The sequence below is a fragment of the Bradyrhizobium sp. CCBAU 11386 genome, assembly GCF_028128955.1.
Taxonomy (GTDB): domain Bacteria; phylum Pseudomonadota; class Alphaproteobacteria; order Rhizobiales; family Xanthobacteraceae; genus Bradyrhizobium.
The window spans coordinates 1-56079 of record NZ_LBKA01000002.1 but is presented as its reverse complement, the minus strand read 5'-3'; the positions used below and the strand labels follow the sequence as shown (position 1 = coordinate 56079).

54 protein-coding genes, 1 other RNA gene and 3 pseudogenes (1 of these 58 only partly in view) are annotated in these 56079 nt (G+C 64.7%); 17 read left to right on the top strand and 41 right to left on the bottom strand.

All coding sequences use genetic code 11. The annotated features are described in order from the left end of the window. Positions 1-120: the end of a hypothetical protein gene (locus XI09_RS00475; protein ID WP_271565195.1), read on the top strand. Its footprint begins 120 nt before the window's first position; 120 of the gene's 240 nt are visible here — the last part of the coding sequence; the start codon falls outside the window, past its left edge; the stop codon is at positions 118-120. 359 nt (positions 121-479) lie between these two features. Here the strand turns inward: XI09_RS00475 and XI09_RS00470 are convergent, their stop codons facing one another. The 9 genes from XI09_RS00470 to XI09_RS00430 form a co-directional block, all read right to left on the bottom strand. Then, on the bottom strand, positions 480-1517 hold the full coding sequence (locus XI09_RS00470; protein ID WP_271565194.1) for a patatin-like phospholipase family protein: 1038 nt from the start codon (positions 1515-1517) through the stop codon (positions 480-482). Continuing rightward, on the bottom strand, positions 1514-2443 hold the full coding sequence (locus XI09_RS00465; protein ID WP_271565193.1) for a polyphosphate kinase 2 family protein: 930 nt from the start codon (positions 2441-2443) through the stop codon (positions 1514-1516). Before XI09_RS00465 ends, XI09_RS00470 begins: the two co-directional genes overlap by 4 nt. Beyond that, a complete protein-coding gene (locus tag XI09_RS00460) occupies positions 2403-3422 on the bottom strand; it encodes a branched-chain amino acid ABC transporter permease (protein WP_271565192.1) in 1020 nt (339 codons plus the stop codon). Before XI09_RS00460 ends, XI09_RS00465 begins: the two co-directional genes overlap by 41 nt. Further along, positions 3419-4300 (bottom strand): branched-chain amino acid ABC transporter permease, encoded by an 882-nt coding sequence (locus XI09_RS00455; RefSeq protein WP_271565191.1) that lies wholly within the window; start codon positions 4298-4300, stop codon positions 3419-3421. Before XI09_RS00455 ends, XI09_RS00460 begins: the two co-directional genes overlap by 4 nt. A 15-nt stretch (positions 4301-4315) precedes the next feature. Beyond that, a complete protein-coding gene (locus XI09_RS00450) occupies positions 4316-5020 on the bottom strand; it encodes an ABC transporter ATP-binding protein (RefSeq protein ID WP_271565190.1) in 705 nt (234 codons plus the stop codon). A 3-nt stretch (positions 5021-5023) separates the two neighbouring features. Next, positions 5024-5791, bottom strand: a complete 768-nt coding sequence (locus XI09_RS00445) for an ABC transporter ATP-binding protein (protein ID WP_271565189.1) — start codon at positions 5789-5791, stop codon at positions 5024-5026. Positions 5792-5820: 29 nt separating this feature from the next. Beyond that, the gene (locus XI09_RS00440) at positions 5821-7131 is read right to left on the bottom strand and encodes an ABC transporter substrate-binding protein (RefSeq protein WP_271565188.1); all 1311 of its coding nucleotides are present in this window, start codon (positions 7129-7131) and stop codon (positions 5821-5823) included. Between the two features lie 94 nt (positions 7132-7225). Next, positions 7226-7930: an NUDIX hydrolase gene (locus XI09_RS00435; protein WP_271565187.1), complete on the bottom strand. Its 705-nt coding sequence runs from the start codon at positions 7928-7930 to the stop codon at positions 7226-7228. Positions 7931-7960: 30 nt separating this feature from the next. Next, positions 7961-8986 (bottom strand): ABC transporter substrate-binding protein, encoded by a 1026-nt coding sequence (locus XI09_RS00430; RefSeq protein WP_271565186.1) that lies wholly within the window; start codon positions 8984-8986, stop codon positions 7961-7963. A 140-nt stretch (positions 8987-9126) separates the two neighbouring features. Between XI09_RS00430 and XI09_RS00425 the strand changes: the two genes are divergently transcribed. After that, positions 9127-9576 (top strand): cupin domain-containing protein, encoded by a 450-nt coding sequence (locus XI09_RS00425; protein ID WP_271565185.1) that lies wholly within the window; start codon positions 9127-9129, stop codon positions 9574-9576. 50 nt (positions 9577-9626) lie between these two features. Here the strand turns inward: XI09_RS00425 and XI09_RS00420 are convergent, their stop codons facing one another. Next, positions 9627-10412, bottom strand: a complete 786-nt coding sequence (locus XI09_RS00420) for an ABC transporter permease (protein ID WP_271565184.1) — start codon at positions 10410-10412, stop codon at positions 9627-9629. Continuing rightward, complete coding sequence (locus XI09_RS00415) at positions 10412-11230, bottom strand: ABC transporter ATP-binding protein (protein ID WP_271565183.1); 819 nt, start codon at positions 11228-11230, stop codon at positions 10412-10414. Before XI09_RS00415 ends, XI09_RS00420 begins: the two co-directional genes overlap by 1 nt. Before the next feature lie 278 nt (positions 11231-11508). Between XI09_RS00415 and XI09_RS00410 the strand changes: the two genes are divergently transcribed. Next, the gene (locus XI09_RS00410) at positions 11509-12291 is read left to right on the top strand and encodes an ATP-binding cassette domain-containing protein (RefSeq protein WP_271565182.1); all 783 of its coding nucleotides are present in this window, start codon (positions 11509-11511) and stop codon (positions 12289-12291) included. Next, positions 12288-13847 carry a glycine betaine ABC transporter substrate-binding protein gene (locus XI09_RS00405; protein WP_271565181.1) on the top strand — a complete coding sequence of 520 codons (1560 nt, stop codon included), beginning with the start codon at positions 12288-12290 and terminating at the stop codon, positions 13845-13847. Before XI09_RS00410 ends, XI09_RS00405 begins: the two co-directional genes overlap by 4 nt. Before the next feature lie 191 nt (positions 13848-14038). Here XI09_RS00405 and XI09_RS00400 read toward each other — a convergent pair whose 3' ends face one another. Next, on the bottom strand, positions 14039-15751 hold the full coding sequence (locus tag XI09_RS00400) for a sulfatase-like hydrolase/transferase (protein ID WP_271565325.1): 1713 nt from the start codon (positions 15749-15751) through the stop codon (positions 14039-14041). Between the two features lie 197 nt (positions 15752-15948). Continuing rightward, positions 15949-16602: a TetR/AcrR family transcriptional regulator gene (locus XI09_RS00395; protein WP_271565180.1), complete on the bottom strand. Its 654-nt coding sequence runs from the start codon at positions 16600-16602 to the stop codon at positions 15949-15951. A 106-nt stretch (positions 16603-16708) separates the two neighbouring features. Here XI09_RS00395 and XI09_RS00390 point away from each other — a divergent pair, with 106 nt between their 5' ends. Then, positions 16709-17329, top strand: a complete 621-nt coding sequence (locus XI09_RS00390) for a hypothetical protein (protein WP_271565179.1) — start codon at positions 16709-16711, stop codon at positions 17327-17329. A gap of 9 nt (positions 17330-17338) precedes the next feature. Here XI09_RS00390 and XI09_RS00385 read toward each other — a convergent pair whose 3' ends face one another. From XI09_RS00385 to miaA, 11 genes are all read right to left on the bottom strand, one after another. After that, positions 17339-18190, bottom strand: a complete 852-nt coding sequence (locus XI09_RS00385) for an SDR family oxidoreductase (protein ID WP_271565178.1) — start codon at positions 18188-18190, stop codon at positions 17339-17341. Positions 18191-18459: 269 nt separating this feature from the next. After that, positions 18460-19560, bottom strand: coding sequence for a DUF2336 domain-containing protein (locus tag XI09_RS00380; RefSeq protein WP_271565177.1), 1101 nt, complete (start codon positions 19558-19560; stop codon positions 18460-18462). Between the two features lie 51 nt (positions 19561-19611). Further along, entirely contained in the window at positions 19612-22995 is a 3384-nt protein-coding gene (locus XI09_RS00375; protein ID WP_271565176.1) for a PAS-domain containing protein, read from the bottom strand. A gap of 436 nt (positions 22996-23431) precedes the next feature. Beyond that, positions 23432-24451, bottom strand: coding sequence for a ketol-acid reductoisomerase (gene ilvC, locus XI09_RS00370; RefSeq protein ID WP_027544763.1), 1020 nt, complete (start codon positions 24449-24451; stop codon positions 23432-23434). 132 nt (positions 24452-24583) lie between these two features. Continuing rightward, positions 24584-25186 carry a LysE family translocator gene (locus XI09_RS00365; protein WP_177234221.1) on the bottom strand — a complete coding sequence of 201 codons (603 nt, stop codon included), beginning with the start codon at positions 25184-25186 and terminating at the stop codon, positions 24584-24586. A gap of 7 nt (positions 25187-25193) precedes the next feature. Continuing rightward, positions 25194-26069 (bottom strand): EamA family transporter, encoded by an 876-nt coding sequence (locus XI09_RS00360; RefSeq protein WP_271565175.1) that lies wholly within the window; start codon positions 26067-26069, stop codon positions 25194-25196. A 49-nt stretch (positions 26070-26118) separates the two neighbouring features. Continuing rightward, positions 26119-26814 (bottom strand): class I SAM-dependent methyltransferase, encoded by a 696-nt coding sequence (locus XI09_RS00355; RefSeq protein ID WP_271565174.1) that lies wholly within the window; start codon positions 26812-26814, stop codon positions 26119-26121. Positions 26815-26817: 3 nt separating this feature from the next. Beyond that, on the bottom strand, positions 26818-27360 hold the full coding sequence (ilvN, locus tag XI09_RS00350) for an acetolactate synthase small subunit (protein ID WP_011089241.1): 543 nt from the start codon (positions 27358-27360) through the stop codon (positions 26818-26820). Positions 27361-27511: 151 nt separating this feature from the next. Beyond that, positions 27512-28465 carry a threonine dehydratase gene (locus tag XI09_RS00345; protein WP_271565173.1) on the bottom strand — a complete coding sequence of 318 codons (954 nt, stop codon included), beginning with the start codon at positions 28463-28465 and terminating at the stop codon, positions 27512-27514. A 4-nt stretch (positions 28466-28469) separates the two neighbouring features. Then, positions 28470-30245, bottom strand: a complete 1776-nt coding sequence (locus tag XI09_RS00340) for an acetolactate synthase 3 large subunit (protein ID WP_271565172.1) — start codon at positions 30243-30245, stop codon at positions 28470-28472. Between the two features lie 328 nt (positions 30246-30573). Further along, the gene (gene miaA, locus XI09_RS00335) at positions 30574-31530 is read right to left on the bottom strand and encodes a tRNA (adenosine(37)-N6)-dimethylallyltransferase MiaA (RefSeq protein ID WP_271565171.1); all 957 of its coding nucleotides are present in this window, start codon (positions 31528-31530) and stop codon (positions 30574-30576) included. A gap of 11 nt (positions 31531-31541) precedes the next feature. Between miaA and serB the strand changes: the two genes are divergently transcribed. Next, positions 31542-32447, top strand: a complete 906-nt coding sequence (gene serB / locus XI09_RS00330) for a phosphoserine phosphatase SerB (RefSeq protein ID WP_271565170.1) — start codon at positions 31542-31544, stop codon at positions 32445-32447. Between the two features lie 143 nt (positions 32448-32590). On the opposite strand, the gene XI09_RS00325 is transcribed toward serB, so the two are convergent. From XI09_RS00325 to XI09_RS00270, 12 genes and pseudogenes are all read right to left on the bottom strand, one after another. Beyond that, positions 32591-34111 (bottom strand): Do family serine endopeptidase, encoded by a 1521-nt coding sequence (locus XI09_RS00325; RefSeq protein WP_271565169.1) that lies wholly within the window; start codon positions 34109-34111, stop codon positions 32591-32593. Between the two features lie 143 nt (positions 34112-34254). After that, a complete protein-coding gene (locus tag XI09_RS00320) occupies positions 34255-34461 on the bottom strand; it encodes a DUF2065 domain-containing protein (RefSeq protein ID WP_271565168.1) in 207 nt (68 codons plus the stop codon). 70 nt (positions 34462-34531) lie between these two features. Then, complete coding sequence (gene hflC / locus XI09_RS00315; RefSeq protein WP_271565167.1) at positions 34532-35428, bottom strand: protease modulator HflC; 897 nt, start codon at positions 35426-35428, stop codon at positions 34532-34534. Continuing rightward, entirely contained in the window at positions 35425-36567 is a 1143-nt protein-coding gene (gene hflK, locus XI09_RS00310; RefSeq protein ID WP_271565166.1) for an FtsH protease activity modulator HflK, read from the bottom strand. The genes hflC and hflK overlap by 4 nt, the downstream gene beginning before the upstream one ends. A gap of 153 nt (positions 36568-36720) precedes the next feature. Further along, on the bottom strand, positions 36721-37230 hold the full coding sequence (locus tag XI09_RS00305) for a dihydrofolate reductase (RefSeq protein ID WP_271565165.1): 510 nt from the start codon (positions 37228-37230) through the stop codon (positions 36721-36723). Next, entirely contained in the window at positions 37230-37715 is a 486-nt protein-coding gene (locus XI09_RS00300) for a GNAT family N-acetyltransferase (protein ID WP_271565164.1), read from the bottom strand. Before XI09_RS00300 ends, XI09_RS00305 begins: the two co-directional genes overlap by 1 nt. 5 nt (positions 37716-37720) lie before the next feature. Then, positions 37721-38515, bottom strand: coding sequence for a thymidylate synthase (locus tag XI09_RS00295; protein ID WP_271565163.1), 795 nt, complete (start codon positions 38513-38515; stop codon positions 37721-37723). Positions 38516-38686: 171 nt separating this feature from the next. Beyond that, positions 38687-38923, bottom strand: a pseudogene (locus XI09_RS00290) (tripartite tricarboxylate transporter substrate binding protein BugD); the annotation flags it as partial. Between the two features lie 202 nt (positions 38924-39125). Next, a complete protein-coding gene (locus XI09_RS00285; protein WP_027544749.1) occupies positions 39126-40640 on the bottom strand; it encodes a tripartite tricarboxylate transporter permease in 1515 nt (504 codons plus the stop codon). 7 nt (positions 40641-40647) lie between these two features. Then, positions 40648-41409, bottom strand: a complete 762-nt coding sequence (locus XI09_RS00280) for a tripartite tricarboxylate transporter TctB family protein (protein ID WP_271565161.1) — start codon at positions 41407-41409, stop codon at positions 40648-40650. Positions 41410-41503: 94 nt separating this feature from the next. Then, positions 41504-42034 carry a chromate transporter gene (locus tag XI09_RS00275; RefSeq protein ID WP_271565160.1) on the bottom strand — a complete coding sequence of 177 codons (531 nt, stop codon included), beginning with the start codon at positions 42032-42034 and terminating at the stop codon, positions 41504-41506. Beyond that, positions 42031-42635 (bottom strand): annotated as a pseudogene (locus tag XI09_RS00270) (chromate transporter). Before XI09_RS00270 ends, XI09_RS00275 begins: the two are co-directional and overlap by 4 nt. Positions 42636-42731: 96 nt before the next feature. Here XI09_RS00270 and ssrA point away from each other — a divergent pair. From ssrA to XI09_RS00225, 9 genes are all read left to right on the top strand, one after another. After that, positions 42732-43099: a transfer-messenger RNA gene (gene ssrA, locus XI09_RS00265) on the top strand. A 114-nt stretch (positions 43100-43213) separates the two neighbouring features. Then, positions 43214-43732: an SspB family protein gene (locus XI09_RS00260; RefSeq protein WP_271565159.1), complete on the top strand. Its 519-nt coding sequence runs from the start codon at positions 43214-43216 to the stop codon at positions 43730-43732. Positions 43733-43821: 89 nt separating this feature from the next. After that, a complete protein-coding gene (gene fumC, locus XI09_RS00255) occupies positions 43822-45255 on the top strand; it encodes a class II fumarate hydratase (protein ID WP_271565324.1) in 1434 nt (477 codons plus the stop codon). Positions 45256-45533: 278 nt separating this feature from the next. After that, a complete protein-coding gene (locus XI09_RS00250; RefSeq protein WP_271565158.1) occupies positions 45534-45722 on the top strand; it encodes a DUF4169 family protein in 189 nt (62 codons plus the stop codon). Continuing rightward, positions 45719-45970 (top strand): ribbon-helix-helix domain-containing protein, encoded by a 252-nt coding sequence (locus XI09_RS00245; protein WP_018640860.1) that lies wholly within the window; start codon positions 45719-45721, stop codon positions 45968-45970. Before XI09_RS00250 ends, XI09_RS00245 begins: the two co-directional genes overlap by 4 nt. A 115-nt stretch (positions 45971-46085) precedes the next feature. Continuing rightward, a complete protein-coding gene (locus XI09_RS00240; protein WP_011089262.1) occupies positions 46086-46361 on the top strand; it encodes a FeoA family protein in 276 nt (91 codons plus the stop codon). A gap of 37 nt (positions 46362-46398) precedes the next feature. Beyond that, positions 46399-48270, top strand: a complete 1872-nt coding sequence (gene feoB / locus XI09_RS00235; RefSeq protein WP_271565157.1) for a ferrous iron transporter B — start codon at positions 46399-46401, stop codon at positions 48268-48270. A 320-nt stretch (positions 48271-48590) separates the two neighbouring features. Continuing rightward, positions 48591-49088: a GNAT family N-acetyltransferase gene (locus tag XI09_RS00230; RefSeq protein ID WP_271565156.1), complete on the top strand. Its 498-nt coding sequence runs from the start codon at positions 48591-48593 to the stop codon at positions 49086-49088. Positions 49089-49345: 257 nt separating this feature from the next. Beyond that, a complete protein-coding gene (locus XI09_RS00225) occupies positions 49346-50797 on the top strand; it encodes a type II and III secretion system protein family protein (RefSeq protein ID WP_442869507.1) in 1452 nt (483 codons plus the stop codon). On the opposite strand, the gene XI09_RS00220 is transcribed toward XI09_RS00225, so the two are convergent. Together XI09_RS00220 and XI09_RS00215 are read right to left on the bottom strand one after the other, a co-directional pair. Beyond that, entirely contained in the window at positions 50728-51141 is a 414-nt protein-coding gene (locus tag XI09_RS00220) for a hypothetical protein (RefSeq protein WP_271565154.1), read from the bottom strand. The genes XI09_RS00225 and XI09_RS00220 overlap by 70 nt on opposite strands. 137 nt (positions 51142-51278) lie before the next feature. Further along, positions 51279-52175, bottom strand: a complete 897-nt coding sequence (locus XI09_RS00215) for a LysR family transcriptional regulator (RefSeq protein ID WP_271565153.1) — start codon at positions 52173-52175, stop codon at positions 51279-51281. A 164-nt stretch (positions 52176-52339) separates the two neighbouring features. Here XI09_RS00215 and XI09_RS00210 point away from each other — a divergent pair, with 164 nt between their 5' ends. Both XI09_RS00210 and XI09_RS00205 read left to right on the top strand, forming a co-directional pair. Next, complete coding sequence (locus XI09_RS00210) at positions 52340-53356, top strand: zinc-dependent alcohol dehydrogenase family protein (protein WP_271565152.1); 1017 nt, start codon at positions 52340-52342, stop codon at positions 53354-53356. A 121-nt stretch (positions 53357-53477) separates the two neighbouring features. Next, positions 53478-53873 (top strand): (R)-mandelonitrile lyase, encoded by a 396-nt coding sequence (locus tag XI09_RS00205; protein ID WP_271565323.1) that lies wholly within the window; start codon positions 53478-53480, stop codon positions 53871-53873. A 202-nt stretch (positions 53874-54075) separates the two neighbouring features. Here the strand turns inward: XI09_RS00205 and XI09_RS00200 are convergent, their stop codons facing one another. The 3 genes and pseudogenes from XI09_RS00200 to XI09_RS00190 form a co-directional block, all read right to left on the bottom strand. Further along, positions 54076-54318 (bottom strand): hypothetical protein, encoded by a 243-nt coding sequence (locus XI09_RS00200; protein WP_135175906.1) that lies wholly within the window; start codon positions 54316-54318, stop codon positions 54076-54078. Positions 54319-54379: 61 nt separating this feature from the next. Then, positions 54380-55498: a DUF2336 domain-containing protein gene (locus XI09_RS00195; RefSeq protein WP_271565151.1), complete on the bottom strand. Its 1119-nt coding sequence runs from the start codon at positions 55496-55498 to the stop codon at positions 54380-54382. Between the two features lie 350 nt (positions 55499-55848). Continuing rightward, positions 55849-56079 (bottom strand): annotated as a pseudogene (locus XI09_RS00190) (hypothetical protein); the annotation flags it as partial.

The following is a 56079-nucleotide window of genomic DNA, read 5'->3' as shown; positions in this document are numbered from 1 at the left end:
TGCTTCGACACCGCGATGAAGGAGGTCAAGCTGCCGAAATACGAGAAGTGGGCGAATTACGAGACCGCCCTTCCCGCCAATGTCGAGCGCTTCTGCTACTGGTGGGGACGCGGGTACTAAGGGACGGCGTACACAGACGCGACGAGCTTCGCTCGCGCTGAGATCGCAGGGTGCGCAAAGGCGCGTCTGCGCCGTGCCTACCACCTCTATCCAGTCGAAGATCGGTGGGCACGCTTCGCTTTGCCCACCCTACGAGATCAGAGATCGCGGCTACGAACTACGGCGGCCACCTCGCTTTTGCCCACCCGACTCGGTCCACGGCGATGGTGGCATCATGCCCCTGTTTTGCCCGACGAGTCAAACGCGTTTCGTAAAATCCGCACGGCGCAGGACCCATCGCCAAGCCATTGATTCCGCTGGCACCGGCTACTGTGCATGGGGTTGTTTTCGCATTTTTTGTCCACGGCCGGCTCAGCCGCCTAGAGAAACATGTCTGCCAGGTCGACCGTCGAGGACTTGCCGATCTGGTCGAAGTTTCGCGCCAGCCAGCTTCGCGCCGCCTCGCGGCCCTCATCGCGCAGGCGACACAACAGGCTCCATTCGGGGTGGAACTGCGTGGCCGTGCCGAGCTGCGACATCAACTGGTCGTTGCCAATCCAATGCATGTACATGCGGCTATGCCTGTCGCTGTCGAGCTCGCCGTTGTCGATCAGCCGCGTCGCGAAGGCGATCGCGCGCATCTCGCGCATCAGGGACGAATTGAAGCTGATCTCGTTGATGCGGTGGAGGACATCGGCTGCACTGGTCGGCAGCTCGTCGCGCCGGATCGCCGTGACTTGCACGATGATGACGTCGTGACTGCCCTTGCGGTAGATCAACGGATAGATCGCGGGATTGCCGAGATAGCCGCCATCCCAATAATGCTCGCCGTCGATCTCGACGGCCTGGAAATAGGGCGGCAGGCAGGCCGAGGCGAGCACGGTTTCCGCCGTGAGAAGCGGGCTCTGGAACACCTTGATCTTGCCGGTGCGAACGTTGGTGGCGTTGAGAAACAGCTGCGGCGCCCCCGGCGAGGAATTGAGCCGGTCGAAATCGACCACGCGCTGAAGCAGCGCGCGGAGCGGATTGAAATGAAAGGGATTGAGCAGGTTCGGCGGCAGCGTGTGCGTCAGCGTGTGGATGAAGGCGTGGACCGGATGATATTCCGGCGGCAGCCTCAAGGCCTGGATCCACTGGTTCAGCGGCGACATCAAATCGTACGCCATGTCCATGCGCGACACTTCGTACCAGAATGCGTGCAGGCTCTCCCGCGCGGCCTCCGCGCCTCCGTTCGCCATGCCGGAGGCCATCGCCACCGCATTCATGGCACCGGCACTGGTAGCGCTGATCGCCTCGATCGCGAGCCTGCCGTCTTCGAGCACCTGGTCGAGCACGCCCCAGACGAAGGCGCCGTGCGCGCCGCCGCCCTGGAGCGCGAAGTTGACGGTCTTGCGGTCCGCGGTCCGGTTGGCTGTCACTTTGCTTGCTTCTTGCCTCCTGTCCCCTCTTTCTCCAGTGCCTTGCGCACCTCCTTGAACTCTTCCAGCGAGGCCTTGTCGGCCCGGGGAAAGCGCAAGTCGAGCTTTTCGAGCGCTGCATTGATCACCGAGCCGATCACGACGCGCGCGAACCATTTGTGATCGGCGGGCACGATATACCACGGCGCATGAGACGTTGCCGTGTGGCGGACGATGTCCTGATAGACGGCCTGGTAGCGCGGCCACAGCGCGCGCTCCTTGATGTCGTCCATCGAGAATTTCCACTGCTTGGCGGGCTGCTCCAGCCGGTCGAGAAAGCGCTGACGCTGCTCGTCCTTGGACAGGTTGAGAAAGAACTTCAGCACCACGGTGCCGTTGCGGGAGAGGTAGCGCTCGAAGGCGGAAATGTCCTCGAACCGCTCCTTCCAGATGTTCTTGGTGACGAGATTTTGCGGCAGCTTCTCCTTGGCGAGGATCTCCGGATGCACGCGCGTCACCAGGCACTCCTCGTAATGCGAGCGGTTGAAGATGCCGATATGGCCGCGCTCGGGCAGCGCGATGACGTGGCGCCAGAGGAAATCGTGATCGAGCTCCTTGCTGCTCGGCGCCTTGAAGGCGTGGACATCGCAGCCCTGCGGATTGATGCCCTCGAAGATCGCCTTGATCGCGGAATCCTTGCCAGCCGCGTCCATGGCCTGGAACACGATCAGCAGGGACCAGCGGTCCTGGGCGTAGAGCTTCTCCTGGAACTCGATCAGCCGCTTCTTGTTGGCGTCGAGAATTTCCTGCGCCTTCTCCTTGTCGAGATCGCCCTTCTCGTTGGTCTTGTGCGCCTTGAGGTGAAACTTGCCCGAGCCATCGTAGCGGAATGGCGTGATGTAGCGGTCAAGCTCCTGGGCGAGCGATCTGGACGGCTTCTTGTTCATGAGCGCGGGATACCTTGCGTTGCGGCTTCAGTCGGTCGAGCACGCTACCAAGGATGCCCTTGGGAAGGAATATGATGAAGAGCACCAGCAGCACGCCGTAGACGAGATTGTCCCAGCCGACCGCCTTGGTGCCGAAGCCGATGCGCAAGGTTTCCGCCAGCAGGATCGTGATGACGGCACCGAAGGTCGGACCGAGCGAGACGAACAGGCCGCCGACGATGGCGGCAAACACCATCTGGAGCGACACCGCGATGCCGCTGACCGTGTCGGGCGTGATGAACATCTGGTACTGGCAGTAGATGGCGCCCGCGAGCGCCGTCATCAGCGCGCTCAGCAGCGTGATCTTCAGCTTCTCCGCAGTGACGTCGACGCCGGCGGCGGCCGCGGCGTCCTCGTCCTCCGAGATCGCCTCCAGCGCGTAGCGGCTCATGCTGCGGTCGACCCAGTGCCAGACCACGATGCCGAAAAGCCAGACCCCGAGCGCGATCAAATACCAGGTCGTCTTGTCGTCGAATTGCAGCGCCAGCAGCTTGTTGCCCGCGGCCCGGTTCGGCGTATAGCCGAGCGAGCCCCCGGTATAGTCACGTGTCGCGGTGATGACCTGGAGCACGATTCCTGACAGCGCCAGCGTCACCAGCACGAAATAGTGGCCGGTGATACGGAAGCGGAAGCAGGGATAGCCGACGATCAGCGCCAGCGCACCCGCTGCAACCATGCTGATGGGAATGCCGATCCAGGGCGACCAGCCCAGATGATTCCACAGCAGCGCGGTGACATAGGCGCCGATGCCCATGAAGCCGCCATGGCCGAGCGAGACCAGGCCGAACCGCCCCATCATCGACCAGGACGTGTAGGCGAACGACCAGATCAGGATCAGCACCAGGATGTGCAGATGATAGGGATCGCGATAGACGAAGGGCAGCGCGACCAGCGCCGCCAGTCCCACCGCCCATGCTGCAAGCCGCCCCTGCCCCGTCATCGGCGCCTCGCAAGCAGGCCCGCAGGCCGGATGAACATCATGACGATGAAGAAGGCGAAGGCGAGCACATAGCCCCATTCAAGGTCGGAGAACAGCCCGCCGAGCGAGATGATCTCGGCGAACACGAAGGCGGCAATGAAGCCGCCGATGAAATTGCCTAGGCCCCCGAGCACGCAGATCAGGAAGGTGATCGGGCCGAAGGAAAGACCGACGAAGGGATGCACGTCGTATTGCAGCACCAGCAGGCAGGCGGCGAGGCCTGCGAGCGCGCCGCCGAGCGCCGAGGTGATGAGATAGATCTTCTTCGTATCGACGCCCATCAGCACCATGATCTGACGGTCCTGCGAAATGGCGCGGATCGCGGTGCCCGTGAAGGTGCGGGTCATGAACAGATAGACGGCGACCATGCCGACCAGCGCAGCGAGAAACGACAGGAGTCGTGCGTAACTGAAGTTCATGTCGCCGAAGGCGAGCACCGGCAGACGGATGCCGAGATTGCGGAAGTCGATGCCGAAGGCGACCGTGGCAAAGCTCTGGAGCACGAACAGCACGCCGCCGGTTGCGAGCAGCTGGTTGATCGGCGGCGCGGTGAGCAGCGGCGCGATCACGAGGTAGTGCAAAGCGGCGCCGAGCAGCGCGACCAGAAGAATGGTGAACGGCGCCGCGATGAAATAGCTGACGCCGTAATACTGCACCATGAAATACATGGCGTACATGCCGATCATCACGAGCTCGGCATAGCAGATCCAGGTCACGTCGATGACGCCGAAGATCAGATTGAGTCCGAGGGCGAGCAGCGCCAGCACGCCGCCGAGCAGGATGCCGTTGATCACCGCCTCCAGCAGGTAGACGTCGAAAATATCCAGGATTGCCTGCATGCCCCTGCCCGCCCCTCACACCCCGAGATACGCTTCCTTGACCGTGTCGCTCGCGAGCATCTCGGCCGAGGTGCCTGACGCCCGGATCGTGCCGGCCTCGATCAGATAGGCACGGTCGACCACCCGCAGCACCTGCTGCACGTTCTGCTCGACGATCAGCACCGTCAGCCCGCGGGCGCGGATTCGCTTCACCAGCTCGAACACCTGCTGCACCACGACCGGCGCAAGTCCCGCGGAGGGTTCATCGAGCAGCAGGAGCTTTGGACTGGACATCAGCGCGCGCCCGATCGCGCACATCTGCTGCTCGCCGCCGGACATGGTGCCGGCCATCTGGTGGCGGCGCTCCTTCAGGCGCGGAAACAGGTCGAACACCACCTCCAGCCGCTCGGCATAGTGGCCGCGCGCCTCCTTCATGAAGGCGCCCATCTTCAGATTGTCGTCGACCGTGAGCTGTGGAAATAGCCGCCGGTTCTCCGGCACATGGGCAATGCCGAGGCTGACGATCTTGTGCGGCGGCGTCGCCACGACGTCGACGCCTTCCATCCTGATCGACCCGCGCGAGGGACGGATCAGGCCGGAGATGACGCGCATCAGGGTGGTCTTGCCGGCGCCGTTCGGGCCGATGACGCCGACGGCCTCGCCCGCCTTCACGTCGAGATCGACGTCGAACAGCGCCTGGAACGTGCCGTAGCCGGCGTTGACGGATCGCAGCTCCAGCATCGGCTAGCCTCCCGCGCGGCGGCGCGCTTCGGCGGCCGCAGCTTGCGTGGTCTCGGCATCGGTGCCGAGATAGACCTCGATGACGCGGGGATCGCCTGCGACCGCGCTCGGCAGCCCTTCCGAGATCTTCTCGCCGTGGTCGAGCACCATGACGCGATCGACCACCCGCATCAGCACGCCCATGATGTGCTCGACCCAGATGATGGTGATGCCGAGCTCGTCGCGGATGTTGCGCAGCATGTCGGCGGCCTGGTCCATCTCGGTCTCGTCAAGTCCGCCGAGGCTTTCGTCGGCGAGCAGCAGTTTCGGCGCGGTGGCGAGTGCCTTGGCGAGTTCGAGCTTCTTCAGGCCGGCCGCGCCGAGACCATCGACGCTGGCATGGCGGTCGGTCGGCAGGCCGACCATGGCCAGCGACCGCTCGGCCGCTTCCTCGGCCTTGATGCGGCTGTGGCCGCCTTGGCCGTAGAAGCCGGCGAGCGCGACGTTCTCGAACATGGACAGGCGGCGGAAGGGGCGCGGAATCTGGAAGGTGCGGCCGATGCCGCGGTTGATGATCCGGTGCGGCGCGAGGCCCGCGATCTCATGCCCGGCGAACAGGATCGATCCGGAGGTCGGCGCCAGCGTGCCGGAGAGCATGTTGAAGATCGTGCTCTTGCCCGAGCCGTTGGGACCGATCAGGCCAAGGATCTCGCCCTGATCGACCCGAAACGACACGTTGTTCACGGCGGTGAAGCCGCCAAACCGCTTCACCAGCCCGCTGACTTCCAACACCAAAGCTCTCCGTTTCCTCGCGTGTTGCGCTACTGGTTGCTGTAGGTGGTGCCCTTCGGCAGTGGCAGCACGGCCTCCCGCTGCGCCTGGCTCTTCGGCCACACCACAGAGGACTTGTCGTCGATATACTGGATCACGACGGGGAACGAGCGCTCGTTCTGGCCAGACATGGGCGTGCCCTCGCCGTAGAACTTGACGCCGAAGCCGAGCATGGTGCCGCCTTCGGGGATGTCGGTGTCGAGCGCCGCCTTGCGCAGCGCGTCGGGATCGACCCCACCATACTTCTTGATCGCGCGCGGCAGCACGTCGCTCATGAACACGTAGGTGTTGGATGCACCGATGCCGACATGGGCGGAGCGGATGGCGACGCCGGGCCTGATCTTGTCGAACTCCTCACCGACCATCTTGATCACGGGCGGAAGCTTCGGATCCATGGTCTTCTGGTTGGCGAGCCAGATCGAAATCGGGTCGGCGTTGAAGATGTAGGTGGCGTCCGCGCCCATGCCCTCCTTCAGCTTCTCATAGACGCCGTAGCCGGCGCCATGCCCCATCAGCGCGCCGAACTTCAGCCCCTGCTCGCGGGCCTGCCGCAGCAACAGCGTGATGTCGGGGTTGTAGCCGGTGTGGAAGATCACGTCCGGCTTGGCGCGCTTCAGCTTGGTCACGAGCGCGGAGAGATCCGGCGCGGTCGCCGAATAGCCTTCCTTCATCACGACGTTGAAGCCGGCCTTCTTCGCGCCCGCCTCGTTACCCCTGGAAACGTCGACACCATAGGCGCCGTCCTCGTGGATGATGGCGACGCGCAGATCCTTCGGCTCCTTGTCGAACTTCGCCTTGGCGTTCTGGGCGATGAAATCCATCGTCATCATCCCGAACTGGTCGCCGCTCGCCTGCGGACGGAACACGTATTTGTAGCCCTTCTCGTTGAACACGGCCGACGAGATGCAGGTCGTCATCCACATGAACTTCTTGAGCTGCTCGACACGCGCGGCCACGGGCACGCATTGCGCCGATGAGAAGAAGCCGAGCACCATGTCGACCTTCTCCTGCTCGAGCAGGCGGACGGATTCGTTGATGGCGATGTCGGGCTTGCTCTGCGCGTCGGCGTAGACCGCTTCGATATTGTAGCCTTCGACGCCGGTCTTGGCGAAATGGTCGAGGACGATCTTTGCGCCGACATAGTTGAGCTCGGAGCCGCCGCCCGCAAGGGGCCCCGTCAGGTCGAAAACGACGCCGATCTTGATCTTCTTCTCCTGAGCCTGGGCGGAGACCGCCAAGCCCGTCGCTGATATCGCGACCAACAGCCCCCGTACCAAGCGGGCAGCCATGCGCAGGCGCATCAAAACCTCCCTGACTATTGTGCATTGCATTCTTCTTGCTTTTGCTTTTTTGCCCATCACATGGGCTGCGCGCAGCGATGTCAAGCCTTGCGCGTCAGCGCGAGGCGAACTGCTGCGCGACGAAGGCCGTGACATATCGCGGCATGGTCGGCGTGAGATCATCCGTCCCGCGCACGAGATGAATGGCCGACAATTCAGGTTCACTCTCGCGCGCGAGATTGGCTTCGATCCGGGCCCGGATCGCCTCGCCCGGCATGTCCAGGTTGATAACCTGAATCATTGCAATCGCATGACCGCTGACCACGCAGTGCCAGACCGCTTCCGCGGCGTAGTCGGCCGCGGTCAGGCCGGTCTCCTCGGCGAGCTCGCGGACGACGCTGCCGGGAATGTCGAGCGCGCCGTCCCTGACATCGTCGAGATCGGGCGTGCCGGAGGGGAAATAGATGCGGCCGGCATTGGCGGTATGCTGCGCCATCTCGCCCATCACGAAGGCACCGTCGGAGGCGCGCAGCGCGCCCATGCCGAAACCGTTGAACACGGCGGTGTCAGGGAAGCCCCAGTCGCGCCAGGCGAGGAAGCTCGCGAAATCGGTCTCGAAATAGGTCGCGGCGAGATGGCCGTCCGTGAACACGGCATCGCGCCCGAGCAGGACGCGGCCGTTCCAGATCTTCGGCCGCTCGCGCTGCTTCTCGGCGAAATGCGCCGCGATCTCGGCGCGCCGTTCCTCGGCGAACGGCCAGATGATCGGCCGCACGGCGAGTTCTAGCGTCGTGACGCGATGAATGACCGGGGATGTCATGACGGGTCGGTTACCACGCCTTCGCGTCAGTTATTTGGCGCTCCCCGTGGTCTTCTTGGCCTGCTCGACGTACTTGTTGGTAAAGGTCTTGCTGACGTCGATCTTGGCGTTGGCGACCTCCGGCGAGCCGACGCTGAACACGGCGAGCACGGCGTCCGCGCCCTTCGGGTCCATCTTGCCGGTCTCGGAGAACATCGGGATCGTGTTCTTCAGCGCGGCGAGATAGAGGTCCTTGTTCTTGCCGACCGTCTCTTCCGGCATCTTCGCCATGATTTCCTCGGGCGAGTGCGAGTGAATCCAGGCCAGCGTGGCGAGGATCGCATTGGTGAGCGCCTGCGTCTCCTTCTCGTGACCGTTGACCCAGGCCGCGGTCGAATACAGCGCGCCGCCCGGATATTCGCCGCCGAATGTCTCGAGCGTGTCCTTCTGGGTGCGGGTGTCGCTGAGGATGCGCAGGTCCTTGTGGCTGCCCTGGAGCACGGTGACGGAGGGATCGAGCATCACGGCCGCATCGATCTGCCCCTGCTCCATCGCGGCGACGGCGGTCGCGCCGAGGCCGACGCCGATCACGGCGGTGCCGGCGGGATCGAGGCCATTCTTCTTGAGCATGTATTTGAGGAAGAAGTCGGTGGAGGAACCGGGCGCGCTGACGCCGACCTTCTTGCCGGCGAGATCCTTGATCGACTTGATTTCGTTCGTGTGCGCGGGCGAAACCACCAGCACGAGGCCGGGATAGCGGTCATAGACCACGAAGGCCTGAAGCTCCTGCTTCTTGGCCGCCAGGTTGACGCAATGGTCGAAATAGCCGGAGACGACGTCGGCGCTGCCGCCGAGCACGGCCTTGAGCGCGTCCGAGCCGCCCTTGAGGTCGACCAGTTCGACATTGAGGCCGGCCTTGTCGTATTCGCCGAGCTGCTTGGCCAGCACCGTCGGCAGATAGCACAGGCAGGAGCCGCCGCCGACCGCGATGGTCACCTTGCTTTGCGCCGCGGCAAGACCGGTGGTGAGCGTCAGCGCGAGCAGCGCGCCGGCGAGCCTGGCAATCGTGTTCTTCATTGGTTTCCTCCGTTCGGCTGGCGGCACCATAGAGCAGCGGGACTGGCTTGAGAAGCACCGCCTAAGTGCGACTCGCCATCGGCCTTTGGGCGCAATAGCATGCCCGGACAAGAACAATTCCTGACGGGGGAGGATCATCCATGAATCGCCTTGCTGCCGGACTGTCGATCGCTGCCGCCTTTGCCGCCGGATGCGGCGCGAACCAGTTGCTCCGGCCGGCGCTGGCCGCCGAGAACATCACCGCGCAGATCATCCACACCGGCGAGATGGAAGGCGACGCGCTCGGGCCCGCCAACAATGTCGGCTATCGCTCCAAAATGTTCGCAAGCGCCGACGGCGCCACCATCTCGATCCAGGTCGGCAATGTGCCCAAGCACATGCATCCCAACACCAACGAAATCCAGTACATCCTGGACGGGACCGGGACGATCTGGCTCGGCGACAAGGAGATCACGGTGAAGCCGGGCGACCTCGTCATCATCCCCAAGGGCACGCCGCATGGCGGCACCAAGCCGATCAGCGGCCAGGTCAAGGCGATCGCGATCAAGACGCCGCCGCAGGCGCCTGACGACACCAAGCTTCTGGATTAGGCTTTCACACTATCGGGGGCTCGCACGATGCGCGGGCCCCCTTTGTGCGGCTAGCCGCGTCCGTCCACGGTCGGCCGCCAGACCAACAGCCGCCGCTCGACCAGCGTCACCCCAAAATCGATCAGGATGACGAAGGCCGACAGCACGAACATGCCGGCGAACACGCCGGCGACGTCGAACACGCCTTCGGCCTGCTGGATCAGATAGCCGAGCCCTGCCGCCGATCCCAGATATTCACCGACGACGGCGCCGACCACGGCGAAGCCGACCGAGGTGTGGAGCGAGGAGAACATCCAGGACAGCGCCGACGGCCAATAGACGTGCTGCATCAATTGCCGCTCGCTCATGCCGAGCATGCGGCCATTGTCGAGCACGGTGCGGCTAACCTCCTTGACGCCCTGATAGACGTTGAAGAACACGATGAAGAACACCAGCGTCACGCCGAGCGCGACCTTGGACCAGATGCCGAGGCCGAGCCACAGCGCGAAGATCGGCGCCAGCACCACGCGCGGCAGGGCGTTGACCATTTTCACGTAAGGGTCGAACACCGCGGCGACCAGCGGCTGGCGCGCGAACCAGAAGCCGATCAGCACCCCGCCGGCCGATCCGATCACGAAGGCGAGGATCGATTCCACGAGCGTGATGCCGAGGTGCTTCCAGATCACGCCGGAGGCAAACCACTTCACGATCTGGCTGAACACGTCGAACGGGTTGGAGAAGAAGAAAGGTGGCAGCAGGATCTTGCCGAACACAGGGACGGTCGACAGCACCTGCCACAGCACAATGCAGACGACTGCGACCAGGACTTGCAGCGCAAGCAGCGTCGGGCGCGACATCAGACCGCCTCCGCCGCGTGAGTGGACTGCGCGTAGCCCTTCATCACCTCGTCCTTGAGCACGCTCCAGATCTCGCGGTGGAGCGCATGGAACTCCTTGTCCAGCCGCACCTCGAAGATGTCGCGCGGGCGCGGCAAGCTCACCCGCCAGTCGCCGATGATGCGCGAGGACGGCCCCGCCGACATGATCACGACGCGGTCGGCGAGCGCGATCGCCTCTTCGAGATCATGGGTCACGAACAGCACGGCCTTGCGGTCGGCATTCCAGAGATCGAGCAGCAGATTGCCCATCACCTGGCGGGTCTGGGCATCGAGCGGCCCGAACGGCTCGTCCATCAGCAGGATCTTGGGATCGCGGATCAGGACCTGCGCCAGCGCCACGCGCTTGCGCTGGCCGCCCGAGAGCATGTGCGGATAGCGGTTGGCGAAGGCGCCGAGGCCGACCGAGGTCAGCCATTTCTGCGCCCGCGGCAGCGCCTCGGCCCGCGGCGTGCCCTTGATCTCGAGCCCGATCGCGACGTTGTCGAGCGCGGTCTTCCAGGGGAACAGCGCATCGGCCTGGAACAGATAGCCCGCATCCCGGTTCAGCCCCGCGAGCGGCCGGTCGAAGATCTTGACGCTCCCGGCCGCCGGCTTCAGCAGCCCGGCCGCGACGTTGAGCAGCGTCGATTTCCCGCAGCCGGTCGGGCCGACGATGGCGACGAACTCGCCCTGCGCGACCGAAAGATGCGCCTTCTCCACCGCCGTATAGACCCGTCCGTCCCCCAGCCGGAACGCGACCTTGGCATCTTCCAGCGCCACTGCCGTGGGCGTTGTCATGTGTTCCCTCCGAATTTGGTCCGATGCCTTAACCGCTCGCGCGGCCAAGTTCAATCAACCCGCCAAGCGTGCTACGCATGGGTCTCGCCGTACCCTTACCCTCCCTTGGAGGGGGAGGGTCGGTGCGCATGAAGCGAAGCGAAATGTGAGACGGGGTGGGGTGACGGTCTCTCCACGTCCCTCACTGCCCGTGTTGAGAGATCACCCCACCCCGCCCGCGCCTTGCGCGAGCGACCCTCCCCCTCCGGGAGAGGGTAAGGAAGAGTGAGCCGCGTCCAATGGCTAGCAAGCCGGCGATCAGCTACCAAAAGGTCACCAAGAACTTCGGCTCCCTCAGGGCCGTGGACGATGTGTCGCTCGACATCGCCGAAGGCGAGTTTGTGGCCATCGTCGGCGGCTCGGGCTCGGGCAAGACCACGCTGCTGCGGCTCGCCAACCGGCTGATCGAGGCGGATGGCGGCACCATCACGGTCGAGGGCCAGGACGTACAAAACGTCGATCCGGTCGCGCTGCGGCGCCGGATCGGCTACGTCTTCCAGAGCGGCGGGCTGTTCCCGCACTTGAGCGTCGCCGACAATATCGGGATCACGCCAAAGCTGCTGGGCGAGCCGGGAGCGGCAATCGCGGCACGCGTCGACGAGCTGCTGGAGCTCGTGCAGCTCGACCGCGCCGCGCATCGCGACCGGTTGCCCGAGGCGCTCTCCGGCGGCCAGCGCCAGCGCGTCGGCGTGGCGCGGGCGCTCGCGGCAAAACCCCGCACCGTGCTGATGGACGAGCCGTTCGGCGCGCTCGATCCCCTCACCCGCGATGCGCTCGGCGACGACTATCGTTCGCTGCATCGCAAGCTCGGCCTGACCACGGTCATGATCACGCATGACATGACGGAAGCGATTTTGCTCGCCGACCGCATCGCGGTGATGCAGGGCGGCAAGCTGCTCGCGCAGGGCACGCCCGCGGAGCTCTCGAACAGCACCGACGCCTATGTGCTGGAGCTGCTGCGCACACCGCGGCGCCAGGTCGAACGGCTGAACGCGCTGCTGTCACAGGGCGGTGCGGCATGAGCCTCTTCACCGATCCGCGCTGGAGCGACGCGCTGTCGCATCTTCCCGACTATCTCGGCAACCATGTGCGGGTGAGCCTGGCCGCGCTGGCGCTCGGCCTCGCCGTCAGCCTGCCGCTGGCGATCCTGACACGCAACCGCCCGGCGCCGCGCGGCATCCTGCTCGCGCTCGCCAGCATCGTGCAGACCGTGCCCGGACTGGCGCTGCTCGCGCTGTTCTATCCGTTGTTGCTGGCGGCGGCGTCCCTGACGCTCGCCTGGTTCGGAATCTCCTTCTCGGCGTTCGGCTTCCTGCCGGCGATGCTGGCGCTGGCGCTGTATTCGATGCTGCCGGTGCTGCGCAACGGCATCACCGGGCTGAACGGCATCGACCCGGCGCTGATCGAAGCTGCTGAGGGCGTCGGCATGACCGCGCGGCAGTCGCTGGTCCTGGTCGAGCTGCCGCTGGCGCTGCCGGTGATGATGGCGGGCATCCGCACCGCCGCAGTGTGGGTGATCGGCACCGCGACGCTCTCGACTCCGATCGGGCAGACCAGCCTCGGCAACTACATCTTTGCCGGGCTCCAGACCCAGAACTGGGTGTTCGTGCTGTTCGGCTGCCTTGCCTCCGCCCTGCTGGCGCTCGCCGTCGATCAGCTGCTCGGCCTGATCGAGGGCGGCCTGCGCCGCCGCAGCCGCCTGCGCACCGGGCTCGGAGCAGTCGGGATCGCGGCACTGGTCGCCGCAACGCTGGTGCCGACGATGGGCCGCCCGTCGCAGGGCTACGTCGTCGGCGCCAAGACCTTCGCCGAGCAGTATGTGCTGTCGGCGCTGCTCAGGGATCGCCTCCAGACGGCCGGCCTGTCGGCCACGGCGCGCTCGGGCCTCGGCTCGAGCGTGATCTTCGGGGCGCTGAAGGCCGGCGACATCGATCTCTACATCGACTATTCCGGCACGCTCTGGGCCAACCAGCTGCATCGCACCGACATCAAGCCGCGCGCCGAGCTGATCGCGGAGCTGAAGACAGCACTCGCGAAGGAGAACATCACCCTGCTCGGCGAGCTCGGCTTCGAGAATGCCTATGCGCTGGTGATCCCGAAAAAGCGCGCCGAGGCGCTTGGCATCCGCACCATCGCCGATCTCGCCGCGCACGCATCGACGCTGTCGATTGCCGGCGACTACGAGTTCTTCTCGCGGCCCGAATGGGCGGCGCTACAAAAGGCCTACGGCCTTCAATTCCGCGCCCAGCGCCAGATGCAGCCGGACTTCATGTATGCAGCTGTCGCCAGCGGCGAGGTCGACGTCATCGCCGGCTACACCAGCGACGGGCTGATCGCGAAATACGACCTCGTTGTGCTCGACGATCCCAGGCACGCGATCCCGCCCTACGATGCGATTTTGCTGCTCGCACCCAAGCGCGCCGGCGACGAGCGGCTCAAGACGGCGCTGAACCCGCTGCTCGGCAAGATCGACATCGCCACGATGCGGGAAGCGAATTTGCGCGCCGCCGGCAACGACGCGACCTCGTCGCCGGATGTGGTGGCGAAGTGGCTGTGGGGGAAGGTGGGCGGGCGGTAGGTCCCGCCATTTACTCGGTGTCGTCCCGGCGAAGGCCGGGACCCATTACCACAGGAGGCGATATGTGGGCGGTACTGGCCCCGCGCTTGAATTGATGGATCACGCGGTATGGGTCCCCTGGCCTTCGCCAGGACGACACTGGGGAGGCATCGGCGCTCTAAAGCACCGTCCTCGCACAACGCGTCAGAAGCCTACAGCCCCCGGATCATCCCCGCATTGATCAGCAGCCGGTTCAGCCGCCGCGCTTCGGCACCGTCCTTGCAGCCGTAGAAGATGCCCTTGCAGCGGAGCATGATGTCTTTCTGCTCGGCGAAGGACGGGTCGAGCGGGATGCCGGCGGCTTCCTGGATCACCAGCGGCAGATAAGCGCCGTCGATCGTGTCCATCACGGCCTCGCTCTTCACCGGCTCGAAATTGACGGCGTCGATCGCGTAGTAGGTCGCGTAGAGACGCGGATCGTAGGCGTCGAGCTTCTTGCCGAGAGCGCCCTCGTCGAGCCCGGGCTCGAGGAGGTTCGGCGCAAACTCGGGCTGGTGATCGCCATAGCGCACGATCAGGAAGGGCTCGCCGGGAAAGGTCTTCTTGAGGCCGGCGACGAAAGCCTTGTACTGCTCGGCGCTCATCGCCTGCCGGCGCAGATATTCGTCGATGGAAGCCACATTGCCCGGCGCACGCCAGTTCGGCAGCAAATCGGGACGGAAGCGCGTCTCCCAGGGGAAATGATTGGCGCCGAGATAGATGAAGGTGAACAGCGGCTTGTTCGGCGTCCGCTCGCCCATCAGCCGGAGCGCCTTGTCGTAGAAGAACGAGTCCGGCTCGACGTCCTTGGCGCCGAGGTCCTTGGAATCGAGGAAGCGTTCGACGCCGGTCGTCATCTGGAAGCTGCGCGCGCCCATGAAGCCGCCATAGGCGGGATAGAGCGACAGGGTGTCGTAGCCGCAGCGGCGCAGCGCCAGCGGCAGGCCGCGCTCGACGCGGCCCGTTGCGATGCGCGTCACGAAATACGCGAAGCGGCCGAACGAGCGCGAGGAGAGGCCGGCGAGCACGTTGTATTCGGTGAACCAGCTCGGCCCGCCATTGCTCTCGGCCATAAACGTGCGCTGCTTGCCGTCCCACGACTTGAAGTGGTTGCCATAGCCCTGTGGCACCTTGATGCCCTGGGCGGCGCGGATGTCGAAGCTCGATTCATCATGGATCATGATGATGTTCGGCCGGCGGCCCGTGGGATGGCAGGCGTCCACCAGCGGCATGTTGAGCCGCTCGTTGGTCGAGGCGGCCGATTCCATGAAGCCGTACTGCGCGAAGTCGGACACCGCGCTGACGCCGGAGCGGAAGAACTTCGATAGATAGCCGTCGTCGTAATAGCCGCGCCACGCCTCATCCGGATGATAGAGCGAATAGCCGACCAGCGCGGCAAGACAGGCGAGCTTGCAGGCGAGCGCCGGCAGGCGGCGGATGCGGAACGGATCGAGCCACCACAGCGCGTACATCAGCGGCAGCGTGACGAGGCCGGCCAGGATCACCGACCAGCGCAAATTCGGGAAGATCGTGAACAGGAACGCGACGGTGTCGCGGTCGATCATCATCAGGTCGATGAAGTTCACCGTCATCTGCACGACGTCGTGCTTCAGCCGCGACAGCAGCACCAGCACGACGACCATGGTCAGCGACAGCGCGCCTGAGAGCGCCGGCCGGCGCAGCAGCGTGATCCAGAAGAAATTGAGGATGCCCCAGGCGAGCGCGAAGGAGAGGCGCGAGCCGAAATCGGTCTCGGTCTCGTACATCAGCGCGAGCGCCGCGAGATGCGGCGCGGCGACCGCGAGCAGCCGCCAGATGCCGAGCGCGGCGACGCTCGCCAGCACGGCGGTCGTGGCGGAAGGACCTGGATTGGGCGCGGACGCCATCGACACACGCAACTGCTGGTCCGGCGCGATGATCCTAGCCGTCTGGCCGGCCCGAAGGCGGCTAGGGCATCCGGCGCAGCCGGAAGCCTGCACCGTGTCATAAAACTGTAACGGAACAGTCAAGGACAGGCAACGCGCGCCGCGATCCAACCTTCTTAATCTTGGCGGCGGGCGAAAGTGCCGCACGGCAAGCAACCCTAGGGCTTGGCGATCCCCGCGATGAACAGGTCGATGACCCCTTCCGCCATCCGCTCGATCTCACCCTCCTCCACGCCCCAGCGCGGAAAGTGGCCATCGAGATTCATCCGGGCAAAGCCGTAGACCAGGGCGCGGCCGGCGATCTGGATGCGCTTGAGGTCGGCCGGCCGCAGCAGGCCCTGCTCCGCCGCCTCGGCCAGTATTCGCTCCGTCAGGGCGATCAGCTCGGCATTGTCGCGCGTCAGCTCCGCGGAGCTGCCATGGGCGAAATAGCGCCCCGTCGAGATGATCTCGAAATGCGCGGGATTGCGCCTCGCCCAGCGCAGATAGGCGAGGCCGAAGGCGCGGAAGCGGCCGAGCGGATCGGCGACAGAAGCCTCGCCCAGCGCCCCCTCGATCTCTGCGCGAAAGCGCCGCTGCGCCTCCTCGGCCACCGCCGCCATCAGGGCATCGCGGTTGGGGAAGTGCCGGAACGGTGCCCCCGGCGATACCGCCGCCCGGCGCGCGGCCTCGCGCACGGAGACCTCGGCCCCTTCAGCCGCCAGTTGCAGCGCAGCATCGATCAGCACGCGGCGAAGGTCGCCGTGGTGGTACGGCCGGGTTTGGGGCGTTTGGCGGCGGGCGCGCGGCTTGGAGGTCTGACGGGCGGGCATCGGGCCTTCTAGCATCACCCGAACGTGAATGTAAGCAGCGATTACACCATTGACGGACATGCTCAGCCCAAATGTAATCAATGATTACATAATACAGGAGACCACCATGTCACAACGTCAAAGCTGGCTCGAAGGCTGGCGGCTGCTGGCCGCCCTCACCCTCAGCCTGGTCGTCCTCAGCCTGTGGATCGCCTCGATGCGGCAATTCGAAGCCGAGGGCGTGCGGATGGTGATCCGCTTCACGGCGCGCAGCTCGCTCACGCTGTTCTGCCTCGCCTTCAGCGCCGCGGCTCTCGCCCGGCTGTGGCCCAATGCCTGGACGCGCTGGCAGCGTCGCAACCGCCGCTATCTGGGCTTGAGCTTCGCGGCCTCCCACGCGATCCACGCGGTTGCGATCGTCGCGTTCGCCAACATGGATCCGGCCGGCTTTGCGGAGGCGACCTCGGCCGCCTCCTACATCTTCGGCAGCATCGGCTATGCCTTCATCATCGCGATGAGCGCGACCTCGTTCGACCTCACCGCCGCGCTGATCGGGCCGCGCGCCTGGCGCGTGCTGCACCTCACAGGCGGCTATTACCTCTGGTTCCAGTTCATGGTGTCGTTCGGCAAGCGCGTGCCGGCGATGCCGCTTTATGCCGCGTTCCTCGTCCCCCTGCTCGCCGTGATGGCGCTGCGACTGATCGCGATGGCCGCCCATCCGCGCGGACGGACCGTCGCGGCGCGCTGAAGCGGGGCGTCACCCCTGCGGCAACAGCCCGAGTTGCTTGGCGATGATCCGATCGAGCGTCCGCTTCGGCAGCACGGCCCCCATCAGATGCCGCATCGGGTTGGGCGTGATCTGGTAGCGGACCTTGGGGCTTGCCGCGGTCAGCGCCTCGAACACGATTTCGGCGATGCGCTCGGCGGGCAGGCCGTTCGCGCCGAGCGCCATCATGAACGCCATGACCTTGTTCAGCGCCGGCAGATAGGGCGAGTTCTTGTAGACGGAGAGATCGATCTCTTCGGCCTTGCTCCAGATCGGCGTCTTCACCGCGCCGGGGGCGACGATGATGACGTCGATGCCGAACAGCATCAGTTCGCGGCGCAGGCTTTCCGACAGTCCCTCGATGGCGTGCTTGGAGGTGCAGTAAGGCGCCGACAGCGGGTTGCCGTTCTTGCCGGCCACCGAGCTGATCATCACGATCCGTCCCTTCGGCCCCTTCAGCGACGGGTCTGCGCCGAGCAGCGGCCCGAAAGCCTGTGTCGCGATCACAGGGCCGATGACGTTAATGTCCATCTGGCGGCGGAAATCGTCGGCCGACAATTCAAGGACGGGACCGGCCACGGCGACACCGGCATTGTTGACGAGGCCGGCCAGCGTCTCGCCGCCCAGTGCCTCGCGGACTTTTCGCGCAGCAGCGAGGACCGCTGCCTCGTCGGTGACGTCGAACAAAAGCGGCGTGAAGTTCGCGCCGAACTCACCCGTGAGCCGGTCGGCATCGGCCTGCTTGCGAACGCTGCCGAAGACGCGATAGCCGCGCCCGACCAGGAATTTCGCAATGGCCCAGCCGATGCCCGTGGACGTGCCGGTGACGACGACAGATCGCATGGTCTTTCCCCCCGAGAGTTCCCGCGATCATGCAGGAGGAAGGCGCCGGTGCGCAATGGCGCCCAACTCTCAAGCAGGCGCGGCAGGTGTCGGTTCTTAGGATGAAGCAGCGCGCGAACGTCGGGAGATGAGATTGTTTGCACCTTGAAAAGGCGGGTGAAGAGCCGAATCCCTGACTCTGAAGGCGCTGGGCTTTTGGCGATCGCGAAGTTCTGAAAAAGTTCTGAAAAACGGCGCGAGACCAGGAATGTGGTTTAGGTTCGCCTTCGCTAGTGGGCAGGCCCCTGGCCGGCCCGCTCGCGGAGCCGGTAGAATTGGAGCGCAGCCTTCGCGGTACTTGGCTTCAACCGGAGGAAGCTCGCAAAGCACTGGTCCAATCGTTCCTTCGCCTCGTGGGCCGAACCGGGCTGAAACGTCAAGATCGCCTTCGTCGTGTCCCAGGACAGACCGATGGCCTTCGCGAGAATGAGAATCTGCTCGGGCTCGGAGCGGACCAGCGCGCGCTCGATCGCTCCGATCGGCAGATCGCTCATGAGCGACAGCGCGACGGCGGTCTTGTCGAAGCTTCGCTCGCCGACGAAGCCGAGCACACGTGCCTCGTCGAGTTGCCCACCCGAATGCAGGGAGCTCACCTCGGCCAACGCCCGCGCATGCTCGCTCGAGCCTGCCCGCGCCATCGCCTGAAGCTCATCGGAGCTCTCCGCAATGGCACTCCGGATCAGCGCCGCCTGGCGCGGATCGGCCGCCTCCAGCTTGCGCCTCACCATCTCGGAAGCATGGACGAACAATTTCAGCAAGCTCGCGCGCGGGACATCGGGGCGAGCCCAGATGCACATGGCGAGCGCGCCGTTGTCCCGGGCCCGGCTGGTGAGCCTGGACATTCCCTGGACCGAGAACCTGGCCCCACCGTTACCGGCTGTCCGCACCGCAACGTCGCTGTTGCCGCGCTCGACCAGGACGTCGGTGACGGGTTCCGTCAACCGGCTGCGGCCGGCGATGGCCAGCAGGTGATCCTGGCTCTTGGTGCGCGCATTCTCCGTCAAGCTCGCCTCGTCGAGCTGTGGCGAGTGCTCCAGGACCGGCGCCGCCACCTCTGGCGCGTCGTCAAACGCCAGCAAGCGGATCGTCCGGCGCGGCGCGTCAGGCAAACTGGAAAGCCGGCTCCCGAAGGCCGCCCGGGCGGCGCATTCGATACTCTTGAGGAGCGTGCTCATCACCTCATCGAACAGGTCGATCTGCTCGTCGGTGAACTTGCCCGAGCCGAGCACGAAGAGATCGGCGACCTGATGCAGGAGTTCGGCGCGCTTCGACAGCTCCGGGCTCGTCAGCGCGATCTCGAGTTGATCGATCAGGCCGTTCTCCAAATTCATCTCTCGTGACCTGGGGGTTGAGTTGCCTGCGTTCCGACGGAGGTCATGAGATCACGCGACGTTTTGTGCCGGCAACGGCAAATCGAAACTGACTTCAGAGTTCGGCACGGGTCGCCCGAACAGATATCCCTGGACGAAGTCCACTCCCGCCGCTTGAAGGGCCTCGAATTGCGCAGGGGTCTCGACCCCCTTGGCGACCGTGGCGACATCGAGACCGCGCGCCAATGCGACGGCGGAGGCGACGACCGCGGCGCAATCCCTTCGCGTCGTGCAGTCCTTCACGATCGCGCGGTCGATCTTGAACTTGTCGAAAGGGAAGCTCTGGAGGTAGCTCGCCGCGGAATAGCCTACACCGCAATTGTCGAGGACGACGCCGACGCCGAGGTTCTTCAGTTGCCGGACCGTCAGCAGGTGGGCCGCAAGATTCCCATCCAGGAGCGCAGCGTCCGGTATTTCGAGTTCGAGGCGCTTGGGCGCCAATCCCGACTCGACCAGCGCGCACAGGACGACGTCGAGCACGTTGCTCCCGTGGAACTGGGCGGCGCTCATGTTGACGGCGACCCTGATGTGCGCTGGCCAGGCAGCCGCGTCCAGGCAGGCCTGTCGCAATATCCATTCACCGAGCGGCACCATCAGTCCGGCCTGCTCGGCGACACCAAGGAACTGCAAAGGCGCCAGCACGCCCTTCGACGGGTGATGCCAGCGCACGAAACATTCCAGGCCCGTCATCGTGCGCGTTCTGGCGTCGATCACCGGCTGGTAGTACAGCTCGAACTCGTTGCGGGCCATCGCTTCCCGCAGTTCGCCTTCCATCGACTTCTGTGTGTCGGCAGCTTGGGTCATTTCGGGCTGGAAGATGCGGAAATCGTTTCGGCCCGCAGATTTCGTCACGTAGAGCGCGACATCCGCCTTCTGCAGCAACGTCTCGGCGTCGGTGCCGTGCTCCGGCGCGAAGGCAATACCGACGCTGGTGCCGACACTGACGCGATGGCCGTCAAGATCGAAGGGTTGCTCGATCAGGCCGATGATCCTCAGAGCGAGAGCAATCGCGCCCTCGCTCTGATTTTCTTCGTTCTCCTGGATGATCGCGAATTCGTCACCGCCGAGCCGCGCCAGCACATCGGTATCCCGCAACGATGAACTCAGCCGCCGCGCCACCTCAACCAGCAACTGGTCGCCCGCGGCGTGGCCGAGCGTATCGTTGACGGCCTTGAACCTGTCGAGATCCAGCATCAGCACGGTGAACGTCGTGCCATGACGCTGCGACCGCTTGGCGGCATCGCCGAGCTTTTCGGAGAATACGGCGCGGTTCGCAAGACCCGTGAGCAGATCGTGTTGCGCCAGATAGGCGATACGCTTCTCGTTTCTCGCTCGATCGGTAATATCCTCGTGGGTCGTCAGCCAGCCGCCATCCTGCATCATGTGGCGCGCAATCGCGACCACCCTGCCGTCGGCGAGTTCCCGGGTCTCGCTCAGCTGCTTCACATTCTGTCTGAGATAGACGTCCGGCGCGACGTCGACAAAATGCGTCCCTTTTTCGCGGCGATATTCGAGAATCTGCGCCAGCGAAGTACCTGGCCCTATCTGATCGCCGCTCAGATGATAAATTTCGGCATAGCGCGCGTTCGAGACCACGACTCTCTGGTCCGCATCGAACATGCAGAGCCCCTGGGACATGTTGTTGAGGGCAGCATCGAAGCGCGTGTTGATCGCCTCCAGCTCCGCTGCCTTCTGGGCCAGCATCTGCTCGCCGCGTTTTTGCTCAGTGACGTCTTCGTGCGTCGCGACCCAGCCGCCGTCCGGCAGCGGCTTGCGCTGGATCAGAATCTGGCGGTGGTCTTTCAATGCGTATTCCTGCTGCCGCTGGGTCGGCATGAGCTGGACATGCTGGTCGACCGTCAGGGAGCTCGTTTCGCCGCGATCCGCATAGTGTTGCAATATCCGTTGCAGCGGCGTGCCTGGCCGCACCAGTTCGTCCGGCAGATCGTACATCTGCTGGTAGCGGCTGTTGGAGACGACCAGGTTCTTGTCGGCGTCAAACAGGCACAGTCCCTGATTCATGTTGCTGATTGCCACATCGAACCGCGTATTGATGAGCTTCAGCTCGGCGGCATTTTCCGCCAGCAGGATCTCGTCTCGCCGCTTCTCGGTGATGTCCTGATGGGTCGCGACCCAGCCACCGTCGGCCATGGGCGTGCGCAGGATCGAGATGATCCGGCCGTCGGCAAGCGTGAGAATGCGCGGGACGCGCTGCTTTGCTCCCTCAAGAAACTCATCAAGATCGAGATCGCCTCCGGCCACCTTGTAGTCGCGAACAATGTCGCCGAGTGGCGTGCCCCGCTTCAGCTGCGCTTCCGACAATTCGTACATCTCGCGGTAGCGGCTATTGGCGACCAGGAGCCTCTCGTCCGCATCGAACATGCTCAGCCCATGCGGCATGTTGCTCAATGCGGCGTCGAAACGCGCACTTGTCGCTGCGAACTCATTGGTCTGCCGCCGCAACAGCCATGTGCCGACCAGGATGAAGACAATGATCGCAGCAGCCAGCGGGCCGAAGGTGTAGAGATGCCGATACCACGGCTGCAGCACGTCGCTGCAGGCGTAGGTCACGATCAGGATCAGTGGCAATCCGGATACGGCCTGGTAGCCGGCAACGCGAGCTACGCCGTCAACGGGGCTCACCAGCTGGTAAGAGCCTCCCTCCGACTCCGGCAGATATTTGGTAAAGAGCAGGCCATTCGCGAAGGACCTCCCCAAGATAGCCGGGTCCTCGGGACGCCGCGCCATGATCCGTCCCTCACGGTGCATCAACACCACGGATCCGCCATGACCGAGATCGATCGAGCGATAGATCTTGAGAAAATACGATTGGTCGAGCGATGCGCCGATAATGCCGGCGAAACTGCCGTCGGTGTTGCTCAATCGCCGTGATGCCGCGGTAAGCCATTTGTCGCCTGCCACCGAACGAAACGGTGGCGCGATGCGCAGCCGATCTTCGGTGCTGTCGCGCTGGGCGACGAATTGCGGCGCGGCGGACATCGTGCCGCGATTCGGCGCGCGGTCGGTGGAATAAGCGACGACTTCCCCCGACGCACCGGTCCACCCAACGCTGATGATGACGGATGAGCTCGCTTGCAATTGGCGAAGCGCGGCATTGGCTGCACCTGGATCGGCGTATTTTCCCGACAGGCTGTCTCTGCGGATGGTTGCGGCTTCACGCAGAACGCGATCGACATCCTCGAACGTCAACGCGGCATGATCGGCAAGAATTTTTGCAAAGCTCTGGGCATCGGTCTTTGCCGTCGCGATCGCGTCCCGATAACGGACTGCCAGATCGGTGAGAAACAGGACGACGATTGCCAGCGAAAGCAGGACGCCCAGGACCGTCAGCGACGATCCTGGCGACCGGGCTAGCCTTCGCCAAGCTCTGAGCATTGCAGATCCGCGTCACATTCGACGGCCCCACAGTCGTCCACCTAACGCTAAGACTTCGTTCATTTGGTAGCCCGTAGTCGCACGGGAACCCATGAGGGCTCGGTCCGGCCGGGCAGCCGTAATCTTGCAGGCCGATGGTAAAGCGGCGTTAACCATCTACAGCGCAGGCCATACCGGATCGGTGTGGCGGTCGATGATGCGCTGGGGCCACGGCAATACGACCATAGGGGCACCGTGAGTGCGATGCGGCACGGTTCTGGGCCAGTGGCGTAGGGGCATGCAAAGATGCGCATGCAGCGTGGGTGGGCAAGGCGCAAGACGCCCTGCCCACCCCGCGATCTGTGATCTCAGTTCCCGCTCTCGTCGACGAGAGCATCCTTCTTGATCATCGAGATCGCGCGCGCGATCTCGATGAATCAAAAAGGCGGACGAGACCTTAGTTCTTGCTCTTGTCGACCAGCGCGCCCTTCTTGATCCAGGGCATCATGTCGCGGAGTTTCGCGCCGACTTCCTCGATCGGGTGCTGGGCGAGCTTGGCGCGGGTCGCCTTGAACGAGGTCTGGTTGACCTTGTTCTCGAGCATCCAGTCGCGGGCGAACTTGCCGCCCTGGATGTCGGCGAGAACGCGCTTCATCTCGGCCTTGGTCTCAGCGGTGACGATGCGCGGACCGGTGACGTATTCGCCATACTCGGCGGTGTTGGAGATCGAGTAGTTCATGTTGGCGATGCCGCCTTCATAGATCAGGTCGACGATCAGCTTCACTTCGTGCAGACACTCGAAATAGGCCATCTCCGGGGCGTAGCCGGCTTCGACCAGCGTCTCGTAGCCGCCCTTGATCAGCTCGACCAGGCCGCCACAGAGCACGACCTGCTCGCCGAACAGGTCGGTCTCGCACTCTTCCTTGAAGGTGGTCTCGATGATACCGGCGCGGCCGCCGCCGATGGCGGAGGCGTAGGACAGGCCGAGGTCATGGGCGTTGCCCGAGACGTCCTTGGCGATCGCGATCAGGCAGGGCACGCCGCCGCCGCGCTGATACTCCGAGCGCACGGTGTGGCCGGGGCCCTTCGGCGCGATCATCAGCACGTCGAGGTCGGCGCGCGGGTCGAGCAGGTTGAAGTGGACGTTGAGGCCGTGCGCGAAGACGAGGGCGGCGCCCTTCTTCATGTTGTCGTGCAGGTGCTCGCGGTAGATGTCGCCCTGGAGCTCGTCCGGGGTCAGCATCATGACGAGGTCGGCCCATTTGGCGGCTTCGGCGACTTCCATCACCTTGAAGCCGGCGGCTTCCGCCTTCTTGGCCGAGGCCGAGCCCTTGCGCAGCGCAATGGCGACTTCCTTGACGCCGGAATCCTTCAGGTTCAGCGCGTGGGCGTGGCCCTGGCTGCCATAGCCAACGATGACAACCTTCTTGCCCTTGATCAGGTTCAGGTCGGCGTCGCGATCGTAATAAACACGCATAGTCGTTTCCTCATTCAGGGCCAGAATCGGCCAAAGCTCAGTGTCCGAAGGGTGAAATTTGCGGATTTCGGGGGCTGTCTAGAGCATTTTCAGCCCCTAGGGAAACCCGTTTCTGCATGGAAATCCGCGACATCATGCATCCATGAAAACGGGGTAGAGGGAGGCGAGCAGCAGGATTGCCATCACGATGTTGAAGGCCCGGACCAGCCGCTCGGAGGTCAGGACCGGCCGCAGCGCAGTGCCGAACAGGGCCCAGACCACGGTCGAGGCCGTGCCGACGAGCAGGCTGATCAGGGTCTGGATCGCGATGTTGACGGGAAACTGGGCAATCGCCGCATAGGCGGTGATGGTGCCGATCACGATCACCCAGCCCTTGGCGTTGATCCACTGGAACATGGCCGCGCCCCAGAAGGTCATCGGGCCGCGGCCGCTCTCGCCGTCCGGCGTGGTCGGGCCGGACATGGCGATCACGGCAGCAAGATAGATCAGGTAGACCGCACCGGCATATTTCAGGATGGTCTGGAGGATCGGATAGGCCAGGAACACGGTCCCTAGCCCGAGGCCCACCGCGGCGACCATGAAGGCAAAGCCGATGACGATGCCGGCGATGTGGGGGATGGTGCGGCGGAAGCCATAGGTCAGGCCCGACGCCAGCAGCATGATGTTGTTCGGCCCGGGGGTGAAGTACATCACCACCATGAAGGCGAGGAAGGCATAGAAGAGCGAGTAAGCCATATTCACCTCACGCGATCTTCGGCAGGACTTGCGGGCGCTTCGCCAGCACCATCACCGCGATACCGCCGATCACAGTCAGCATGCCGGCGAGCCTTAGGGGTCCGAAGCGTTCGCCGAACACGATGCTGGAGGCGGCCGAGCCGACGAACGGCACCAGCAGCGCGAACGGCACCACTTGGGCTGCGGGATAGTCACGCAGCAGCCGGCCCCATAGCCAATAGGCGATGCTGGTGGAGATGGCGCCGATCATCAGCAGGCAGACGAGACCGGTCAGCGACATGTGGATCAGGGACTGGAAGGTCGGCACCGGCCCGTTGACGACGAGCGAGAGTGCGAACAAGGGAACCGCAGTGGCAAGGCAAAGCCAGGCGAATAGGTCGAACATCGGCACGCCGCGCGCGCCACGCAGCAGAATGTTGCCGATGGCGAAGCTGACCGGCGCGATCATCAGCACCGCGAAGGCACCGACGCTGAAATCATAGCCGACGGTGCCGCAGATCATCAGCAGGCCCGCTGCGGCGATCACGATGCCGAGGGTCTGCATCGGCGTCGGCCGCTCGCCGAAGGCGATCGCGGCAAAGCCGATCGTGAACAGCGCCTGGCTCTGCACGACGACGGAGGTCAAGCCCACCGGCACGCCATGGGCGATGCCATAGGCCTGGCTCAGGAACTGGCCGAGAAACAGCGTGAAGCTGATCGCGATCAGCAGCGACCAGGCGATCTTGGGCTTGCCGATGAACAGGCACGGCACCGCGGCAATGGTGAAGCGCATCGCCGTCATCAACTCCGGCGAAAACTCGTCGAGCGCGATCCGGCTCGCCACGAAGGCAAGCCCCCAGATGATCGCCACCAGGAGGGCGATGAGGATGTCGGCCGGCTTCATTGTTGTTCCCGGTTCTGCCCTGTCGTGCAGCCCTGTTTCTTGTTCTGGTCTAGCCTTGCTCGCCGGCTTTCGGTTTCCGCAGCAGATAAGTGCCGTGCATCGGTGCGTGATAGTCGGCCGAGACCAGCGTGAAGCCGACGTCGGTCAGCATCCGCTCCATCACCCAGCCGAAGGTGGAATATTCATCGCGCATGTGCGTCACCACGCCCTCGCGGGAGAAATCGTGGTTCTTGATCTGGAAGTCGGCCCACTGCTCGACGTCGCGCTCGACCGCGTCGGGCATCGAGGCATAGACGATGTCGCGCAGATAGAAGCTCGCCCCCGGCCTCAGCGCGCGAAAGATCCGCGACATCGCCACCACTTTCCAGAAATCCGGCAGATGATGCAGCGTGAACTCGCTGACGATCAGATCGTAGGATTCCGGCCGGTAGGCGAAGCTGAGCAGGCCGGCCGATTGCGTGCGCACGGGCGCCTTGCGGTCGCGCGCATAGATCTCGGCGAGCGCCAGCATCGCCGGCGAGATGTCGATGGCGTCGACCTCGGCCCCCATCAGCGCCGCTTCGGTGGCGAGCACGCCGTTGCCGCAGCCGATGTCGGCGATGCGCCAGCCGCGCTGGACACCGAGCATTTTCAGGGCGGCGCGCGCCCGCAGATCGGCATCGTCGTGGCTGTCGTAGATCGACGCCACCGCGGGCTCAATGCCCATCCGGTTCCGCTCGTTATAGTACCAGTCGCGCGCCAGCATGGTTCACATCCCTTCAGGCCCGCGGCCGATCGCGGCAACGCCCGTGCGCGACACCTCGACAAGGCCGAGCGGGCGCATCAGATCGATATATTGATTGATCTTGTCCGTATTGCCTGTGATCTCGAACACAAAGCTCTCGGTGGTGGCGTCGATCACGCGGGCGCGGAACGCATCCGCCAGCCTGAGCGCCTCGACCCGGTGCTCGCCCTGCCCGCGCACCTTCACCATCGCAAGCTCGCGCTCGATCGAACGCTTGGTCTGGGTCATGTCGACGACGCGGTAGACCGGGATCATGCGGTCGAGCTGGTGCTTGATCTGCTCGATCACCATCGGCGTTCCGGTGGTGACGATGGTGATGCGTGACAGATGCTTCTGCGCCTCGGTCTCCGAGACCGTGAGGCTCTCGATATTGTAGCCGCGCCCGGAGAACAGTCCGATGACGCGCGCGAGCACGCCGGGCTCGTTCTGCACGAGCACCGAAAGCGTATGCGTCTCGTTGGGATCGTGGCGATCCTCGATGAAGTAGGCGGATGCGGGCTGATTCATTGTCGTCCCCTCTATTCTTTCTTGTCATGCCCCGCGAAGGCGGGGCATCCAGTAACCACCGGCATAGTGAGTCTCACATCTGCCGCGGCGTACTGGACCGTCCGGTCAAGCCGGACGATGACGGTGGTGCAATTGGCGAGCGCTCGCGCAATCATGCGACCACCCATCGCTTGAACAGATCGAAATCGATATTGCCGCCGGACAGCACGAGACCGACGCGTTTGCCTGACAGTCTTGTCTTTTCCTGAAGCGCCGCAGCGAGCGGGGCGGCACCGGCGCCTTCGGCGAGATTGTGCGTGTCGGTCCAGTAGGCGCGGATCGCCGCGGCGACCTCGTCGTCGGTCACCTGCACGATGCGGGAGGCGCCCTTGCGGATCAGGGCCAGCGCATCCGCGTCGGGAATGCGCGTCGCCATGCCGTCGGCAAGCGTGTTGCTGGTCTCGGTGGTCACGATCTTGCCGGCCGCGAACGACAGCGCATAGGACGGCGCTTCGGTCGACTGCACGCCGACGATCTCGGTCTTCAGGCCCAGGAGGTCGCGTGCCATGATGCAGCCGGAGATTCCAGAGCCCTGCCCGATCGGCACGTAGAGAACATCCAGATCTGGCGCCGTCCGGAACAGTTCGAGCGCATAGGTGGCGACGCCGAGCACGAGATCCGGATGGAACGACGGCACCATGTGCAGGCCGGTAAATTGGGCGCGCCGTTGAGCCTCTTCCGCGGCCGCCTGAAAGTCCTCGCCATGCTCGACCAGCTCGGCGCCGAAGGCCTTCATCGCGCGGTTCTTCTCGACCGAGTTGCCGCGGGGCACGTAAATCACCGCCGGCACGCCGTGGCGGCTCGCGGCAAATGCCAGGCTCTGGCCGTGATTGCCGCGCGTCGCTGAGATGATGCCCGGCGTCTTCGGCCGCTCACGCTTGAGCCTGTCGAGATAGACGAGGCCGCCGCGCACCTTGAAGGCCCCGATCGGCGTGTGGTTTTCGTGCTTGACGACAACCCCGGTGCCGAGGCGTTCAGCGAGCAGCGGCCAGGCATGCGCCGGCGTGGCAGGCACCGCCTGCCGCACGATGTCGTGTGCGCGCTCGAGTTCCGTCAGGTCGAACATGACGTCACACCAGCGCCTTGCCGCCCGCGAACGCCTTGGCCGTCGCCTCGTCGTTCGCCTGCTCCGGCAACAGCATCTCGTTGTGCGCCTTGCCGGAGGGGATCATCGGGAAGCAGTTTTCGAGCGCCGCGACGCGGCAGTCGAACAGCACCGGACGCTTGACCGAGATCATCTCCTGGATGGCGCCGTCGAGATCGGAAGGCTTGTGCACCTGGATGCCGACGCCGCCATAGGCTTCCGCGAGCTTGACGAAATCCGGCAGCGCCTCCGAGTAGGAATGCGACAGGCGGTTGCCATGCAGCAGCTGCTGCCACTGCCGCACCATGCCCATGTACTGGTTGTTGAGGATGAAGATCTTGATCGGCAATTCGTACTGGACCGCCGTCGACATCTCCTGGATCGTCATCTGCACCGAGGCATCGCCTGCGATGTCGATGACGAGGCTGTCCGGGTGCGCCACCTGCACGCCGACCGCGGCAGGCAGGCCGTAGCCCATGGTGCCGAGCCCGCCTGATGTCATCCAGCGATGCGGCTCCTCGAAGCCGTAGAACTGCGCCGCCCACATCTGGTGCTGGCCGACCTCGGTCGTGATGTAGGTATCCTTGCCGCGCGTCGCCTCGAACAGGCTCTGGATCGCGTGCTGCGGCAGGATGACGTCGTTGCTCTTCCTGTAATAGAGCGAGTTGCGGGCGCGCCACTGCGCGATCTGCTGCCACCACGCCTTGATGTCGGGCTTCTTCGACTCCGCCTTGAACACCTGGAGGATGTCGCCGAGGATGTTGCCGCAATCGCCGATGATCGGCACGTCGACACGGATGTTCTTGTTGATCGAGGACGGATCGATGTCGATGTGGATCTTCTTCGAGCCCGGCGAGAACGCATCGACACGGCCGGTGATGCGGTCGTCGAAGCGCGCGCCGACGCACAGCATGACGTCGCAATCGTGCATCGTCATGTTGGCCTCATAGGTGCCGTGCATGCCGAGCATGCCGAGCCAGTTCTTGCCCGACGCCGGGTACGCGCCGAGGCCCATCAGCGTGGAGGTGATCGGAAAGCCGGTGACCTCGACCAGCTCGCGCAGCAGCTTGGTGGCTTCAGGACCGGAATTGATCACGCCGCCGCCGCTGTAGATCACGGGACGCTTGGCGTTCGCGAGCAGCGAGACGGCCTTGCGGATCTGCGTCGCGTCGCCCTTCACGCGCGGCGCGTAGGAGCGGTGCACGTCGGACTTGCGCGGCGGATGATAGGTGCCGGTCGCGAACTGCACGTCCTTGGGCACGTCGACCAGCACCGGGCCCGGACGGCCCGTGGTCGCAACGTAGAACGCCTCGTGCAGGACCTTTGCGAGATCATTGACGTCGCGCACTAGCCAGTTGTGCTTGGTGCAGGGACGCGTGATGCCGACCGTGTCGCATTCCTGGAACGCGTCGTTGCCGATCAGATGCGTCGGCACCTGGCCGGAGATACAGACCAGCGGGATCGAATCCATCAGCGCGTCGGTCAGCGGCGTCACCATGTTGGTGGCGCCGGGACCGGAGGTCACCAGCGCAACGCCCGGCTTGCCGGTCGAGCGCGCATAGCCCTCGGCGGCGTGGCCCGCGCCCTGCTCGTGCCGGACCAGGATGTGCTGGACCTCGCTCTGCTGGAAGATCTCGTCATAGATCGGAAGCACCGCGCCGCCGGGATAGCCGAAAATGTCGGTCACGCCGTGATCGATGAGCGCGCGGACGATCATCGCGGCGCCGGTCATCTGGTTCGGATCGTGGCTCTTGTCGGTCATTGGCTTGCTCCGGATGCGCTGTTGCCAGCGGCTTCGTTCGTGTCGGGTTCAGGAAATAAAAAAGGCCCCGAAGAGGGCCCATGCACACCGCCTGTCATGTGGATGGCAGCTAGCCATCCCCGGCGGTGTGCCTGGGTACGACGGCGATAAGGAGTTTGGTAATAATGTTACGCATGGCAGGCGCCCGGCTTCCCAAAGGTTGCGCGAAACATAGCGGCCAAAGCCTGGATGTCAAGGCAATGCGGCCGTTCCCGCGCGATTTTGGCAGTGTAGCGGTGTTCCCGGGGTTCCGCGAGAGGTAAATTCGGGAACCCGGCACAAAAGCACGTCAGTCGGGGTACTGCGCCGCGTTCACGGTCGCCGCCAGCCAGCCCCTCGCCTCCTCCGGCTTCACCCATTCGAACTCCGGCAATTGGTGCCGGAACCAGGTGAACTGGCGCTTGGCGTAATGGCGGGTATCGGCGCGGCCGATCGTGGCCGCCTCGTCCAGGCTGAGCTCACCGCGCAAATGCCGGATCAGGGCCGGCACGCCATGGGCCTTCATCGCCGGCAGCAGCGGATCGAGCTTTCTGGCGGCGAGGCGCTCGACCTCCCTCAAGGCGCCGGCGCCGAGCATGGCGTCGAAGCGGGCATCGATGCGGGCATAGAGCTCGTCGCGCTCGGGGGCGAGAAACAGCGCGCGAAAACTGTCCTGCGGCAACAGCGGCGGCTGCCCCTCCTGGTGCCAGTCGAGCAGCGAGCGCCCGGTCGCCTCGACCACTTCGAGCGCGCGCGCGATGCGGGTGCGGTCGCGCAGGTTCAATCGCTCGGCCGCACGCGGATCGCGGGCCGCGAGTTCCGCATGCAGCGCCTCGACGCCGTTCCGCTCCAGCCGCGCGCGCACGTCTTCGCGCACCTCGGCAGGAATCGGCGGCACCACGGAGAGGCCCGCGGTCAGCGCCTTGAAATAAAGTCCGGTGCCGCCGATGAAGATCGGCAGGCGACCTTCGGCCGTCGCCGTTTCGAGCGCCTTCGCCGCATCGTTCACCCAGGCGCCGGCCGAGAAATTCACGGCGGCATCGACGTGGCCGTAGAGACGATGCGGCACGAGCGCCTCATCTGCCCCTGTCGGCCGTGCCGTGATGATGCGGAGATCGCGGTAGACCTGCATGGAATCGGCATTGATGACGACGCCGCCGGTGGCGAGCGCCAGCTCGAGCGCCAGCGCCGACTTGCCGCTGGCGGTCGGGCCTGCGATAAGCACGGCCTTGCCAACATGGCTTCTGCTGACTTGCCTCTCGCTCACGAAAACCTCAAATGTCCCTCGTCGCCACGCTGATCTGCAATCCCGATAGTCCCGCGCTCGACAGCACCATCGTCGACGGCGCCCGCGCCGTGCTGCCTCAGGCGGCGCCTGCGCACTGGCTGTTCGACGGGGTTGCGGTCGACATTCCCTTCGGCGCCGACGGTAACCTCGAAGGCGACCGCCACGCCATCGAACAGCGGTTGCGCGAGCTTCGCGGCGACCTGCCGATCGACATCGTCGTGCAGCCTGCCGGCGCCCGGCGCAAGAAGCTTTTTCTCGCCGACATGGATTCCACCATGATCGGCCAGGAATGCATCGACGAGCTCGCCGATCTCGTCGGGATGAAGGCCCATGTCGCCGCCATCACCGAGCGCGCGATGCGCGGCGAGATCGAGTTCGAGCCGGCGCTGCGCGAGCGCGTCGCGCTCTTGAAGGAGCTTCCCGCCAGTGTCGTCGACGAGGTGCTGGCCAAGCGCATCACGCTGACCCCGGGCGGCCGCGCACTGGTCGCGACCATGCGGGCGCACGGCGCCTATACCTGCCTCGTCTCCGGCGGCTTCACGCTGTTCACGAGCGCGGTCGCCGCCCGGATCGGCTTCCAGGAGAACCGCGCCAACGAACTGATCGTGCGCGACGGCAAATTCACCGGCGAGGTGAAGGAGCCGATCTTGGGCCGCGCGGCCAAGCTCGCGACGCTGGTGGATCTGATGGAGTCGTTCGATCTCGACGACATCGACTCGGTCGTGGTCGGCGACGGCGCCAATGATCTCGCCATGATCCAGGCGGCGGGACTGGGCGTGGCCTATCACGCCAAGCCGGCCGTGGCGGCTGCCGCGGCGGCGCGGATCGATCATGGCGATCTCACCGCGCTGCTGTATGCACAGGGGTATCGGCGCGAGGAGTTTGTGGAGGCTTAGCCTCCCCTCCGCCGTCATCACCCGCGAAGGCGGGTGATCCAGTATTCCAGAGACAGCGACGTATACGGAGAAGCCGCGGCGTACTGGATGCCCCGCTTTCGCGGGGCATGACAGTTGAGTGCGCGGTCGAGAGCGACCGCCCCTTACTGCACGCTCAGCGCCACGAACCGCAGCTCGCCGTCGGCGTTGGAGACCAGCAGCAGCACCGACTTCTTGCCGTCCTTCTTGAGCTGGTCGACCCGCTTCTGGATGTCGGCGCCGCTGGAGACGGCCTCCTGCGCCACCTCGACGATGACGTCGCCGGCGGACAGGCGCTTCTCGGCAGCATCGGAATTGGCGTCGACATTGGTGACGACCACGCCCTTGACGCTGTCCTTGATCTTGTAGCGCGTGCGCAGGTCCTTGTTCAGCGTGGCGAGATCTAGGCCGAGCGCCTTCTGCGTCACCAGCTTCTCGGGCGCGGGCTCGTCGGTCTTCACCGCGGCCTGCACCTTCTCGGGATCCTGGAGGCGTCCGAGCGTGACCTTCTTGGTCTCCTCCTGGCCCTTGCGGATGATGATGACGTCGACCTCCTTGCCCACCGCCGTGTCGGCGACGACGCGGGAGAGATCCTTCGGATCCTTGACGTCCTTGCCGTCGAACTTGACGACGACGTCGCCGGGCTCGATGCCGGCGGGCTTGGCCGGGCCCTTGTCGTCGACGCCTGCAACCAGCGCGCCGCGCGGCGGCTTGATGTTGAGGCTCTCGGCGATCTCGTCGGTGACGCTCTGGATGCGCACCCCCAGCCAGCCGCGGCGCAGTTCGCCGAACTGGCGGAGCTGGTCGACGACGCCCACGACCGTCTTCGACGGCACGGCAAAGCCGATGCCGATCGAGCCGCCGGAGGGCGAGATGATCAGCGTGTTGACGCCGATGACGTCGCCATCGAGATTGAACAGCGGACCGCCGGAATTGCCGCGGTTGATGGCCGCGTCGGTCTGGATGTAGCTGTCATAGGGACCCGAGGAGATGTCGCGGTTCTTGGCCGAGACGATACCGGCCGTCACCGTGCCCCCCAAGCTGAAGGGGTTACCGATCGCGACCACCCAGTCGCCGAGGCGCAGCTTGTCGGAGTCGCCGAACTTGACCGCAACCAGCGGCTTCGTCGGCTTGAACTTCAGTACGGCCAGGTCGGTCTTCTTGTCGACGCCGACCAGCTCGGCCTTGATCTTGGTACCGTCGTTGAGGATGACGTTGATCTCGTCGGCGTCCGCAATGACGTGATTGTTGGTGACGACGACGCCTGACGTGTCGATGATGAAGCCGGAGCCGAGCGAGTTGGTCTTGCGTGGCGGGCCGTTGTCGCCGCCCTTGCCGCCGGGGCCACCGGGGCCGCGGCGGTTCTTGAAGAAGTCGTCGAAGAATTCCTCGAAGGGCGAGCCGGGTGGCAATTGCGGCATGGTGTTGCTGCCGCCGCCCTTGGCTTCGACGGTCTGCGAGGTCGAGATATTGACGACCGCGTCGATCACCTTCTCGGCGACGTCGGCGATGCCCTCCGGCCCGCGCGCATGCGCCGGCGTGCCGAACGCGCCGAAAGCACTGACGGCGAGCGCGGCCAGCCCAATTCTCACGCCAAGTCGCGCACGATGGCGCAAGCGGGACGGGGCAATGATGGCAGCGGTCATTGTGATCTCCAGAGAAAGGGATTCGGCGTCAAGACTGCGCTCGAACGGGGGCACGGCGCAAGCGCGGAGCTTCACGGGCCTCAAGACCCGCATAATACGGCGAAAACCGGTCCCTCGCCTTCACTTTGGCGTTGGCGCGAGGTCTAAATCGGACGCCGCATCACCCAGATCAGGACCAGGCCGGCCACGGCCGAACCGATCCCGACCACCCGCAGGACGTTGTCCGGCGTGGCCATGGCGCTCTTCATGGCCTTGCGCATCCAGTTCGGACTTGCCGCGAACATCAAGCCTTCCAGCACGAACAGGATGCCCAAGCCGATGAGGAAGTCGGCGAACGCAATGGACCTCATCGGATTGGAACCTCCCGTTGTGCTTGTTCTTCTGGACGAAGGGCGGCCAGAGCTGCCGCCCTTGCCCGGCTTACGGCTTTGCCGGCGTCGCGGTCGCCGCCTTGCCGGACGGGTTACCAAAGAACCGGAAGAAATCCGAGTCCGGCCGCAGCAGGAAGCGGGTGTCGTTCGCGCGCAACCCGTTCTCGTAGGCCGTCATCGACCGGTAGAAGGCGAAGAAGTCGGCATCCTTGCCGTAGGCTTCCGCGAACAGGCGGTTGCGCTCGGCGTCGCCGACGCCGCGGGTCTGCTCGGCCAGCGACCTGGCTTCCGCCTCGATCACGGTCGCCTCGCGGTCGGCCTTGGAGCGGATCTCCTGTGCCTTCTGGCCGCCCTGCGCCCGGAACTCGGCGGCTTCCCGCTCGCGTTCCGTCTTCATGCGCTGGTAGACCGCCTGGCTGTTCTGCTCCGGCAGGTCGGCGCGCCGGATCCGGACGTCGACGACCTGGATACCGTAACCGTCGGCCTCGCGATCGAGCTGGTCGCGGATACGCAGCATCAGCTTCTCGCGGTCGTCGCGCACCACGTTGATGAAGGTGACCTCGCCGAGCACGCGGCGCAGCGCCGCGTTCAGGAGCGTGGTGAGCTGGATGTTGGCGGCCTGGATCGAACCGACGCTCTGATAGAAGCGCAGCGCATCCTTGATGCGGTAGCGCGCGAAGGCGTCGACCACGAGCCGCTTCTGGTCGGACGCGATCGCTTCCTGCGACGGGTTCTCCAGATCGAGGATCCGCTTGTCGATGTTGATCACCGAATTCCACGGCGCCTTGAAGTGCAGGCCGGGATCGGTGACGACGTCGACGGGCTTGCCGAACTGAAGCACGATGGTCTGCTCGGTCTGCTGCACCGTGAACATCGACATGTAGCCGACGATCACGACGAGCAGGAACCCGAGGAGGGTGACGATACCTGTGACCGGAGACCTCATCGGCTGCCTCCGCCCGATTGCTGACCGGCGGCGGGAGGCCGCTTCGTCGTCAATTCACCCAGCGGCAGATAGGGCACGACGCCCTGGCCCGAGGGGCCGCCGTCATAGACGAGCTTGTCCGCGCCGCCGAGCACGCGCTCCATCGTCTCCAGGTAGATCCGTTCACGCGTCACGTCGGGCGCCTTCTTGTATTCCTCGTAAACCTTCAGGAAGCGCGAGCTCTGGCCCTTGGCCTCGGCAACCGCCTGCTCCTTGTAGCCTTCGGCGGCCTGCATGATCTGCGCCGCACGTCCGCGCGCCTGCGGCACCACCTGGTTGGCGTAGGTCTGCGCTTCGTTCTGCAGCTGCTCGAGATTGGCGCGCGCCGCCTGCACATCGCGGAAGGCGTCGATCACCTGCGCCGGCGGATCGACCTTCTGCATCTGCACCTGGCTGATCTGAATGCCGGCGCCGTAGCTGTCCAGAGTCTTCTGGATCAGTTCCTGCACGCCCTGTTCGGTGACGTTGCGCGCACCGGTGAGGATCGGCTGGATCTGCGAGCGGCCGATCACCTCGCGCATCGCGCTCTCGGCGACCGCCTTCACGGTGCCTTCGGGGTTCTGGATGTTGAAGAGGAAGTCGCCGACGCCAGCGGTGTCGGGCTTGATGCGCCACAGCACGGTGAAGTCGACGTCGACGATGTTCTCGTCACCGGTGAGCATCAGGCTCTCTTCCGGCACGTCGCGAATGGAGCGGCCGCGCCGCGCCGGATCGTCGATCAGCGTCATACCGATGGAGATGGTCGAGACGCGCAGCGCCTTGGGCAGCAGCACTGTCTCGATCGGATAGGGCAGATGATAATTCAGGCCTGGATCCACGGTGCGGACATGCTTGCCGAAGCGCAGCACGACGCCGCGTTCTTCGGACTGCACGCGGAAGAAGCCCGACAGCAGCCAGAACGCGATGATGATCAGGATGATCAGCGTGATGCCGACGCCGGAGAAATAGCCACCCGGCATGATCTGCTGGAGGCGGTCCTGGCCGCGCCGCAGAAGGTCTTCCAGATCCGGCGGCCTCGGCCCGACCGGTTGCGGGCCCGAGCCCCACGGTCCCTTTGGACCCGAGCCCCATGGGCCACCGCCCTGATTCTTCCACGGCATTCGACGCTCTCCTCGGCAGGGTAAAATTGCCCCCGCCAGCTTTGTCCGGTCCGGCTTTATAGGGGACAGGCAGGTCCCTTACAACGCAGCCCGGGCTGTCCTTGGAGCTAAGCCCGGGGGCAGAAAAGTCAATGTTAACATTGGCGAATGCGGTTAATGGCGCGGCCGCCGACGATATGTCACATAGGAGAAATCGGCGCTGTCGTCCGGTCCGGCAGGATGACGGATGCGCGCCGTCTCCTCCCATTCTGCCGTGTCGATGCCGAAATGCGTGTCGCCTTCGGGGCGCGCATGCACTTCGGTGATTTCGAGGCGATCGGCACGATCCAGCCATTGCCGATAGATCTCGGCGCCGCCGATCACCGCGATCTCGGTGACCGAACGCCGCAGGGCATCGCCGCGCGCAATCGCCTCCGCATCCGCGGCCGATGTCGTGACGACGGCACCGGCGGCGCGATAGGCCGCATCGCGCGTGATCACGATGTTGGTGCGGCCCGGAAGCGGCCGGCGCAGGGATTCGAAGGTCCTGCGGCCCATGATCACGGGCTTGCCGATCGTCAGCGCCTTGAAGCGCGCCATGTCGGATTTCAGCCGCCACGGAATCGCGTTACCCGCGCCGATGACGCCATTCTCGGCGGTCGCCACGACGAAGACGATCTCCATCAGGTCTTGCTCCCCGCAAGTCGCGTCAGCGCAGGACCGGTGACGCGGCACAGCGTCCAGTCGTCCATCATGACGGCGCCAAGCGACTTGTAGAACGCGATCGACGGCGCGTTCCAGTCGAGCACCGCCCATTGCAGGCGCGACCAGCCGTTCTCGACGCATTCCTTCGCGAGATAGACCAGCAGCGCCTTGCCGAGGCCTTTGCCCCGATGCGACGGCCGCACATACAGATCCTCGAGATAGATGCCGTGACGGCCGCTGAAGGTGGAGAAGTTGGCGAACCACACCGCAAAGCCGACCGCCTCGCCGTTCCACTCGGCGACCGCGCAATAGAGCTGCGGTCTCTCGCCGAACAGAGCGTCCGCGATCATCGTCTCGGTCGCCTCGACCTCGTGCGAGAGCTTTTCGTATTCGGCGAGCTCGCGGATGAAGGACAGAACCAGCCCGGCTTCGTCAGGACGCACGCGGCGGATGTTGAGCGACATCTGCGCTAGACCGCGACTTCCGCCTTGATGTGTGGATGCGGATCGTAACCGACGAGCTCGAAATCCTCAAAGCAGAAGGAGAAGATGTCCTTCACGTCGGGGTTGATCCGCATCACCGGCAGCGCACGCGGCGCGCGCGTGAGCTGGAGCTTCGCCTGCTCCAGATGGTTGGAATAGAGATGGGTGTCGCCGAACGAATGCACGAAGTCGCCGGGCTTCAGGCCGGTGACCTGCGCCACCATCATGGTCAGCAGCGCGTAGGAGGCGATGTTGAAGGGCACGCCCAGGAACACGTCGGCCGAGCGCTGATAGAGCTGGCACGACAGCTTGCCGTTGGCGACATAGAACTGGAACAGGCAGTGGCACGGCGGCAGCGCCATCTTGTCAACCTCGGCCGGATTCCAGGCCGAGACGATCAGGCGCCGTGAATCAGGATTGCGCTTGATCATGTCGACGACGTTGGCGATCTGGTCAATGCTGCGTCCGTCCGGCGCGGGCCACGAGCGCCACTGATGACCGTAGACCGGGCCGAGATCGCCATTGGCATCGGCCCACTCGTCCCAGATGGTGACGCCGTTGTCGCGCAGATATTTGATGTTGGTGTCGCCCTTCAGGAACCACAACAACTCATGCACGATCGCCTTCAGCGGCAGCCGCTTGGTGGTCAGCATCGGGAAGCCGGCCGACAGATTGAAGCGCATCTGATGGCCGAACACCGAGAGCGTGCCGGTGCCGGTCCGGTCGGTCTTCTCGGCGCCGTCTGAAAGAATCCGCTCGAGCAGGTCCTGATACTGGTGCATGTGCCATAGAGCCTTTGGGGAGGCGGCGAACTTAGCGGCCACCCCCGCGCTGCGACAGCGGCGATTCGCTGCCTCCACCAATTATACCCGGAAAAAGTGAGCGTTTCCGGTGCAAACGGCAAGGGGCGGAACTCGCGTCCCGCCCCTCCTCTATCGGCTTGATTGTGCTGCCTAACTTGCCGGCTTGAGCACCGGGGTCCACTTCGCGATCTCGTTCTTGACGAGGGTGGCCAGCACCTCCGGCGTCCGGTCCGCAGGACCGGGGATGACGCTGCCGAGCTCGAGCAGCCGCTTGCGCACGGTCTCGTCGTCGAGCGCCTTGACGGCGGCGGCGTTCAGGCTCGCCACGATTGCCGGCGAAGTTCCCTTCAGAGCGAACATCGCGTTCCAGGCCTGAGCCTGGAACGCAGCGGCACATGCGCCCGCGAGCACGCGAATAAGGGTCATGTCGATTCCCCTGTCGGTCCCATGTCGGTTCCTTGAGAGGCAAACAAAAATGCCGGCCACAAGGGCCGGCATTTTCATGTCACGAAGACATCACACTAGTCGATTCGACTTCCGAACGCGGCGCGCGGACGCAGGGCGCCGTGACGACGCAGGCGCGACGCGATCAGTTCTCGGATTCGGTGAACACCTCGTCGCGCTTGGCGCGCAGCGCGGGCAGCACCGTGAGGATCAACAGGCTCGCCGCGATCGCCAGCAGCACTGCCGACAGCGGACGCGTCAGGAACACACTCCAGTCACCGCGCGAGATCAGCAGTGCGCGGCGCAAGTTCTCTTCCATCAGCGGTCCGAGCACCATGCCGAGCAGCAGCGGCGCCGGCTCGAAATCGTGCTTGATCAGCCAATAGCCGACGAGGCCGAACACGCCGGCGAGGATGACGTCGACCGGTGCGTTGTTCACCGAGTAGATGCCGATCGCGCAGAAGATCACGATCGAGGGGAACATCAGCCGGTAAGGCACGCGCAGCAGGCGGACCCAGATTCCGACCAGCGGCAGGTTGATGATGATCAGCATCAGGTTGCCGATCCACATCGAGGCGATCATGCCCCAGACGAGGTCCGGCTGCTTCTGCATCACCTGCGGACCCGGCACGATGCCATGGATGGTCATCGCACCCACCATCAGCGCCATCACCGCGTTCGGCGGGATGCCGAGGGTGAGCAGCGGGATGAATGAGGTCTGCGCCGCCGCGTTGTTGGCGCTCTCCGGCGCCGCCACGCCCTCGATCGCGCCACGGCCGAACCGCGACGGATTCTTGGCGATCTTCTTCTCGAGCGTATAGGCCGCAAAGGACGCGATCACGGCGCCGCCGCCCGGCAGGATGCCGAGGATCGAGCCGAGCACCGTGCCGCGCAGGATCGCGGGTGCGGAGTCGCGCAGATCCTTCCTGGTCGGCATCAGGCCGGTGATCTTCTGCTGCACGAGGTCGCGGTTCATCTCGGCGCCGGCGTCGAGGTTGCGGATGATCTCGGCAAAGCCGAACACGCCCATCGCCACCGTCGCAAAGCCGAGACCGTCGGCGAGCTCCGGAATGTTGAAGGCCATGCGCGAGGCGCCGGTCTCGATGTCCGAGCCGACCATCGACATGAGCAGGCCGAGCACGATCATCGCGATCGCCTTCAGCACTGAGCCCTTGGCCAGCACGACCGCGAAGATCAGGCCGAGCACCATCAGCGAGAAATACTCGGCCGGGCCGAACGCCAGCGCGAGCTTGGTCAGCGGCGCGCCGAGCACGGCGATGAGCACGGTCGCGACGCAGCCGGCGAAGAACGAGCCGATCGCCGCGATCGCCAGCGCCGGGCCGGCACGGCCCTGCTTGGCCATCTGGTGACCGTCGATGGCAGTGACGACCGATGTCGCCTCACCTGGAATATTGACCAGGATCGACGTGGTCGAGCCGCCATATTGCGCGCCGTAATAGATGCCGGCGAGCATGATCAGCGCGCCGACCGGCGGCAGTCCGAAGGTGATCGGCAGCAGCATCGCCACGGTTGCGATGGTGCCGATACCAGGGAGAACGCCGACCAGCGTGCCGACGAGGGCGCCGATCAGGCACATCAGGAGGTTGATCGGAGAAAGCGCGACGGCGAAGCCGTGGGCGAGGTTGGCAAAGATATCCATCACGCCCTCATTGGATCAGGAAACGCGGAAACATCGGCATCGGTAGCCCGAGCACGTAGGGGAAGAGCAGCGCGCAGCCGAGCGTCAGGCAGGCGCCGACGATGGCGGCCTCGAGCCAGCGCGTCTCGTGCGAACCCATCGCCGCGATCATGAAGCTCGCGAAGGCCGAGACCACGAGGCCGAGCGGCCGGATCGCGAGGGCGAAAAACACGATCGAGGCCATCACGAACAGCGGCCCGCGCCAGGAATAATGGGCCATCGCCGGCCCATCGGTCAGAAGGCCGGTCAAGGCGATGCCCGCGGACAAGGCGACCAGCAGCCCGCCGAACATGCGCGGCGCGGTGCCCGCACCGAAGGAGAAGCCGCGCATGCCCTGCAAATCGCTCGAAGCCCACAGCGCGAACAGCGCGAGCGCCATCAGAATGACGCCGCCGACATAATCCTGGGCCGACCGGATGGCCATGAACAGCGTGACGATCGCCACCGCAAAGATCGGATAGGAATAGATCAGCGCCAGCAGCACGTCGGATGACGCCTTCTTGGTCTCACCGCCGACCGATCCGATCAGTGCCGCGGGAGCGCCCGCGACCAGCGCGGTGGCGTGGCTGATCAGGACGGTGGCCGGGCCGCGTCCTGCGCCCCAGCCAAAAATCGTCCCGATCGACCAGATGAATTCGAAGATCTGCGGCGCAACGGCCAGCAGACAAAAGCCGAGCGCCACCGAGGTGTTTCGGGTGGCCGTCGCTGAGTGGCCCATCGTATCGGCCATGCCTGTCTCCTCCGCGACCCGTAAGTCACGAGCACTGTTGTTCTAATCGGCTGGAAATGGATCCCCCGCCCGGATCACTGCCTAGCGATTTTCATTACACAATGCCAGCAAAACCCAACAAGCCCCCGGCGAGCAGGAGCCACAGTGGATTGATGCGCGAGACCGATGCGAGCACCGCAACCATTGCGGTCAGTAGCACCGCAGCAATGGTGCGATCGGTCGCCTGGGCCAGGATCAGGGCACTCGCCGCCATCAATCCGATCGAGAGCGGAACCAATGCAGCCTGGATCAGGCCGGGCCAGCGCGATTGGCTCGGCCGGTTCAAGAGCCGGCTGACATAATAGGCAACCAGCGCGGTCGGCAGGCACATGGCCAGCGTCGCCGCCAGCGCGCCGGGGATGCCGGCGACCGCATAGCCGATTAACGACACGATAAGCACGTTCGGACCTGGCGAGAGCTGCGCGATCGCATAGGCATCAGTGAACTGCTTGTCGGTCATCCAGTGATGCACGTCGACCGCGATGCGGTGCATCTCGGGCACCGCCGCCGCGGCGCCGCCGACCGCGAACAGCGACATCAGAGCAAAGGTGGAGATCAGCGCCCAGATCGGGTTCTCGGCGTTCACGCTGCTACCTTCCGCCGCAGGAGGAAGGTGGTGCCGACGCTCACGGGGATCGCGACCAGCAGCACCGCCTGCAGCGGCAGGCGAAGCACGCCGATGGCGAGGAACACGCCGAGCATCATGATGAGCGCAACCGCGTCCATCCGCTTGAGCAGCGGCGTCATCATGCGGAAGACCCCGCGATCAGGAGGCCGACCGCCGCGCAGGAGATGCCCGCGAGGATGCGGCGCAGCACCTCCACATCGCCGAAGCGGGCGTAGGTGATCGCAAGCACGGTCATGATCAGCGTCGGCGGCAGCAGCAGCCCGGCAAAGGCGGCGACTCCGCCCGCAATTCCGCGCAACCGCGCGCCGAAGACCATCGACAGATTGACGATGTTGGGCCCGGGCAGGAAATGGCAGAGCGCGAAGGTTTCGTTGAATTCGTCCGCCGTCATCCAGCGGCGCTGCTCGACGATCGCCCGCCGGGCAAACACCAGAACCCCGCCGAAACCGGCCAGGGACATCTGGGCGAAGGCCACGAACAGCGCGGCCAGGCTGGGCGGAGGGCCGCTGGTCGCGGCACGATCCGGCTCTTGGGCGGCCGGTGCTGAATCCGTGGACATGTCAGGAGCTTAGAACGCGGGCCGCCGCGAGGCCAAGATCGGACCTGTGGCTGTCCGGAACCTATCCAAAGGGAACCGTGCTACGACCGCCCCAAACCCCTGTCTTTCTAAACCTTTGCCCCCTATATTGGGGGTGCCGGTTCGCCGGCTATGGAAATAAACGGTCGTCGTAATAAACCATTCGGACCCGGGGGCGGTACCCGGCGCCTCCACCAAAGCCCACCAGCGGGCGAGCCCTAGAAGCGGGTTTTGGCGGGGGCGAAATAGGATCGACGAGGGCGTAAAGGGCGTGCTTTTTCCCGGTATTGTTCCGCCGTTATCGGGCTACTGCAATAGTTGCCAACGACAACTTTGCTCCGGTTGCTCAGGCTGCGTAACGCAGTTTGAAAGACCATCTTAAAGTCCTAACGGGTTAAGCTCCGTTAGGCGGGGTTCGGAGGCACCTGGCAACAGAAGCCTCCACTTACCTTTGATTTCCTCCCCGGCGGGGACTCCTGCTGACCCGTCAGGCGCGGTACTATTGCGGCTTAGCGAGTCGGGCCGGCAGGGCCCAACTCCTGGAATGCAACAGGACCACCATGGCGACCGATCATATCCGATACGATGTGCTGGCCCGCGACGCGCTGCGCGGCGTGCTGCGGAAGGTGCTGACCGACGCCGCGTCCCATGGACTGCCGGGCGAGCATCATTTCTTCATCACCTTCGTGTCGAAGGCCGAGGGCGTGAAGCTGTCGTCGCGGCTCCTGGCGCAATATCCGGAAGAGATGACGATCATCCTCCAACATCAATTCTGGGATCTGACCGTGCTCGAGGACCGCTTCGAGGTCGGCCTGTCGTTCGGCGGCATTCCGGAGCGGCTGGTGGTGCCGTTCAGCGCCATCAAGAGCTTCCTCGATCCGTCCGTGAAATTCGGTCTCCAGTTCGACACCTCCGATGTCGCCGAGGTCGCGCCGGAGACGTTGCCCGCGGCCCCTGCCCCTTCGGCCGTGTCGGTGCCTACGCCCGTCATGGAAAAGGCGGAGACCACGGAAGAGCCGACCCCGCCGAGCCAGGGCGGCGCCGAAGTCGTGCGGCTCGATCGTTTCCGCAAGAAATGATCTAGGCTACCGCGCGAGACCTCGCGCCCGGCCCGACTGCCTATATAGAAGAGCACATGAAGAGGCCGCGCGGCATTTCGCGCGGCGGAATGGATGTGCTCATGGCCAAAGCTGCCCGCTCGAACACCGCCCGCCCCGCAACTCGCATCGAGACCGACAGTTTCGGTCCCATCGAGGTCCCCTCCGATCGCTATTGGGGGGCGCAGACCGAGCGCTCGCGGCAGAATTTCCGCATCGGCACGGACCGCATGCCGATCTCGCTCGTGCATGCGCTCGGCATCGTCAAGCTCGCCGCGGCGCAGTCCAACCGCGAGCTCGGCCTGCTCGACCAGCGCCGGGCCAATGCCATCATCCGCGCCGCGCGCGAGGTGATCGACGGCAGCCTCGACGAACATTTTCCACTCGTCGTGTGGCAGACCGGCTCGGGCACGCAGACCAACATGAACCTCAACGAGGTGATCGCCAACCGCGCCAACGAGCTGCTCGGCGGCGAGCTCGGCGCCAAGAAGCCGGTGCATCCCAACGATCACGTCAACATGAGCCAGTCGTCGAACGACTCGTTCCCGACCGCGATGCATATCGCGGCCGCAAGCCGCATCACCGCCGATCTCGTTCCTGCCCTTGGCGAGCTGCTCCGCGCGCTGCGCAAGAAGGAGAAGGAGTTTTCCAAGATCGTCAAGATCGGCCGCACCCACACCCAGGACGCCACGCCCCTGACGCTCGGTCAGGAGTTTTCCGGCTATGCCGCGCAGGTCGAAAGCGGCATCGCCCGGCTCAAGGTCGCGGTGAAGGAGCTCTATCCGCTGGCGCAGGGCGGCACCGCCGTCGGCACGGGCCTCAACTCGAAGCCGCGCTTTGCAAGACTGTTCGCAAGGCACGTTGCCGGGATCACCAAACTGCCCTTCACCAGCGCCGCCAACAAATTCGAGGCGCTGGCCTCCAATGACGCCTATGTGCTGGCGCACGGCGCCATCAATTCGGTCGCGACAGGGCTGTTCAAGATCGCCAACGACATCCGCCTGCTCGGATCGGGCCCGCGCTCGGGCCTCGGCGAGCTGATCCTGCCGGAGAATGAGCCCGGCTCCTCGATCATGCCGGGCAAGGTCAATCCGACGCAATGCGAGGCGATGACCATGGTGTGCTGCCAGGTGTTCGGCAATCACACCGCGATCACGGTCGCCGGCAGCCAGGGCCATTTCGAGCTCAACGTCTACAAGCCCGTGCTGGCCTACAACATGCTCCACTCGATCCGCCTGATGGCCGACGCCGCACGCTCCTTCACCGAACATTGCGTCAGCGGCATCCGCGCCGACGAAAAGCGCATAAGTGAGCTGATGCAGCGCTCGCTGATGCTGGTGACCGCGCTTGCCCCGAAAATCGGCTACGACAACGCCGCCAAGGTGGCCAAGACGGCTCATGCCAACGGCACCACGCTGAAGGAGGAGGCGCTGCGGCTCGGCTTCGTCTCGGCCGACGAATTCGACCGCCTGGTGCGCCCGGAGAAGATGACCAGCCCGGGATAGGATTCCGAATTCCGATAGTCATCCGTAGTGATACGGACGCTCGACCGGCAGAATTATGCGGTTTTGGGGACGGGATTTGATTACCGTCAATGTTGCGGCGGAACGCCGTGTTACGCAACCCTTCTGCCCTAGACAGGGCGAAATTCATTGTTTGATGGCCCGAGGGGCCGATTGACGAGGGCAAGCGAATGGCGATCAAGTCTTGTCGGGTGCGATGCGGCACCCTGTTTCTGAAAGTTTCATCCTGCCTGAAGAGGATCGGATGATGGAGACGCGGCATGGGGAACGTCATCAACCTGAATCGTTTCCGGAAGCGCGCCGAGCGGGCAGCCTCGGCGAAGCAGGCGGACGCCAATCGGGCGAAGTTCGGCCGCACGAAGGCGGAGCGGTCGGCGGAGGAGACGCGCGCGGACAGGGCGAAGGAGCACCTGGATCAGCATCAGATCGATCGCGAGGAGCAGCCATGAAATCGCCCGTCGTGAAACGGTCGATCGTCGTCGCCGGTCACAAGACCAGCGTCAGCCTGGAAGAGGCGTTCTGGAACGGCATGAAGGAGATTTCGGGCCTGCGCAACATGACGCTGTCCGAGCTCGTCGGCGAGATCGACGGCAATCGCCAGCAGGGCAATCTGTCCTCGGCGATCCGCCTGTTCGTGCTGGACTACTTCAAGAGCCGCGCCATGGCCGCCCAGCCGGACAAGGTCCCGGCCCAGTAGCCGACGAGGCGTCTTTTCGACCCGCCCGGGCGGCCGCACTTTAAAATCACTCTAAGGTGCAGCTTCCGCCGACCGGCGCGCTTGACCTCAATGCCCTGCGTTGAAAATACAGGGCATGACCGACACCAATGATACGCGCCCTCACATGCCGCTGGGTCTGGCCCTGCGCGGCTACACCGGCGTCATCCAGCACCTGTCCGCCCGGGACACCGGTTCGGCGCTCTCGGACATCGAGCTCGAGAGCCGGCTGATCGAGCTCGGCTTCGTCGAGGGGGCCCGGGTCGAGGTCCTGCACGAGGGGCTGGTCGGGCGCGACCCCATCGCCGTGCGGGTCGACAGCATCACGATCGCGGTCCGCCGGCGCGAAGCCATGGCCATCATCGTCGCCTAGATAGCGACCGGACGCCGCATCCCGGACCAGTAATCCCATGGAATTACCCCAGCTGCATCTCGCCCTGGTCGGCACGCCAAACAGCGGCAAGACTTCGCTGTTCAATGCCCTGACCGGCAGCCGGCAGAAGGTCGCGAACTATCCGGGCGTCACCGTCGAGCGCAAGGAAGGCTTCTTCGTCACACCCCAGGGACGCCAGGTCTCGGTGGTCGACCTGCCCGGCACCTATTCGCTGCGCGGCCGCAGCCCGGACGAGGAGATCACCCGCGATTTCGTGCTCGGCAAGGCCTCCGGCGAGACGGTGCCCGACCTCGTGCTGTGCGTGGCCGATTCCACCAATCTGCGCCTGACCATCCGCCTGCTGCTGGAGCTCAAGCGCACCGGCCGGCCGATGATCCTCGTGCTCAACATGTTCGACATCGCCACGCGCCGCGGCATCACTGTCGACGTCGAGCGGCTCGCCAAGGAGCTCGGCGTGCCCGTGGTCACCTCGATCGCGGTGCGCAAGGGCGGCACGGCCGACCTCCTGACGCTGACCGACGAGATCTCGGCCAGGCTCGCCGCCGAGCCGGCCGAGAACAACTGGCGCGCGCTCAGCGTCGGCGAATTGCGCTCCACCCAGCGCGAGGCCGACCGCATCATCGCCGATTGCGTCAGCCTGCCGAGCCGGCCCGACACCTGGACCGCGCGGATCGACGCGGTGGTGCTGCATCCCGTCGGCGGGCTCGTGGTGCTTGCGCTGATCCTGTTCGTGATGTTCCAGGCGGTGTTCGCCTGGGCGCAGCCGCTGATGGAGCTGCTCAAATCAGGCTTCGACGTGCTCGGCGAACTCGTGCACGACACCCTGCCCGCCGGCCTGCTGCAGAGTTTTCTGCAGAACGGCGTAATCTCCGGCGTCGGCAGCGTCATCGTGTTCCTGCCGCAGATCATCCTCATCTTCCTGTTCATCCTGCTGCTGGAAGATTTCGGCTACATGGCGCGCGCCGCCTTCCTGATGGACCGCATCATGGGCGGCGCCGGCCTGCACGGCCGCGCCTTCATTCCGCTGTTGTCGAGCTTTGCCTGCGCCATTCCCGGCATCATGGCGACGCGCGTGATCGACAATAAGCGCGACCGGCTGACCACGATCCTCATCGCACCGCTGATGACCTGCTCGGCGCGCATCCCGGTCTACACGCTGATCATCTCCGCCTTCATTCCGGCCAGGGACGTCTGGGGCTTCATCAACCTCCAGGGCCTCGTGATGTTCGGCCTCTACGTCGCCGGCATCACCAGCGCGCTTGCCGTCTCGTTCCTGATCAAGTTCTTCATGCTGCGCGACTACGCGCCGGCGCCATTCATGCTGGAGCTGCCGGACTACAAGATGCCGCGCTTGAAATCGATCGCGATCGGCGTCTACACGCGCGCGAAGATGTTTTTGCACCGCGCCGGCACCACGATCTTCTCGATGATGGTACTGATCTGGTTCCTGGCCTCGTTCCCGCAGCCGCCTGAAGGCGCTACCGACCCCGCCATCAACTTCAGCCTGGCGGCGATCATCGGCAAGGCGCTCGAGCCGCTGCTTGCCCCGGTTGGCTTCAACTGGCAGATCGCGGTCGCCCTGATCCCGGGCATGGCGGCGCGCGAGGTCGCGGTCGCAGCGCTCGGCACCGTCTATGCGATCGAGCGCGGCAAGGAAGCGGCCGAGCAGATCGGCCAGGTGCTGGCGACGAAATGGTCGCTCGCGACCGCACTGTCGATGCTGGCCTGGTACATCTTCGCCCCGCAATGCGCCTCGACGCTGGCCGTGATCCGGCGCGAGACCGGAAGCTGGCGATGGATGGCGGTGACCTTCACCTACATGCTGGTGCTGGCCTATGCCGCGAGCCTCGTGACCTACAACGTCGCGGTGGCGTTAGGGGCGGGATAGCGGACCCTCAAAAACCAAAACTGCGAAAACAACCCCATGCACAGTAGACGGGGGTTGTGAAATCAATGGCTTACGTGTGCGCGAGAATCATCCGACCGTAGCCCCGATGGAGCGCAGCAAATCCGGGATTCTTGCGTAACGCGTCGCCGAACCCGGATTGCGCTTCCGCCTTCGCTCTTCGAACTACGGAGGACAAGTCGCTCCCGGGCTGCGGACTGCAAGCGGGTTGACCCGTCGGGCAAAACAGGAGCACGATGGCATCATCGGCCCGCATCGGCGCAGCGAGCGACGACCGACCTCGGAATCGGCTTTCTGGTTTGATGGACCACTTCACCACCGCCAGCCTCACCGCCGAGAGGCTGAACGAAAGTCACCTCGCAGACCTAGTCGCGCTCCACCTCGATCCCGAGGTGTCGCGCTATCTCGGCGGCGCGCGCTCGGCCGAGACAACGAAGACTTATCTCGCCGTCAACATGGCCCATTGGGACCAGCACGGCTTCGGGCTCTGGGTGCTGCGAACGAGAGACGGGCAGTTCGCCGGACGGACGGGCATCAGGCACATTCTCGTGGACGGCATCGACGAGATCGAGATTGCCTACACCTTCAAGCGCAGTCTCTGGGGCCAGGGACTTGCGAGCGAGACCGCGGCGGCGCTGACGCATATCGGGCTGTCGCAACTCGCGCTGCCCTCGCTCATCGGCCTGGTGTTCGTCGGGAACGCTGCCTCCCGCCGCGTGCTGGAGAAATCGAACTATCTCCTCGAGCGCAGCACGCTCCATCACGGCGAAGACGTCGTGATTTACCGCGCCCGACGGTGATGGCCGCAAGGGCAATGGCGCCAGCCAAGATGCTGCTGTCTCTTCGCGCAATTGCAGGCGGCGACATCGTGGCGCTTGCGTAACGGCGTCCAGCGTTCTGTTTCCCGACATTCCGAACGTATCGCCGGCCGCAGATTTGTTTCGGTCATTCCCGCGGGCGCCTGACGTCACACCCCCGACCGTTCAAGCAGGCGGCGCTGGGGGGCGAATCCGAGTCTGGAGCGGTCAGAGTGCATCAACGAATTTGCGTGAGCAGCATCAACAGGCAATCGCCACGAGCTCGGCGCCAGTGGCGCTCGACTGTCCCGGTGCTCGCGGCCCTTCTGGGCTGGGGGCCGGTCGCGGCTTTCGCCGGCGAGACGCATCGTCTTCAACCGGAAACCGCAGCGTCGCAGTCGAACTATCAATTCCTTTCACTCGGCATCGGCAAATCGATTGTGGTCGACCTGCCGCGGGACGCCAGGGATATCCTGGTCGCCGATCCCAAGATCGCCAATGCCGTGGTCCGCTCCGCGCAGCGGGCCTATATCATCGGCGCGGCCGTCGGCCAGACCAGCATCGTCTTCTTCGATTCCGCGGGCCAGCAGATGGTTGCCTATGACGTCGCCGTCAAACGGGATCTCAACGGTGCACGCGCCACGTTGCGGCAGATGTTTCCGCGTTCAAATATCCGGATCGAGGGCATCGGCGATGGCGTGATGCTCACGGGTACGGTCGCGACCCCGGTCGAAGCGCAACAGGCCAATGACGTGGCGGCGCGCCTCGTGGGATCCACAGACAAGGTCGTCAACTCCCTCGTCGTGCAGGCCCGTGACCAGGTCATGCTGAAGGTGACGGTTGCGGAAGTATCGCGCTCGATCGTCAAGCAGCTCGGCATCGATCTCAGTACCAGCCTCAGCTCGGGCACCACTGCCGTCAGCCTGACCAACTCGAATCCGTTCACCGCCTACGGCCAAAACCTGGTGTCAGGAAACAATTTGACGCTGTCGGCCGGCGGAACGACGGCAACGCTGCGGGCGATGGAAACCGCCGGCGTCATGCGCACCCTGGCCGAACCAACGCTGACATCGGTTTCAGGAGAGTCGGCCACCTTTGTCTCCGGCGGCGAGTTCCCCGTTCCGGCGGGCTATTCCTGCGACCCAACCACCCATGTCTGCACGACACAGATCAGCTTCAAGAAGTTCGGGCTGGCTCTCAATTTCAGCCCCGTCGTTCTCTCCGAAGGGCGCATCAGCCTGCACCTGATGACCGAAGTCTCGGAGCTGTCCAACGAACACTCGATTACCCTGTCTCAAGCCGTCAGCGACACGACGACCAACTCGCTGACTGTGCCCTCCATCAAGACACGGCGAGCGGAAAGCACGCTCGAGATTCCCTCCGGAGGATCCATGGTGATCGCGGGCCTGATCCAGGACCAGACCAAGCGGGCCGTGAACGGATTACCCGGCCTGATGCAATTGCCGGTTCTCGGCGCTCTGTTCCGGAGCCAGGACTTCGTGAACAATCAGAGCGAGCTGGTCGTCCTTGTGACGCCCTATATCGTTCGCGCGACAAACCCGAAAGACCTGTCCAGGCCGGACGACGGTTTCGCCAATGTGAGTGATCCGGAGGCCAATCTCCTCGGCACCATCAATCGCCTCTATGGCACCACCGCAAGCCGCCCGAAACCGCAACGGCAGACCGAAGGTGTCGGATTCATCATCGATTGAGGCTGGCGTTTCGACGGCAGGCTCACGCAGCCGGCACGCTCTTCATGCGAGCACTTCTCCCCTGCTTGCACATCCATCCGCTTGCGAAGAAAGTTCGCAAGAGCCGTACGAAGGCGCGGTTCGTCGCTGCCATAGGCGGACTCGGCGACACCTTCGACGATGTAGACCGCGCCCGCAACGGGGTGCCGGTGAAGCGGGGCTGTGCCACCCGGCGGATAGGTGACCTCGACGACCATGAGTTCCTGGTGATTGCCCGGCAATGGAAGACGTTCGAGAACCTTGCGCGTGACACCGGCAAACCCGGCTTGTTGAGCGCTTGCCCGACCGTCGGTACGTTCACTCATTGGGCACCTGTCTCGTCGAGAGTCGCGTCGTAAACTTCACTACTTCTAACCCTCGCTCGGCCACGCCGCCATGGCTGCCTTGGCTGCGCGTCATCGGCCGACAACCGAGCGTGAACAGGCAGTGCGCCCGCCCGCCATCACGCGCCGCGATGGCGCAGCGCGTCGACGATGACCTTGAAGGCGGGCGAGTTCTGGCGCCGGCTCGGATAGTAGATGTGGTATCCGTCGAACACCGGCGACCAGTTGTCCAGGACCAGCGCGAGGTCCCCCGACACGATGTGCCGCTGCACGACATTCTCCGGTACATAGGCGATGCCGTATCCTTTCAGCGCGGCATCGACCTGGGCGTAGGAGGTGTTGAACGTCAATTGCCCGTCGACCCGGACGCGAAGCTCCTGGCCGTCCTTCGCGAACTCCCACGCGTAGAGCCCGCCTGCCCTTTCCAGCCGCAGGTTGATGCAATTGTGCCGCACGAGGTCGTGGGGGTGCTCCGGCGCGCCGCGTTCGGCGAAGTAGCCGGGTGAGCCCACGGCCACCAGCCGCCAATCCGGTCCGATCCGCACGGCGACCATGTCCTTTTCGACGCTTTCTCCGAGGCGGACGCCGGCGTCGAATCCCTCCTCGACGATGTTGCGAAACCCGTTGTCGAGACTGATCTCGAGCTTGATGTCCGGATAGTCCTTCAAGATCGGCTGCAGCTTGGGCCACACCACGCTCTGGAGCGCATGCTCCGAAACCGTCATCCGGATCCGCCCCGAGGGTTTGTCGCGGAACGCCATCAGATCGGCAATCTCGGCCTCGATCTCGGCAATGCGCGGAGCCATCGACAGCCTCAACCGCTCGCCGGCTTCGGTGAGACCGACGCTGCGGGTGGTACGCATCAGGAGCCGGATACCCATCCGGTCTTCGAGCCGCTTGATGGTGTGGCTCAGGGTCGACTGCGCGATGCCGAGCTTGGCGGCCGCCTTCGTGAAACTGCGCTCCTTGGCGACGATGAGGAACCACAAGAGATCGTTGAAGTCGTACCTGGGCATCGCCCTCCGCCGTTGAAAGCCTCCATTTATGTGCCTGATCGATCAATGCAAGCGGACTATTCCATCTAATCAGGTTGGGAGCGGGCCGCTATCTCCTGCTGGCCGCAGCCTCCGGGCTGTCCGGCCCCGAGCTCTTCTGACATCCAAACCCGGAGCGTCCTGCAATGCTGGCAACACTCATGTACGGTCCCGGCGATGTCCGGTGCGAACAGGTCGACGACCCCAAAATCCTCAAACCCACCGATGCCATCATCAAGCTGTCGGCCACCTGCATCTGCGGCTCGGATCTCTGGCCCTACCGGGGTCTGCAGCCGATCGACGGCCGCGCCCATATGGGTCACGAATATTGCGGCGTCGTCATGGAGGTCGGGCGCGAGGTGACGACGGTGCGGCCCGGACAGTTCGTGGTCGGCTCGTTCTGCATCTCGGACAACACCTGCCCGCATTGCCGGTTTGGCTTCCATTCCTCATGCGTCCAGCGCGAGTTCATGTCCGGCGCGCAGGCGCCGTACGCGCGCGTGCCGCTCGCCGACGGCACGCTGGTTGCGACCGCGGAGCATCCGTCGCCCGATCTCATCCCCGATCTGCTCGCGACCTCCGACGTGCTCGGCACGGGATGGTACGCCGCCGACGCCGCAAACGTCCGTGAGGGAACGACCGTCGTTGTGGTCGGCGACGGCGCCGTCGGGCTGATGGGTGTGCTGTCGGCCAAAGCGATGGGGGCGGAGCGGATCATCGCCATGAGCCGCCACGAGACCCGGCAACGGCTCGCCATCGAGTTCGGGGCAACCGACATCGTGGCGGAGCGCGGCGAAGCTGGCATTGCCCGCATCAAGGAGCTGACGCGCGGCGTCGGCGCCGATTCCGTTCTGGAGTGTGTCGGCATGCAGGAGTCGATGACGCAGGCCATCGAGTGCACGCGGCCCGGCGGCTCGATCGGTTATGTCGGCGTGCCCCACGGCGTGACCTTCGACGGCCAGGCGATGTTCTTCGCGCAGCGACGCATGCTCGGCGGACCGGCCCCCGTCCGGCGCTTCCTGCCGGACCTGATCGACCGCGTTCTCGCCGGCAAGATCAAGCCCGGAAAGGTCTTCGATCTCACGCTGCCGCTGTCCGACGTGGCCGAGGGCTACCGCGCCATGGACGATCGGCGCGCGATCAAGACGATGATCACCGTCTGAGGGCGAATGCATGATCTCGCGGCGCCGCGTGATCGCAGGAGCAGGCTCCTTCGCCGTCGTCTCCACGTCCCGATCGGCAACATTGAGCGAAACCGGCGTGTCGAAGCAAGGGAGTCAGTCGATGCAGATCAAGCGTAGTGGAGATCAGCCGTCGCAAAAAGGCCCGGAAGCGTGGTTCACCGGACAAGTGCGCATCGACCCGCTGCACACAGCCGTCGCGCCGGCGCACGCGAACGCCGCCAGCGTCACGTTCGAACCGGGCGCCCGGACCGCGTGGCACACCCATCCGCTGGGCCAGACGCTGATCGTGACGGCGGGCGCGGGTCGCGCACAGACATGGGGCGGCCCCGTCGAGGAACTACGGCCCGGCGATGTGGTCTGGTTTTCGCCGGGCGAGAAGCACTGGCACGGTGCGAGCGCCACCACGGCGATGACGCACACCGCCATTCAGGAGCAGCAGGACGGCAAGACCGTCGATTGGCTGGAAAAAGTCAGCGACGAACAATATCGCGGCTGAAAAGCAACGAGGCACGCCCTACTCCGTCATTGCGCGCGCAGCGACTTGCCCGCCGAAGCTTTAGCGAGGGCGGAAGCGATCCAGATTGTCTCCGCGGAAAGATCCTGGATCGCTTCGTCGCATCAGCGCAAGATTGCTCCGCAATCTTGTCGCGAGCTCCTCGCAATGACGGTGGAAGCCGTCGTGTAGCGCGGATGGAATCTTACCTGAAATACCCCAGCACGAGATCGATATCCGAGCTGCCGGCGACCGTGCCGTTCAGCTCGGCGTCGATGACGCGGCGGCAGGCTTCGATCGCGGCGTGATCGCCGAGATCGTTGGCGGCTTCCAGCACGAGCCAGGCGGCGTCGACCGAGGCCTTGTCCGGAGCTCCGCCGCCGACATCGGGGGCGAAGGCGTTGTTGAGGTTCTTCTTACGAACGGCGGTGCCGAATTGAGGCAACATTTGCAAATACTCCCCTGCCAATTCCGGGATGATGCTCAGTGAACCTGCTCAGTGGACTTGCTTAGTGAACCTGGAGTTCGGGCTGACGGCCCGCATCGGCACCCGCGCCGGTCTTGCGCGACTGGTAGAACTTCAGGATGCTGCGCGATGTCTCGCTCTTGAGCCGGCCGAACTCGCGCTCGTTGTCCTGGAGCTCGCGCGCGGTGATCAGATGATCCTTGGCGCCGAGGAACAGCAGCGACATCGTCGTGTCCCAGGAGAAATTGAGCGCCTTGCACAGCACCAGGATCATCTCGCGGTTGCGGTCCATCAGCGCGCGCTCGATCACGTCGACCGGCAGCGCCGACAGCAGCGACAGGCCGATCTGCACCTCGTCGAAGCGGTGCTGGCGCGCATAGTTCGAGATCGAATCCTGGTTGAGGTTGCCCTGGCGGTACTGCGTCGTCACCACGCGCTTGGCGACGAAATAGCTGCGCGAGGACGGGCCGAACTTGGATTGCAGGTCGCCGGTGACCTCGGTCACCGAGCTCTGGATCTGCGCCATCATCTCGGGGCGCTCGCTCTCGAGCCGGCGGCGGACGTCTTCCGACGCTTTCGAGATCAGCTGCTGGAAGATGTGGCGCGGCACGTCCTTGCGCAGGCCAAGCTGCTCGGCAAGAATCGAGTCGCCCTCGGCGCGGCGGACCATGTGCAGCAGGCCCGAGCCGGAGAAGCGCGCGCCCTCGTTCTTGGCGACCGACGTCACGACCTCCTGGTCGCCGCGCTTGACCAGCACGTCGGTCACGGCCTCGCCGATCGACTTGCGCTGGGCAATCGCGAGCAGATGTGACTGGCTCTTGGTCAGGGCGCTCTCGACCAGCATCTTCTCGTCGATCCGGGTGGAGTCGCGCAGCACGGGGCCGGCGACCGCGATCTCGTCGTCGAGAGCGAGCTTTTCGATGACGTTGAGCGGGGCGTGATCGCAGGCCGCCATCAATTCGGACAGCTGCGTCCGCGCGGCAACCTCGATCTCGTCGGCGAGCCGGCCGATGACCTCGCCGAACATGCTGATCTCGTCGTCGCTGTAGCGGCCGGTGATCAGGATGTCGGTCGCATGCCACAGCGCGCGTGCCCGGCTTTCGTCGGTGCCACGCGCGATCGCGTCGTCCAAATCCTGTAGAAGCGATTTCGCCCCGTTCATGTCGATCACCCCAGTTCTTGGTCGTTCTTTGGCGAGCCATCCCGCCTGTGTTGGCGCGACGCCGAATTCCTCTGGCAACCGACACTAGGGAACAAACGCGAGAATCCGGTAAAGTCGGCAGATCAGTTTTGCCGACGAGAATTCATTAAAATGCGGGGGAATGTGTTTACCGGCGGGCAGGGTGCTTCACCTCTCCCGTAGGGAGAGGTCGGATCGCATCGGAAGATGCGATCCGGGTGAGGGGTTACAGTCTCAATATGAGCCGCGGCCCCTCACCCGGATTGCTGCGCAATCCGACCTCTCCCCGCTGGGGAGAGGTGAACACCGAGCTCTACAGCGAGCGCCGTCATTCACGGGTTCGACGGCGTCAGCACCAGCGGCGGCTTCGGCTTGGGCTTTGCGGGCGCAGGGCCCGGCGCCGGCCTCACCTCGATCGGCGGCGGCAAGGGCGCGACCTGCTGGCTTGCGAGCGGCGGGCTTGGCGCTGCGGGAGCGGCCTGCGGCGCCTTCGGCGTTGGCGCGGCCTTTGGCTCGAGCTTGGGCTTCGGCGGCGCGCGGCGCGGATCGCGGCCGGGCATCGG

Bases quoted from the DNA above. Each gene is read 5' to 3' on its own strand.
- XI09_RS00430 (WP_271565186.1), bottom strand. From the start codon at position 8,986: ATGAAGAACACGATTGCCAGGCTCGCCGGCGCGCTGCTCGCGCTGACG.
- XI09_RS00325 (WP_271565169.1), bottom strand. From the start codon at position 34,111: ATGACCGCTGCCATCATTGCCCCGTCCCGCTTGCGCCATCGTGCGCGA.
- XI09_RS00395 (WP_271565180.1), bottom strand. From the start codon at position 16,602: ATGCCCGCCCGTCAGACCTCCAAGCCGCGCGCCCGCCGCCAAACGCCC.
- XI09_RS00380 (WP_271565177.1), bottom strand. From the start codon at position 19,560: ATGAATTTGGAGAACGGCCTGATCGATCAACTCGAGATCGCGCTGACG.
- XI09_RS00455 (WP_271565191.1), bottom strand. From the start codon at position 4,300: ATGCAGGCAATCCTGGATATTTTCGACGTCTACCTGCTGGAGGCGGTG.
- XI09_RS00385 (WP_271565178.1), bottom strand. From the start codon at position 18,190: ATGCGATCTGTCGTCGTCACCGGCACGTCCACGGGCATCGGCTGGGCC.
- XI09_RS00375 (WP_271565176.1), bottom strand. From the start codon at position 22,995: ATGCTCAGAGCTTGGCGAAGGCTAGCCCGGTCGCCAGGATCGTCGCTG.
- XI09_RS00345 (WP_271565173.1), bottom strand. From the start codon at position 28,465: ATGTTCGACCTGACGGAACTCGAGCGCGCACACGACATCGTGCGGCAG.
- XI09_RS00460 (WP_271565192.1), bottom strand. From the start codon at position 3,422: ATGACGGGGCAGGGGCGGCTTGCAGCATGGGCGGTGGGACTGGCGGCG.
- XI09_RS00410 (WP_271565182.1), top strand. From the start codon at position 11,509: ATGGCTAGCAAGCCGGCGATCAGCTACCAAAAGGTCACCAAGAACTTC.
- XI09_RS00230 (WP_271565156.1), top strand. From the start codon at position 48,591: ATGGACCACTTCACCACCGCCAGCCTCACCGCCGAGAGGCTGAACGAA.
- XI09_RS00220 (WP_271565154.1), bottom strand. From the start codon at position 51,141: ATGAGTGAACGTACCGACGGTCGGGCAAGCGCTCAACAAGCCGGGTTT.
- XI09_RS00340 (WP_271565172.1), bottom strand. From the start codon at position 30,245: ATGACCGACAAGAGCCACGATCCGAACCAGATGACCGGCGCCGCGATG.
- ilvC (WP_027544763.1), bottom strand. From the start codon at position 24,451: ATGCGTGTTTATTACGATCGCGACGCCGACCTGAACCTGATCAAGGGC.
- XI09_RS00295 (WP_271565163.1), bottom strand. From the start codon at position 38,515: ATGCACCAGTATCAGGACCTGCTCGAGCGGATTCTTTCAGACGGCGCC.
- XI09_RS00240 (WP_011089262.1), top strand. From the start codon at position 46,086: ATGACCGACACCAATGATACGCGCCCTCACATGCCGCTGGGTCTGGCC.
- XI09_RS00360 (WP_271565175.1), bottom strand. From the start codon at position 26,069: ATGAAGCCGGCCGACATCCTCATCGCCCTCCTGGTGGCGATCATCTGG.
- XI09_RS00205 (WP_271565323.1), top strand. From the start codon at position 53,478: ATGCAGATCAAGCGTAGTGGAGATCAGCCGTCGCAAAAAGGCCCGGAA.
- XI09_RS00250 (WP_271565158.1), top strand. From the start codon at position 45,534: ATGGGGAACGTCATCAACCTGAATCGTTTCCGGAAGCGCGCCGAGCGG.
- XI09_RS00450 (WP_271565190.1), bottom strand. From the start codon at position 5,020: ATGCTGGAGCTGCGATCCGTCAACGCCGGCTACGGCACGTTCCAGGCG.
- XI09_RS00405 (WP_271565181.1), top strand. From the start codon at position 12,288: ATGAGCCTCTTCACCGATCCGCGCTGGAGCGACGCGCTGTCGCATCTT.
- XI09_RS00355 (WP_271565174.1), bottom strand. From the start codon at position 26,814: ATGCTGGCGCGCGACTGGTACTATAACGAGCGGAACCGGATGGGCATT.
- XI09_RS00195 (WP_271565151.1), bottom strand. From the start codon at position 55,498: ATGAACGGGGCGAAATCGCTTCTACAGGATTTGGACGACGCGATCGCG.
- XI09_RS00420 (WP_271565184.1), bottom strand. From the start codon at position 10,412: ATGTCGCGCCCGACGCTGCTTGCGCTGCAAGTCCTGGTCGCAGTCGTC.
- XI09_RS00425 (WP_271565185.1), top strand. From the start codon at position 9,127: ATGAATCGCCTTGCTGCCGGACTGTCGATCGCTGCCGCCTTTGCCGCC.
- XI09_RS00280 (WP_271565161.1), bottom strand. From the start codon at position 41,409: ATGGCCGATACGATGGGCCACTCAGCGACGGCCACCCGAAACACCTCG.
- serB (WP_271565170.1), top strand. From the start codon at position 31,542: ATGTCCCTCGTCGCCACGCTGATCTGCAATCCCGATAGTCCCGCGCTC.
- ilvN (WP_011089241.1), bottom strand. From the start codon at position 27,360: ATGAATCAGCCCGCATCCGCCTACTTCATCGAGGATCGCCACGATCCC.
- fumC (WP_271565324.1), top strand. From the start codon at position 43,822: ATGGATGTGCTCATGGCCAAAGCTGCCCGCTCGAACACCGCCCGCCCC.
- XI09_RS00435 (WP_271565187.1), bottom strand. From the start codon at position 7,930: ATGACATCCCCGGTCATTCATCGCGTCACGACGCTAGAACTCGCCGTG.
- XI09_RS00260 (WP_271565159.1), top strand. From the start codon at position 43,214: ATGGCGACCGATCATATCCGATACGATGTGCTGGCCCGCGACGCGCTG.
- hflK (WP_271565166.1), bottom strand. From the start codon at position 36,567: ATGCCGTGGAAGAATCAGGGCGGTGGCCCATGGGGCTCGGGTCCAAAG.
- XI09_RS00300 (WP_271565164.1), bottom strand. From the start codon at position 37,715: ATGTCGCTCAACATCCGCCGCGTGCGTCCTGACGAAGCCGGGCTGGTT.
- XI09_RS00305 (WP_271565165.1), bottom strand. From the start codon at position 37,230: ATGGAGATCGTCTTCGTCGTGGCGACCGCCGAGAATGGCGTCATCGGC.
- XI09_RS00365 (WP_177234221.1), bottom strand. From the start codon at position 25,186: ATGGCTTACTCGCTCTTCTATGCCTTCCTCGCCTTCATGGTGGTGATG.
- XI09_RS00285 (WP_027544749.1), bottom strand. From the start codon at position 40,640: ATGGATATCTTTGCCAACCTCGCCCACGGCTTCGCCGTCGCGCTTTCT.
- XI09_RS00215 (WP_271565153.1), bottom strand. From the start codon at position 52,175: ATGCCCAGGTACGACTTCAACGATCTCTTGTGGTTCCTCATCGTCGCC.
- XI09_RS00465 (WP_271565193.1), bottom strand. From the start codon at position 2,443: ATGAACAAGAAGCCGTCCAGATCGCTCGCCCAGGAGCTTGACCGCTAC.
- XI09_RS00440 (WP_271565188.1), bottom strand. From the start codon at position 7,131: ATGCGCCTGCGCATGGCTGCCCGCTTGGTACGGGGGCTGTTGGTCGCG.
- XI09_RS00390 (WP_271565179.1), top strand. From the start codon at position 16,709: ATGTCACAACGTCAAAGCTGGCTCGAAGGCTGGCGGCTGCTGGCCGCC.
- XI09_RS00245 (WP_018640860.1), top strand. From the start codon at position 45,719: ATGAAATCGCCCGTCGTGAAACGGTCGATCGTCGTCGCCGGTCACAAG.
- XI09_RS00415 (WP_271565183.1), bottom strand. From the start codon at position 11,230: ATGACAACGCCCACGGCAGTGGCGCTGGAAGATGCCAAGGTCGCGTTC.
- XI09_RS00320 (WP_271565168.1), bottom strand. From the start codon at position 34,461: ATGAGGTCCATTGCGTTCGCCGACTTCCTCATCGGCTTGGGCATCCTG.
- XI09_RS00200 (WP_135175906.1), bottom strand. From the start codon at position 54,318: ATGTTGCCTCAATTCGGCACCGCCGTTCGTAAGAAGAACCTCAACAAC.
- XI09_RS00400 (WP_271565325.1), bottom strand. From the start codon at position 15,751: ATGGCGTCCGCGCCCAATCCAGGTCCTTCCGCCACGACCGCCGTGCTG.
- feoB (WP_271565157.1), top strand. From the start codon at position 46,399: ATGGAATTACCCCAGCTGCATCTCGCCCTGGTCGGCACGCCAAACAGC.
- hflC (WP_271565167.1), bottom strand. From the start codon at position 35,428: ATGAGGTCTCCGGTCACAGGTATCGTCACCCTCCTCGGGTTCCTGCTC.
- XI09_RS00210 (WP_271565152.1), top strand. From the start codon at position 52,340: ATGCTGGCAACACTCATGTACGGTCCCGGCGATGTCCGGTGCGAACAG.